The organism is Solibacillus faecavium (assembly GCF_014836905.1).
GTDB classification, from domain to species: domain Bacteria; phylum Bacillota; class Bacilli; order Bacillales_A; family Planococcaceae; genus Solibacillus; species Solibacillus faecavium.
Genome location: NZ_JACSPZ010000002.1, coordinates 1 through 57,671, shown reverse-complemented (window position 1 = coordinate 57,671; position 57,671 = coordinate 1). Strand labels below are relative to the sequence as shown.

General features: G+C 36.1%; 61 protein-coding genes and 1 pseudogene (1 of these 62 running past the window's edge). 13 read left to right on the top strand and 49 right to left on the bottom strand.

Translation table 11 applies throughout. From position 1 onward, the window contains the following. The 6 genes from H9635_RS03700 to H9635_RS03675 all read right to left on the bottom strand — a co-directional run. Positions 1-352, bottom strand: partial view of a GIY-YIG nuclease family protein gene (locus tag H9635_RS03700; RefSeq protein ID WP_191698810.1) — the 5' portion only. 281 nt of this gene lie to the left of the window's left edge; 352 of the gene's 633 nt are visible here — the first part of the coding sequence; it begins with the start codon at positions 350-352; its stop codon lies beyond the left edge, outside the window. Positions 353-490: 138 nt separating this feature from the next. Continuing rightward, positions 491-1,132, bottom strand: a complete 642-nt coding sequence (cbpA, locus tag H9635_RS03695; RefSeq protein WP_191698809.1) for a cyclic di-AMP binding protein CbpA — start codon at positions 1,130-1,132, stop codon at positions 491-493. A 340-nt stretch (positions 1,133-1,472) separates the two neighbouring features. Beyond that, positions 1,473-2,810, bottom strand: coding sequence for a dehydrogenase (locus tag H9635_RS03690; protein ID WP_191698808.1), 1,338 nt, complete (start codon positions 2,808-2,810; stop codon positions 1,473-1,475). 23 nt (positions 2,811-2,833) lie between these two features. Beyond that, positions 2,834-3,451 carry a serine protease gene (locus H9635_RS03685; RefSeq protein ID WP_191698807.1) on the bottom strand — a complete coding sequence of 206 codons (618 nt, stop codon included), beginning with the start codon at positions 3,449-3,451 and terminating at the stop codon, positions 2,834-2,836. A 120-nt stretch (positions 3,452-3,571) separates the two neighbouring features. Then, a complete protein-coding gene (locus tag H9635_RS03680) occupies positions 3,572-4,759 on the bottom strand; it encodes an NAD(P)/FAD-dependent oxidoreductase (protein WP_191698806.1) in 1,188 nt (395 codons plus the stop codon). Positions 4,760-4,791: 32 nt separating this feature from the next. Continuing rightward, a complete protein-coding gene (locus tag H9635_RS03675) occupies positions 4,792-5,220 on the bottom strand; it encodes a DUF1641 domain-containing protein (RefSeq protein ID WP_191698805.1) in 429 nt (142 codons plus the stop codon). Between the two features lie 401 nt (positions 5,221-5,621). Between H9635_RS03675 and H9635_RS03670 the strand changes: the two genes are divergently transcribed. Next, the gene (locus H9635_RS03670; RefSeq protein WP_191698804.1) at positions 5,622-6,284 is read left to right on the top strand and encodes a GNAT family N-acetyltransferase; all 663 of its coding nucleotides are present in this window, start codon (positions 5,622-5,624) and stop codon (positions 6,282-6,284) included. Here the strand turns inward: H9635_RS03670 and H9635_RS03665 are convergent. Next, complete coding sequence (locus tag H9635_RS03665) at positions 6,277-6,645, bottom strand: VOC family protein (protein ID WP_191698803.1); 369 nt, start codon at positions 6,643-6,645, stop codon at positions 6,277-6,279. The two genes, H9635_RS03670 and H9635_RS03665, sit on opposite strands and share 8 nt — an antisense overlap. A gap of 491 nt (positions 6,646-7,136) precedes the next feature. Here H9635_RS03665 and H9635_RS03660 point away from each other — a divergent pair, with 491 nt between their 5' ends. Both H9635_RS03660 and H9635_RS03655 read left to right on the top strand, forming a co-directional pair. Then, positions 7,137-7,763, top strand: coding sequence for a LysE family translocator (locus tag H9635_RS03660; RefSeq protein ID WP_191698802.1), 627 nt, complete (start codon positions 7,137-7,139; stop codon positions 7,761-7,763). Between the two features lie 123 nt (positions 7,764-7,886). Beyond that, positions 7,887-9,119, top strand: a complete 1,233-nt coding sequence (locus H9635_RS03655) for an MFS transporter (RefSeq protein WP_191698801.1) — start codon at positions 7,887-7,889, stop codon at positions 9,117-9,119. A gap of 46 nt (positions 9,120-9,165) precedes the next feature. On the opposite strand, the gene H9635_RS03650 is transcribed toward H9635_RS03655, so the two are convergent. Then, positions 9,166-9,441, bottom strand: coding sequence for a YqhV family protein (locus H9635_RS03650; protein ID WP_191698800.1), 276 nt, complete (start codon positions 9,439-9,441; stop codon positions 9,166-9,168). A gap of 319 nt (positions 9,442-9,760) precedes the next feature. Between H9635_RS03650 and pnuC the strand changes: the two genes are divergently transcribed. Both pnuC and nadR read left to right on the top strand, forming a co-directional pair. Next, positions 9,761-10,450 (top strand): nicotinamide riboside transporter PnuC, encoded by a 690-nt coding sequence (pnuC, locus tag H9635_RS03645; protein ID WP_191698799.1) that lies wholly within the window; start codon positions 9,761-9,763, stop codon positions 10,448-10,450. A gap of 2 nt (positions 10,451-10,452) precedes the next feature. Beyond that, entirely contained in the window at positions 10,453-11,538 is a 1,086-nt protein-coding gene (gene nadR, locus H9635_RS03640; protein ID WP_191698798.1) for a multifunctional transcriptional regulator/nicotinamide-nucleotide adenylyltransferase/ribosylnicotinamide kinase NadR, read from the top strand. Positions 11,539-11,805: 267 nt separating this feature from the next. On the opposite strand, the gene H9635_RS03635 is transcribed toward nadR, so the two are convergent. From H9635_RS03635 to H9635_RS03575, 14 genes and pseudogenes are all read right to left on the bottom strand, one after another. Continuing rightward, positions 11,806-12,582 (bottom strand): class I SAM-dependent methyltransferase, encoded by a 777-nt coding sequence (locus H9635_RS03635; protein ID WP_191698797.1) that lies wholly within the window; start codon positions 12,580-12,582, stop codon positions 11,806-11,808. A 72-nt stretch (positions 12,583-12,654) separates the two neighbouring features. Further along, on the bottom strand, positions 12,655-13,095 hold the full coding sequence (locus tag H9635_RS03630; protein ID WP_404828838.1) for a GNAT family N-acetyltransferase: 441 nt from the start codon (positions 13,093-13,095) through the stop codon (positions 12,655-12,657). 369 nt (positions 13,096-13,464) lie between these two features. Continuing rightward, the gene (locus tag H9635_RS03625; RefSeq protein WP_191698795.1) at positions 13,465-14,520 is read right to left on the bottom strand and encodes an ankyrin repeat domain-containing protein; all 1,056 of its coding nucleotides are present in this window, start codon (positions 14,518-14,520) and stop codon (positions 13,465-13,467) included. A gap of 53 nt (positions 14,521-14,573) precedes the next feature. Then, positions 14,574-15,029, bottom strand: a pseudogene (locus H9635_RS03620) (GNAT family N-acetyltransferase). 278 nt (positions 15,030-15,307) lie between these two features. Then, entirely contained in the window at positions 15,308-15,703 is a 396-nt protein-coding gene (locus H9635_RS03615; RefSeq protein ID WP_191698794.1) for a hypothetical protein, read from the bottom strand. Positions 15,704-15,729: 26 nt separating this feature from the next. After that, complete coding sequence (locus H9635_RS03610; protein ID WP_318245175.1) at positions 15,730-16,041, bottom strand: hypothetical protein; 312 nt, start codon at positions 16,039-16,041, stop codon at positions 15,730-15,732. Positions 16,042-16,375: 334 nt separating this feature from the next. Next, positions 16,376-16,615: a hypothetical protein gene (locus tag H9635_RS03605; protein WP_191698793.1), complete on the bottom strand. Its 240-nt coding sequence runs from the start codon at positions 16,613-16,615 to the stop codon at positions 16,376-16,378. Positions 16,616-17,248: 633 nt separating this feature from the next. Beyond that, the gene (locus tag H9635_RS03600; RefSeq protein ID WP_191698792.1) at positions 17,249-18,352 is read right to left on the bottom strand and encodes a DUF4179 domain-containing protein; all 1,104 of its coding nucleotides are present in this window, start codon (positions 18,350-18,352) and stop codon (positions 17,249-17,251) included. Further along, positions 18,349-18,903: a sigma-70 family RNA polymerase sigma factor gene (locus H9635_RS03595; RefSeq protein ID WP_191698791.1), complete on the bottom strand. Its 555-nt coding sequence runs from the start codon at positions 18,901-18,903 to the stop codon at positions 18,349-18,351. The genes H9635_RS03600 and H9635_RS03595 overlap by 4 nt, the downstream gene beginning before the upstream one ends. 279 nt (positions 18,904-19,182) lie before the next feature. Continuing rightward, on the bottom strand, positions 19,183-19,743 hold the full coding sequence (locus H9635_RS03590) for an AAA family ATPase (protein WP_191698790.1): 561 nt from the start codon (positions 19,741-19,743) through the stop codon (positions 19,183-19,185). Positions 19,744-19,788: 45 nt separating this feature from the next. Beyond that, complete coding sequence (locus H9635_RS03585; protein WP_191698789.1) at positions 19,789-20,019, bottom strand: ATP-dependent Lon protease; 231 nt, start codon at positions 20,017-20,019, stop codon at positions 19,789-19,791. Positions 20,020-20,077: 58 nt separating this feature from the next. Then, positions 20,078-20,653 carry a GNAT family N-acetyltransferase gene (locus tag H9635_RS03580; RefSeq protein WP_191698788.1) on the bottom strand — a complete coding sequence of 192 codons (576 nt, stop codon included), beginning with the start codon at positions 20,651-20,653 and terminating at the stop codon, positions 20,078-20,080. Positions 20,654-21,007: 354 nt separating this feature from the next. Then, complete coding sequence (locus tag H9635_RS19160) at positions 21,008-21,187, bottom strand: hypothetical protein (protein ID WP_225231103.1); 180 nt, start codon at positions 21,185-21,187, stop codon at positions 21,008-21,010. Positions 21,188-21,324: 137 nt separating this feature from the next. After that, the gene (locus H9635_RS03575; protein ID WP_191698787.1) at positions 21,325-22,029 is read right to left on the bottom strand and encodes a YoaK family protein; all 705 of its coding nucleotides are present in this window, start codon (positions 22,027-22,029) and stop codon (positions 21,325-21,327) included. 235 nt (positions 22,030-22,264) lie between these two features. Between H9635_RS03575 and H9635_RS03570 the strand changes: the two genes are divergently transcribed. The 4 genes from H9635_RS03570 to H9635_RS03555 all read left to right on the top strand — a co-directional run bounded on the left by H9635_RS03570 (position 22,265) and on the right by H9635_RS03555 (position 26,104). Then, the gene (locus tag H9635_RS03570) at positions 22,265-23,296 is read left to right on the top strand and encodes an ABC transporter permease (RefSeq protein WP_191698786.1); all 1,032 of its coding nucleotides are present in this window, start codon (positions 22,265-22,267) and stop codon (positions 23,294-23,296) included. 1 nt (position 23,297) lies between these two features. Further along, positions 23,298-23,975, top strand: coding sequence for an ABC transporter ATP-binding protein (locus H9635_RS03565; protein WP_191698785.1), 678 nt, complete (start codon positions 23,298-23,300; stop codon positions 23,973-23,975). A 78-nt stretch (positions 23,976-24,053) separates the two neighbouring features. Beyond that, positions 24,054-24,731 carry a response regulator transcription factor gene (locus H9635_RS03560; protein ID WP_191698784.1) on the top strand — a complete coding sequence of 226 codons (678 nt, stop codon included), beginning with the start codon at positions 24,054-24,056 and terminating at the stop codon, positions 24,729-24,731. Next, positions 24,728-26,104: a HAMP domain-containing sensor histidine kinase gene (locus H9635_RS03555; RefSeq protein WP_191698783.1), complete on the top strand. Its 1,377-nt coding sequence runs from the start codon at positions 24,728-24,730 to the stop codon at positions 26,102-26,104. The genes H9635_RS03560 and H9635_RS03555 overlap by 4 nt, the downstream gene beginning before the upstream one ends. Before the next feature lie 101 nt (positions 26,105-26,205). Here the strand turns inward: H9635_RS03555 and H9635_RS03550 are convergent, their stop codons facing one another. From H9635_RS03550 to H9635_RS03540, 3 genes are all read right to left on the bottom strand, one after another. Then, positions 26,206-27,045: a hypothetical protein gene (locus H9635_RS03550; RefSeq protein WP_191698782.1), complete on the bottom strand. Its 840-nt coding sequence runs from the start codon at positions 27,043-27,045 to the stop codon at positions 26,206-26,208. A gap of 160 nt (positions 27,046-27,205) precedes the next feature. After that, positions 27,206-28,237: an LCP family protein gene (locus H9635_RS03545; RefSeq protein WP_191698781.1), complete on the bottom strand. Its 1,032-nt coding sequence runs from the start codon at positions 28,235-28,237 to the stop codon at positions 27,206-27,208. Further along, the gene (locus H9635_RS03540) at positions 28,227-28,754 is read right to left on the bottom strand and encodes a sigma-70 family RNA polymerase sigma factor (protein WP_191698780.1); all 528 of its coding nucleotides are present in this window, start codon (positions 28,752-28,754) and stop codon (positions 28,227-28,229) included. Before H9635_RS03540 ends, H9635_RS03545 begins: the two co-directional genes overlap by 11 nt. A 244-nt stretch (positions 28,755-28,998) precedes the next feature. On the opposite strand from H9635_RS03540, the gene H9635_RS03535 reads away from it, so the two are divergent. Beyond that, positions 28,999-29,442 (top strand): hypothetical protein, encoded by a 444-nt coding sequence (locus tag H9635_RS03535; RefSeq protein ID WP_191698779.1) that lies wholly within the window; start codon positions 28,999-29,001, stop codon positions 29,440-29,442. Positions 29,443-29,633: 191 nt separating this feature from the next. On the opposite strand, the gene H9635_RS03530 is transcribed toward H9635_RS03535, so the two are convergent. From H9635_RS03530 to arsR, 6 genes are all read right to left on the bottom strand, one after another. Further along, positions 29,634-29,861, bottom strand: coding sequence for a phosphoglycerate mutase (locus tag H9635_RS03530; protein WP_191698778.1), 228 nt, complete (start codon positions 29,859-29,861; stop codon positions 29,634-29,636). 66 nt (positions 29,862-29,927) lie between these two features. Further along, entirely contained in the window at positions 29,928-30,380 is a 453-nt protein-coding gene (locus H9635_RS03525; RefSeq protein ID WP_191698777.1) for a GNAT family N-acetyltransferase, read from the bottom strand. Positions 30,381-30,464: 84 nt separating this feature from the next. Continuing rightward, entirely contained in the window at positions 30,465-30,863 is a 399-nt protein-coding gene (gene arsC, locus H9635_RS03520) for an arsenate reductase (thioredoxin) (RefSeq protein WP_191698776.1), read from the bottom strand. Between the two features lie 17 nt (positions 30,864-30,880). Then, positions 30,881-32,176: an arsenic transporter gene (locus tag H9635_RS03515; RefSeq protein ID WP_191698775.1), complete on the bottom strand. Its 1,296-nt coding sequence runs from the start codon at positions 32,174-32,176 to the stop codon at positions 30,881-30,883. Between the two features lie 42 nt (positions 32,177-32,218). Continuing rightward, on the bottom strand, positions 32,219-32,650 hold the full coding sequence (locus H9635_RS03510) for an ArsI/CadI family heavy metal resistance metalloenzyme (protein ID WP_191698774.1): 432 nt from the start codon (positions 32,648-32,650) through the stop codon (positions 32,219-32,221). A gap of 56 nt (positions 32,651-32,706) precedes the next feature. Further along, on the bottom strand, positions 32,707-33,012 hold the full coding sequence (arsR, locus tag H9635_RS03505; RefSeq protein WP_191698773.1) for an arsenical resistance operon transcriptional regulator ArsR: 306 nt from the start codon (positions 33,010-33,012) through the stop codon (positions 32,707-32,709). A 230-nt stretch (positions 33,013-33,242) separates the two neighbouring features. Between arsR and H9635_RS03500 the strand changes: the two genes are divergently transcribed. Continuing rightward, the gene (locus H9635_RS03500; protein WP_191698772.1) at positions 33,243-34,037 is read left to right on the top strand and encodes a M15 family metallopeptidase; all 795 of its coding nucleotides are present in this window, start codon (positions 33,243-33,245) and stop codon (positions 34,035-34,037) included. A gap of 259 nt (positions 34,038-34,296) precedes the next feature. On the opposite strand, the gene rarD is transcribed toward H9635_RS03500, so the two are convergent. The 4 genes from rarD to H9635_RS03480 form a co-directional block, all read right to left on the bottom strand. Continuing rightward, positions 34,297-35,211 carry an EamA family transporter RarD gene (rarD, locus tag H9635_RS03495; protein ID WP_191698771.1) on the bottom strand — a complete coding sequence of 305 codons (915 nt, stop codon included), beginning with the start codon at positions 35,209-35,211 and terminating at the stop codon, positions 34,297-34,299. A 338-nt stretch (positions 35,212-35,549) separates the two neighbouring features. Further along, a complete protein-coding gene (locus tag H9635_RS03490; RefSeq protein ID WP_191698770.1) occupies positions 35,550-37,322 on the bottom strand; it encodes an ABC transporter ATP-binding protein in 1,773 nt (590 codons plus the stop codon). After that, positions 37,312-39,075 (bottom strand): ABC transporter ATP-binding protein, encoded by a 1,764-nt coding sequence (locus tag H9635_RS03485; RefSeq protein WP_191698769.1) that lies wholly within the window; start codon positions 39,073-39,075, stop codon positions 37,312-37,314. Before H9635_RS03485 ends, H9635_RS03490 begins: the two co-directional genes overlap by 11 nt. A 181-nt stretch (positions 39,076-39,256) precedes the next feature. Then, on the bottom strand, positions 39,257-40,939 hold the full coding sequence (locus tag H9635_RS03480; RefSeq protein WP_191698768.1) for a methyl-accepting chemotaxis protein: 1,683 nt from the start codon (positions 40,937-40,939) through the stop codon (positions 39,257-39,259). A gap of 494 nt (positions 40,940-41,433) precedes the next feature. Here H9635_RS03480 and H9635_RS03475 point away from each other — a divergent pair, with 494 nt between their 5' ends. Then, complete coding sequence (locus H9635_RS03475) at positions 41,434-42,003, top strand: copper resistance CopC family protein (protein WP_225231102.1); 570 nt, start codon at positions 41,434-41,436, stop codon at positions 42,001-42,003. Between the two features lie 137 nt (positions 42,004-42,140). Further along, the gene (locus H9635_RS03470; RefSeq protein ID WP_191698767.1) at positions 42,141-43,382 is read left to right on the top strand and encodes an erythromycin esterase family protein; all 1,242 of its coding nucleotides are present in this window, start codon (positions 42,141-42,143) and stop codon (positions 43,380-43,382) included. Between the two features lie 382 nt (positions 43,383-43,764). Here H9635_RS03470 and H9635_RS03465 read toward each other — a convergent pair whose 3' ends face one another. From H9635_RS03465 to H9635_RS03400, 14 genes are all read right to left on the bottom strand, one after another. Beyond that, a complete protein-coding gene (locus tag H9635_RS03465; RefSeq protein ID WP_191698766.1) occupies positions 43,765-44,544 on the bottom strand; it encodes a helix-turn-helix domain-containing protein in 780 nt (259 codons plus the stop codon). Between the two features lie 127 nt (positions 44,545-44,671). Beyond that, on the bottom strand, positions 44,672-45,847 hold the full coding sequence (locus tag H9635_RS03460) for a PqqD family protein (RefSeq protein ID WP_191698765.1): 1,176 nt from the start codon (positions 45,845-45,847) through the stop codon (positions 44,672-44,674). A gap of 114 nt (positions 45,848-45,961) precedes the next feature. After that, on the bottom strand, positions 45,962-47,149 hold the full coding sequence (locus H9635_RS03455) for an HD-GYP domain-containing protein (protein ID WP_191698764.1): 1,188 nt from the start codon (positions 47,147-47,149) through the stop codon (positions 45,962-45,964). Positions 47,150-47,649: 500 nt separating this feature from the next. After that, positions 47,650-49,101 carry an aldehyde dehydrogenase family protein gene (locus H9635_RS03450; protein ID WP_191698763.1) on the bottom strand — a complete coding sequence of 484 codons (1,452 nt, stop codon included), beginning with the start codon at positions 49,099-49,101 and terminating at the stop codon, positions 47,650-47,652. A 323-nt stretch (positions 49,102-49,424) separates the two neighbouring features. Continuing rightward, positions 49,425-50,132, bottom strand: coding sequence for an ABC transporter permease (locus tag H9635_RS03445; protein WP_191698762.1), 708 nt, complete (start codon positions 50,130-50,132; stop codon positions 49,425-49,427). Further along, the gene (locus tag H9635_RS03440) at positions 50,132-51,061 is read right to left on the bottom strand and encodes an osmoprotectant ABC transporter substrate-binding protein (RefSeq protein ID WP_191698761.1); all 930 of its coding nucleotides are present in this window, start codon (positions 51,059-51,061) and stop codon (positions 50,132-50,134) included. The genes H9635_RS03445 and H9635_RS03440 overlap by 1 nt, the downstream gene beginning before the upstream one ends. An 11-nt stretch (positions 51,062-51,072) precedes the next feature. Beyond that, positions 51,073-51,708: an ABC transporter permease gene (locus H9635_RS03435; RefSeq protein ID WP_191698760.1), complete on the bottom strand. Its 636-nt coding sequence runs from the start codon at positions 51,706-51,708 to the stop codon at positions 51,073-51,075. Beyond that, entirely contained in the window at positions 51,705-52,871 is a 1,167-nt protein-coding gene (locus H9635_RS03430) for an ABC transporter ATP-binding protein (RefSeq protein ID WP_191698759.1), read from the bottom strand. Before H9635_RS03430 ends, H9635_RS03435 begins: the two co-directional genes overlap by 4 nt. Positions 52,872-53,109: 238 nt before the next feature. After that, positions 53,110-53,853, bottom strand: coding sequence for an amino acid ABC transporter ATP-binding protein (locus H9635_RS03425; RefSeq protein WP_318245173.1), 744 nt, complete (start codon positions 53,851-53,853; stop codon positions 53,110-53,112). A gap of 12 nt (positions 53,854-53,865) precedes the next feature. After that, entirely contained in the window at positions 53,866-54,531 is a 666-nt protein-coding gene (locus tag H9635_RS03420) for an amino acid ABC transporter permease (protein WP_191698758.1), read from the bottom strand. A 34-nt stretch (positions 54,532-54,565) separates the two neighbouring features. Further along, positions 54,566-55,351 carry a transporter substrate-binding domain-containing protein gene (locus H9635_RS03415; protein WP_191699404.1) on the bottom strand — a complete coding sequence of 262 codons (786 nt, stop codon included), beginning with the start codon at positions 55,349-55,351 and terminating at the stop codon, positions 54,566-54,568. A gap of 290 nt (positions 55,352-55,641) precedes the next feature. Then, positions 55,642-56,076: a hypothetical protein gene (locus H9635_RS03410; protein ID WP_191698757.1), complete on the bottom strand. Its 435-nt coding sequence runs from the start codon at positions 56,074-56,076 to the stop codon at positions 55,642-55,644. A 73-nt stretch (positions 56,077-56,149) separates the two neighbouring features. Beyond that, positions 56,150-56,368 carry a hypothetical protein gene (locus H9635_RS03405; protein WP_191698756.1) on the bottom strand — a complete coding sequence of 73 codons (219 nt, stop codon included), beginning with the start codon at positions 56,366-56,368 and terminating at the stop codon, positions 56,150-56,152. Positions 56,369-56,629: 261 nt separating this feature from the next. Continuing rightward, a complete protein-coding gene (locus H9635_RS03400; RefSeq protein ID WP_191698755.1) occupies positions 56,630-57,364 on the bottom strand; it encodes a glucose 1-dehydrogenase in 735 nt (244 codons plus the stop codon). Between the last annotated feature and the right edge of the window lie 307 nt (positions 57,365-57,671).

Sequence of the window (57,671 nt, the reverse complement as noted above, 5' to 3'; positions counted from 1 at the left end):
TTAGCTCATCATTAACGATAATCGTATAAATCCCTTTTTGCTTTAGTAATTCCTCTTCCCCACTGACGACAAAGCGTGTATATGTAAGATCTCCGTAGTTGTTTAGAAACTGCTTGTAAAAGATGTTCCCCTCATCTTTTAATCGTTTTAACGCCTTCCCAGCAGGCAGATTCATTACATGCTGTGCATGCCGGCTTACTTCCTCCTGCAGATGGTCGTATTTCTTTTGCAATGTAAGTTCATGCAACGTTTTTTTATCGAAACTTTCGAATAAATTCTCAACCCTCTGTTCTAGTATAATTAATTCCATTTTTGTAAATTTAATCTTTTCCCCTTTTACTTGAATTAGCATAGTATCTCCCCTTTCAAATAAATCCCCATTTAATTAAAATTCGCTATAAACTGACAAAATCCTCTAAAATTTTTGGTTACATCTGTATTAGTACAATAAAAAAAGCGACTCGCTCTATTTGAACGAATCGCTTTCCCATTAAAAATTCTCTTTATCAAATATTTCAAGGTCGATAATACGCGCACCTTGTTTTGTAATAGCCGCTTCCAGCTCATCCACTGTAGACTGTTTAGCACCTTTAGTCAAAGTCATGACAACACGGCGCAAATAGGTCGTATCGTCATCTAACGAGAACACACAATGTAATGGCCATACCTTCTTAACTGCCGTCAGCACTTTAATTAATATACCATCCGTATCCGGCAGTGCAACTGTAATCGCACAGCTGCCTGTTCGGTATCCCCATGCTTCTTCCAAAAGCTCGAACACTTTTGAATGGGGTAAAATTCCTGAAAAGTTCCCTTTTGTATCAACTACTGCTAGATATGGGAGTTGTTTAATCGAGTGGAACACTTCAAAAAAAGAACTGTTTTCATGAATGAAGGCATCGGGCTCTTCTGTTAAAATTTTTACCGGTACTTTCATATCGCCCTCTTTTAATTTATGTTCGAGTAATTCTACCTTATAAATATTGCCGATAAATTTTTCGCCGGCTTCGTCCAACACAGGAATGCATCGATAGCCATTGTCATTCAATTGACCGAGTACATCAGAAATCAGATCCGTTTCTTTCGCATAACTTACGTCTTTCTTTTTAACATACTTTTGTTTTACAAGCATTGTGTTACCTCCTTTGGTGTTCTATCTATTATTTTAATAGTAGAATCACAATTACGGAAGTTATTTTTTGAATATTTTGTAAAATAAAAGACTAATCACCATAACATCGCGTTGCTTTTCTAATAAAATCCCACTTGATTGGTGGGCTGCGGCAAAACAGCGCTAAAGCCATGTGATACGTGTCTTTATCACTGCCTCTATTGCCGTTTGCGAGGCCCACCAATCCCAAAATTTTGCCCTCGTTATATAGTGAAGTAAAAAACACCTAATCAATCCGCTTGCGCTAACGATGAGGCGGCAATTTTGTCATCCCTAACTTATGGTGAAGAATCAAATAAAACTATTTATAAAGTTCATAATAAATATAGGCATATGCTAAATCGATGCATTTTTGATAGTTCGCCAGATTATTTTCCTTATTATTAACCGAGGCAAAATAGATGGCCTCCAACACACTGCCGTCCCTCGGATATTGCTCACGAATTTTTGCAAACACCTTTGCGCATAGCTCATCCGTATCCTGTTCCGATAATTGAATGATATAGCCGATTGTCGACGCGTCGATTCGTGTGCTCGTAATGATCTCTTGCTTCATTGCCTTCATCATTTCGTCATTGATTAAATGAAGGATTTCATTAATGCTGTCTTCTTCGCATGTTAATATTTTGCAATCTACTAGAACTAGTGTATGCCCATCATTTTCTACATTACTCAATAAACACTTTCCTGCAAGTTTAAATCGCGATAAAGGAGAAAGGAAATGTTCATCCTGTTCATACTCATTGTCATAGGCAGCTTTAATATACTTTTCCATATAGCGCTTGTCTGTTTCAATTTTCCGGTAAAACAGCGCATGAAACTGTTCCATTTCCCGAGAGATACTATCCTCATTCAGCATTTTATATGAGTCGGTAATGAACGTATAACATTCCTGAACTAAATCTTTATTTCTTTTTAAATTCATACAGACGATGAGTACTTCATGCAGCAACTCTATTGCTGTTTCATATTGACCTTTTTGATAATGTATTTTCCCCCGAAGTACACGAATATGTAAATCAATGCGAGAATCCTTTTCCACTTCATATCCCGTAAAATAGCTATTATATAAACTTTCAGCATACTGAACTTTATTAAGTTGTAGTGATATTTCAATATGCGCAATAAATCGTGTGATGAAGTATCGCTCATCATTTTCTGATCCCATCTTAAAAAAGACTGCTGGGAGTTTACTCAATTGCCATAATACATCACTTGGCAAAACTTCCTTCTGTGCTGAAGTGTAGTTATTCATAGCGATTGACAGGACGGAATAATTTTCGAATTGAAGTGCATAGCTACTCGCGATTTTATAGTAGTTTTTCGCCTTTTCGAAATCCAGACTAAAATAATAGCAATGGCCAATTACTAAATAGAGTACAGCTAGACACTCTTTTAGGTTGTCCTTGAAATAAGGTTCTTGAACCATTAAGTATTGCAACAGCTTCATGTTGTAGTCGTGAGACAGTATAAAAGGCTTACTCTCCAAGAGAATAAAGTCATTGATTGTTTCAGCATCGCCTTTTTGAATAATGTATGTAAAAATCGTTTCAAACCCCTCATATTGCGCTTCCTGCGATGGGAATGGCTGTGATCGATAAATTTCTAGCTCATGTATTGTTTTCACACGTTCTACCATAGATTCGCGGGCCTCCTATTCTTTTAAACTACCGGCAGCTCAAATAGCTCTCTTTTTGTAATTGTAAATTGATCCATAAAACGTATTACGTTTAATTTCCGCTCAGTATAGGTCGCTTCATGCTGTTCTAAGTATCCACGCATGCTTTTAATAATCATTGTTTCTATGAGGACAAGTTTTTTTGGGTAATGCTCATAAGTTGCAAAGCGATCATTAAATAGTTGCTTCGAGCTGTTTTCAAATTTCATGTAAAAATTGCTTTCTTCTTTCGGTATGGAATTGAGAAGCTCGCTTAAAATATCCATAAACAGATTCACTGTGAGAACAGCTGCCATTAAAGCATTAGTATAGGAACCGATTGTCGTTTTCTTCAATCGTTTAAATTTCGAACTGATCAGGACTTCATTTAGCATAAAATTCCTTAATAAATAGTGGAGCGCATGCTCGGAATTTATAATTGGAACTTCCTCGAAATAATAGTAAACCCATAAATCACTTAAGCTAAAATTCGCGAATGATAAGGAATGGAAGTCTGGGTGAATTAAGTGATAAAAGTAATCATAGTATTCAAGTCTTGAAAATTGGTTCCGCTGTTGCTCATTTAAAAGAAATAAAGAGTTGGATGCTTCAAAATATTTCAACTATATATCACCTCATCAATCATTTTATTCCATTATAATAGGTTTTTACTAAAAAAGTGAAATTTATTCCTAAAAAAAAGACATACCAGAAAGTAATAAACTTTCTAGTATGCCATATAATTAATACGCTAAACCGAATAGCGCTTTAATATGTGTCATATAACGAACATTCGAAGCTTCTTTCATCAGTGAAGCTGGTAATCCTACTAGTTGCGTATTGTTAGCACCAATTGTAGCGATACCGTCTTTACGTCCTAAAGAACCTAAAGTACCAGAGTTTGTGAATTTGAATTCTTTTAAATCTGCGCCTTTAATTTGAGCGAAGATGTTATAGCCTGCTACTTCACCTTGCTGCCATGCAACTTGTGCTGTTGGTGCATAAGTTGGACGATCGCCCGGGTTAGGAATATGTGCTGAAGCATCACCGATTACAAATACTTCTGGGTGAGAAGTTGATTGTAGGAAATCGTTGATTGTCGCTTTACCGCGATCTGCTGCTAAACCAGATTCACCTACGATTGGAAGTGGTGCAACCCCACCAGTCCATACTAATGTATTAGCTACGATTGGCTCACGGTCTTTTAACTGAATTACATTGCCTTCTACACCTGTAACAGGAGTTGACGTGATAAATTCAACACCACGTTTTTGTAATGAAGTTGTCGCACGCTCGATTAAGTTATCCGGGAATACTGGTAAAATTTTTGGACCTGCTTCAACTAGCTTGATTTTTAGGTCTTCGAATTGCACACCGTATTTTTCCGCTACTTTCGGGAAGTGGTCAACGATTTCACCAACAAGCTCAACACCTGTTAAACCGCCACCGCCGATAACGATTGTCGCGTCTGCTTCATCTTTAGTTTTAGCGTATTCTTTAATACGAGCTTCAATGTGCTCGCGAATCGCGTTTGCTTCATCAACAGATTTTAATACGAAAGAGTTTTCCTCTAAGCCCGGGATACCGAAGAATCCAGTTTGGCTTCCTAAAGCAACTACTAACGTATCATATTGTAAAGTTTTGCCGTTTGAAAGTGCTACTTCTTTATTATCTACATTGAAGCTGTTTACTTTAGCGATTTCAAGGTTAATGTCTAAGCCTTTGAAGATCTTTTCAAGTGATAAAGATACAGCGCCTTCTTTAATTGTTCCACCAGCAAGACGGTGTAATTCTGTAATAATTTGATGTGTTGGGAATTGGTTTACGACTGTAATACGCGCTTCATTCGTAGTTAAAAATTTGCGAGCTGTTTGAGCAGCTAATACACCGGCAAACCCAGCACCTAAAATAACGATTTCTTTAGTTACCATGATCAATATCCTCCAATAAATAGATTATGCAATTATTTCGTTTCTTTACGTTCAGCTGCTACTTGTAAAAATGCATTTGCAAAACGTAATGCCCCTTGTACTTGAGGGTCTTTCAACATTTTTAATAAGCCAAATACGCCTACTGTTTCATTGCTTACTTCAGCACGGTCTTTCGCTTCAATTGCAGTTTGAGCAATAGATTTTGCTGTTCCTACTACTGGGCTTGCCATTTCAGTAACTGCAGCTACTGTATCATTTTTTAGCGTTTCATCTGTTGCAACACTTGATGCGAAATCATACGCTTTTGTTAATAAAGTTGTCATTTCAGCTAATTTCGGTAAGTTATCTACCAAAGTAGTCAATGAAGCCTGCACCTCTGGCTTTAATAGTTGGTCTAATACGTCTAATTGTTCTTGTGTAACAGACACTTTTTCTACCTGCTGATTATTCATTTCTGACATAATAACTCTCCTTTGCCAACACCAATATTTTTTCTAACGAAAGTTCTTACTTATTTGTAATTCCTTTCACATACCCATTCATTAAGCAACGATAGCACAAAGAATCACTTGTTACAATTAGAAAAATGAAATAAAATTAGGAAAAATAAAATAATCGAATATTCTGTAATTTGAACCGATTAAAAACTTTTATTTTTATGTATTTTAAGAGATATTCTGTGATTTTTCGGGTTGAATTATTCTTATATATTTTATTTTCTAGTAATATTTTTGCGATAAAATTTTTTTGGATAAATGAATTTAAACTGTAGTTAATAAGAAGAAACTAATAAAAGCGGTGAGCAACAACTTAGAAATACTTGCGAGAACATCTTAATCCAAACCGGAAATGAGGCGGAGCAATGTATTATAAAGAGTTATATGTGGCCAATGAAAGTAAACCGTTCCCTGCGACGATTCGAAATTATCGGGAAGAGGATTTCGCTGAATTAATCCGCATTCAAAAGGAATGTTTCCCACCACCATTCCCCGAAGAATTATGGTGGAATACGGAGCAATTACAAAACCATACTTCGCTATTTCCAGAAGGTGCATTGTGTATTGAAGTGGAAGGAAAACTGGCTGGCTCTATGACAGCCTTGCTTGTCGACTTTAATATGGATGAACCGCGCCATACATGGGAGGAAATAACAGACAATGGTTATATTAGAACCCACAACCAAAACGGCAATTCACTTTATGTAGTCGATATTTGTGTAAGCCCTGCTTATCGTAAGTTAGGCTTAGGGAAATGGCTCATGTTATCGATGTATGACATAGTCGTCCATCTCAAGCTGGAAAGATTATTAGGAGGTAGTCGGATGCCGGGCTACCATCATTATGAAAAGGACATGACACCGGAACTATACGTTCAGTCCGTAGTAAACGGAAATATCCAGGATTCTGTCATTTCCTTTTTACTGCGCTGCGGACGAATCCCTGTTCAGGTCATACCCAATTATTTGCAGGATGAAGAATCCTGTCATTACGGTGTGCTAATGGAATGGAGAAATCCGTTTAAATAGGTTTTTTACTTATAATCTCTACTCTGTTTCCAAAAGGATCTCTAAACTCAAATCGTTCAAAATTGGGAATAGGCACTGAATCTAATATTTTTATATCATTTTCAGCTAATATTTCTTTCCAATAGGATACATCTTTTACCTCATATGCTAAATGGGCTTTCGTTGATAATCTGTCAAAACCATCTTCTGTTCCTACATGCACTTGTGTACTACCAACTTGTAACCAAAAGCCTCCTCTTCCTTGAAGTGAATCCGGCTTTTGAATTTCTTCTAACTGTAAAACGTTGCAATAAAAATTTTCCCCTTCTTCTTCGGCACCTTTTGGTATCGTAATTTGAGCATGATGTAATCCAAGAATCATATATATCCCCCTAAGTATTAAAACTGTAATTTTATTATATGTAATATGGTATATAAATAAAATTATGGGTTATTTATGAAAACCAATAACTATTTCTTATTGGTATCTACGAAAATGCCCTCCTAGAATAAGGGAATATTTTACCGTTATTTGAATGATGCAGCTCATTTTTAGGATAAATAAGGGAACGTTTTACCGTTATTTCAAATAAAATCATAAAATTTCATGTTTTTTAGTTCAATAAAGGAAATTCCTTCCCTTATTTTGCCTACTTTTTATTTTATTTTTAAAATAAGGGAAATTCATTCCGCTATTTATCACATTCCGCACTTCAATTTCCCGCCCCCACACTTACAATGCGTATTCCCCGTAGAAAATCTTATTTTTATGCAATCCCCAATTATTTCTTATTTGATTTTCCCTTTAACTAGTCCTAGAAGTCATTGAATCGGAATAAAATGCAAGGAAATCATTTTCTTGGGGGGCTATTCATGAATTCTATTTTGACGTATGTCTTTTTAGGCATATCTATGGCTGCAACAATTGGACCTGTTAAAACCGTTTTAATAAATACGGGTTTGAAAAACGGTTTTTTTCATGCCTGGTTTTTTAGTCTCGGTGCCATAGTAACCGATGTCATCTATATGTTTGTTGTTTATTTTGGGATTGGACAATTTATTGAATCGGAATTATTAAAAACGATACTCTGGTCTTTCGGCTGTTTTGTCCTTTTGTACACAGGTATAGAAAATCTTCTATCGCTACATAAAATTGAGATGGATTCAAATACCAAAAAAAGAACACGTCTTAGACAATCAATTATGTCCGGTTTCTTCATGTCGCTGCTAAATCCGCTAACGATTCTTTTCTGGCTTGGGATATATGGCTCCATCCTTGCAAAAAATGCTGGTTCAACTACAATCTATCAAATCATAATTCTTAGTATTGCTATTTTAGTCGGTATTATTTTAGTGGATTTTCTTATGTCCTTTTTCTCCAGTGTCGCGCGAAAATTATTATCCACGAGGCTTTTGAAAATCGTTTCCTTCATTTCAGCCATATTAATGATCGTATTTGGACTATACTTCGGCAAGATGGCTTTCCAAATGTTATTTTAATGCATGGACAACACTTATTATAGTCGGATCGTTTCTAAATAAGCTTGTAAAATAATGTTACGCATAAAATGCTTGAAATGAAACCATACCTTAATAAATAAACAAATTAGTCGAGGTGTGGTAATGGACAAAAGTAAGGCTCAAGTAAGTGTCTGGTGTATTATCAGTTTAACTTCAATTCCTCTAATCATGACGCTGGGAAATTCCATGCTTATACCAGTGCTTCCGATACTCGAAGACAAGGTCGGGATCACATCATTTCAGTCAAGCATGATTATTACAAGCTATTCTATTGCGGCAATTTTCCTTATACCTGTAGCAGGTTATTTATCAGACCGATTTGGAAGAAAAATGGTAATATTACCCAGTTTAATCCTCGCTTTAATCGGTGGTCTCATTGCCGGGTTTGCTTCCTGGAAAATGGATGACCCGTACATGATGATCATTATTGGTAGGGTTATTCAAGGAATAGGTGCGGCAGGAGCAATGCCGATCGTTATGCCCCTTGTAGGTGACCTATACCAGGATGATGATGAAAAAATAAGTTCGACGTTAGGAATAATTGAAACGTCTAATACGTTCGGTAAAGTGTTGAGCCCCATTTTAGGTTCAATATTTGCAGCTGTTTTATGGTTTCTGCCCTTCTTCTCTATTTCAGCGCTTAGTTTAATTTCTATTTTACTTATCTTTTTCTTTGTAAAAGTCCCTAAAGAAAAAGATGAACCTTTAAAGTTCAAGGAATTTTTAAGTAATACAAAGGAAGTTTTCAAAGAGAAAGGAAAATGGTTGTATACCATATTTTTAAATGGTGTACTCGTTATGCTGATATTATTCAGTATGCTATTTTTCTTATCCGACAACCTCGAAAAAGTTCATGATATAAAAGGTGTTAAGAAAGGTTTTGTACTAGCTATCCCACTTTTACTATTGTGTATTTCTTCTTATGTTTCTGGTCGTAAAATTAAAGGCGACTTGAAAAGAATGAAAAAAATAATTGTTATTTCGTTAATTGCCATGTCTACAAGCATTGTTTTCGTAGGTTATACAAGCAAAAAACTCATTCTTTTGCTCGTAGTAACAAGTATAGTCGGAATCGCCATTGGTGCCCTCTTGCCTGCACTTGACACAATTATTACAGATAACATCAACAAAGAATTAAGAGGCACAGTTTCTTCTTTCTATAGCTCAGCGAGATTTATCGGTGTTGCAGCCGGCCCCCCTATTATGTCACTCGTCATGAAAGACTATCTCAATGTCAGCTATATTGTGGCAGGTGTATTAGGATTCATACTGTTATTTGTTGTCTTCAAATGCATCAATGTCGAGGAAATCGAGAAATCCAAAAAAGCAACATAAAAAAATAAGGACCTGACAGCTTTTGCGGCTGGAACGGTCCTTAAAATTATTGAGCTTTCAAACTGAACAGAATAAGGGAAATGCCTGCAAAAAGGCAGATTATTCTTGTCATTGAAATTTTCTCTGCCAGACCTAGTAGAGCTAGTCCAGTTGTAACGATGAGAACAACCGGACCTACTAAGGCTAACATTGTATTGATATAAAAGGCCTTTTCCAAATCATTGAATTTAAACATTAACGCAGCAGCCGTCAATTCAATACTTCCTGAAATAAGTCTTAAAATAATGATAAAAAGAAGTGCCTTTTCAATAAATGGAACCACATCCCCTGCTATTATTCATTCATAACATATGCAACTAACTCCTAATTTATATTAGCTTTAGACTATTCTCTTTTAAACAGCAGATTTCCTTACCTGCGAGCATCGACCACATACTAAAATTACATATAATACCTAGATAGCGTCTAAATAATTCTCTTAAAATATAAAAATTTCTCGTTAACATAAAAGAATAATTAGTTTATTTAATTCCATTTAATGTTAAAATATTAGCGGATAAAACCAATATTACCCATCATTAGGTTGCCCTTATGAATATTCGTTTTAGCCATTCATCATGGAGAAAGAAGGTATAGTTGTTATGTTCAAAAATTGGACGTTATTCGAAAAGGCTTGGTTAATCATTTCAACAGTCATCATCCTCATTCTTAGTATTTTATGGGATGATACGCTTTTAGGAACGATTTCATCTATAGCCGGCATTATTTGTGTTGTATTAGCAGCGAAAGGGAAAATCGGAACATATGTAGTCGGTGTTGTGCAATGTTCGACATACGGCTACATTGCATATGGCTATGGATTATATGGTGAATCCATGCTGAATCTATTATTCTATTTACCTATTCAATTTATCGGATTTTACTTATGGTTTAAAAATAAGAAATCCCCTGATGAAGCTGCATACGGGGAAGAAATTTATGCGAAACGTTTAACAACGAAACAATGGCTATATACGGGTGCTGGAATACTAGTTGCTTATATTTCATACTCGCTATTTTTATCAAGAATAGGCGCAAACTTAGCGGGGCTTGATGGTTTGGCCGTTGTTTTATCGGTAGTAGCTCAAATTTTAATGATTATGCGCTACGCGGAGCAATGGATTTTATGGATTATTGTCAATGTCATTACGATTGCCTTATGGGCGATTATTTTAGTTCAACAAGGCGGCAATGATTGGACAGTATTTGTTATGTGGTGTGCATTTTTAGTAAACTCAATTTACGGATATATTAACTGGATTAAAATTAGCAAGGCGCAAGGAGCTGTATAAAATTGAACTTCGGTGTACCAATCAGCGAATATAAAAATAAAAAAATCGGATTATATGGCGGTAAGTTCCTACCATTCCACAAAGGACATTTAAACTGTATTTTTGAAGCACAGTCTCTCGTAGATATTTTGTTCGTTGTCGTTGGTTATGATGATGTCTATGATAAAAGTTTATGTGAGAATACAGGCTTTGAATGGGTATCGAGTCGTGTCCGTGAACGCTGGATTACGAAAGAATTGAAGAATTTTAAGAATATACGTGTACTTTCGCAATATGAAAAGCGCTCGGATGATTACATGAATGATGATTCCATTTTTGACTCACACAAAGAGTTGCTATCTAAAATTGGCGGCAAAGTGGATGTAGTGTTCAGCAGTGAACACGAATATGAGGAATATTTCGCAAAATACTTACCACAGGCAAAGCATCACATTATTGATACTGAAAGATCAGCATTCAACATTTCTGCGACAGAAATTAGAAAAAACGGTATTTTTCATTCGTGGAATTTCTTACCGCCCGCTGTACGGGAGCATTATGTAAAACGTATTGCTATTTGCGGCATTGAATCGGTCGGTAAGTCGCATCTTACTAAAATGTTGGCGAAGCACTTTGAAACTAACCATTTGGAAGAGTATGGTCGTTTATATTATGACGAAATCAATGGGTACGCCGATATATCGGAGCCATCGGACTATGCAGACATTGCAGCAGGTCATGTCCATCTGATGAATGAGGCCAGCAAAAAGTCAAATAAAGTGTTGATGGTGGATACCGATTTAGTTTATACACAATTTTTCCATTTCATGGAGACCGGTGAGTATCACGAATTGGTTGATACGATGCTGAAATTGAAAGTAGAGAAAATCGATGAATATATCTTTATTGAACCCCACAACTTCCATGAGCTGGACGGCACACGCAGACCGGTTACGGATGTAGAGCGACAGAAGCGTAATACTCTACTGAAATCGATATATGAAATGTATGGCATTAAACTGAAAATTGTCGATGAAATGGAGAGAAATAAACGGTTTAATCAATGTAGGGTGATTGTAAGAAGCAGTATAACGGGGCAAACCTTCTAACAGCGGTTTCTTCCTCTTCAGCATTTAATTTTGTTAAAAGGACAAAAAATAAGCGGAGATATTACTGTTATTTATAAGCTGAAGACGTTTTTGACGTGAAATAAGGGGAGATTTTCCGGTTATTTGCATAAAAAGCTATCATTTTCATTTTTTTGAATGGATAAGCGGAATTTCTACCTTTATTTGGGCTGTTTTTTATTTTATTTTCGGAATAAGCGGAATTTCTCCGCTTATTTTTCAGGTCGGATGGTTCATTTCATATCCACATTATTTAACTGCTTTCCAAATGGTCCATCTATCCTTTTCAACGATTGTATGTTCCGAAGAAATGGCCTCATCTATATAATCCATTAATAAATTTAATTCTTCATCCGTTAATTCATGTAATATACTTCTTCCTGTTCTTTCACTTAAATCTTTTAGTAATTGTTCTTTATTTCTATATTCTTTTCTGATTTCCCATAACTTAATTTCCTGAATGTCTGTAAATCCAACATCCGTAAGTGTTTTTATGACAAATTCACTGCTGTATCTCCGTTTTGTCTCGCTCTCAATTAATTGCGGAAACCGTTCAAAAAAATATCCCCTTATATGACTCGGATCTCCCTTTAATAAACAATCTTCCGGTGTCCGGTCCTGGACGACATAAATTCCTTTTTCATGCAACAGTCTATAAGCCTCTTTGAAGCACATTTGTAAATCCTGTATATGATGGATTAACGCTCTTTCCAAAATTAAATTGTATTCGTTACTTTCTAAATCAGTTTGTAGTGCATTCCCTAGTCTGAATGAAATGTTTGGATACTCGGCACAATTTTCTCTAGCAGCTTTCAGTATTTCCTCTGAATAGTCGACCCCTGTAACAGACATTACGCCCATGTCAGATAACGCTTTCGAGTAAATCCCCCCACCGCAGCCTATATCCAATGCTTTAGGAATATTATTAAAATTTACTAACTCCTCCATAGCATGAATCCATGAACTATCTGCCTTTCGAGTTGAATAAGAATATCTATTTTTTTCATTATGAAAATCAATTCCCACTATAATCCCCCCTTCATAACGCCAATATGAATGAAAGTCACTTTTTCAATAAATTTACTTTCCTCCGTTGTTTTACTTCAGACTCAATTTTAATCCTTCATGTGTTGCATTAAAGCCCAACTGTTCATAAAACTTTAACGCATCCGGTCTCCTTTTATCAGTCGTTAGCTGGACCAAGTGACATTCTCGTTGTTTCGCACGTTGGATTGCCCAATTAATTAGCTTAGACCCAACACCTTGCCCTCTTACAGAAGCTGCTGTTCTGACTCCTTCAATTGTCGCTCTCCATCCACCTTGATGAGTTATATACGCAGTAAAAGTAATTTGCAGGACGCCAATCACCTCATCGCCATCACAAGCCACAACTAATTCGTTATTCGAATCCTTTGAAATCGCCTCAAATGCTTTTCTGTAACTAAGAGGAAGTGGATCTTCATAGCGCTCTCGTTTACTGCCTAATAAATCATCCGCAAGCAAGCCCACGATTGTTTCTAAATCCTTTTCAGTAGCCATTCTAAACTTTAATTCAGTTTCCAATGAAATCCCCCTTACCATTAGACTTCTGCTTGTATAATACTTCCACAAAAAAAGCGCTGAATCCTTCTCGGACCAACGCACTAAAGAGTATTCGTACTTATTGAATTCCAGATATTAAAATTAAATCATAATTATAGAAAGTGTAAATGCCGCGCTCCATACACACCCTAAAACCTTTTGATTATGTATATTTCTCCCGGCCTTTAATTTTTCTAAGAGCTAAACCAAGTTAACGAACCATAATACCGAAAATACAATAGGTACTAAAAGAAATAAATCTTCCAAGTTCCGTCTCCTTTCGTTATGAATAATTAAATTTTTCATTAGTTGACGATGAAACTATGGTTAACGCTTGTAGTCGGGCTGTTCCAACTTAATAGGATTCGGATTACTGAGTACCCATTGCACCGCCAGTTCGCATAGTCTTTCAACTTCATTACTTCCATTTCCTTTACGAAGGTCTTTTACTAACGCTTTAGCCTCCAAAAGTTTAGCCGGGGGTAATGGCGTGCCTAAGCTAAAGTAATGATCTAAATGGTTAAGCATTTTACGAAATTGATTATCCCAGTTGCCCCCGCCATTATCCAATATTTCATAGGATACTTTACCGGTAATACGGATCACCTCACCCTGTACAGTTTTCGCATACCCCTCGGAAGGAATTAATAAATCCCATAGTTCATTATGTTGCGCCTGCCATCCTTTTGCTGTAACGGTTATTGGAGAGGAGCCATCGTGAGTTATCCGTTTCTCTACTGGAAGAACATCAAATAGTGCATATAGATGTATAAGTGCCTCTTCTGTTTGATTCAAAAATTCCTGATTAAAGCTTTCTCTGTAAAATTCAAACTCATTTCCAATTCGCTTAATAGAGTCTTTCATTTTCTGCGTTTTAGTTGCTCCAGCTTTAAGCAAGATCTCAGCAACTTTCGCCATATTAACGATATCTATGTTTCTACATACCGACAAAGCTTTTTCTAAAGGTGTCTGTCTCATCTTATTTTCTGCACTGATATTTGCACCTTTGGCAACTAATGTGGAAACTGCATTTGGATTAAATGAACTAGCTGCGGCAAATATAGGTGTCTCGTTCTGATAATCCATCGCTTCTAGATGTGCCCCTAACTCAAGAAGCAATTCTGTATTACCGCGCCAATTTTTTGCATGGTTATGTAGAGCCGTTCTACCATAACTGTCACTAGAATTTATATCCGCACCCTGTACTACAAGCCAGCGAACCAATTCATCCGGTATATTGAAAAAGCTCAAAGCAGTTGATTTACTGTAACCGCCACGGGCATCTAATTCACAATGCACAAATACTTCTTTTAATGCTGAAATATCGCCCACTTTAATTAGTTCATCAAAATTTTTCGGTAAAATTTTTTTATTCTTTCCCATTCTGGCTACTCTCCTAGCGAATCATTTTTCAAAAAATGTTGCGTCCTTATAACTTAACGGTGTCCATCTTTCCTTGCTTGTATATAACCATTATATACGCAAGTGCCATGCGTGGATAAATCCTTCACTTGCAATCCACATGTTTCATAAAATTTAAAATTATTTGCTGAAGTGTGTGCAAACCAATCCCCGTGAGGAAGTTTTTGAATACATAATTCAACAAGCTTTTTGCCAATGCCTTTCCCACGGTATTCTGACAAAACGACTAAATCCATAATATTAGCTGCCATTATTTGATCGGATATTACTCTAACCATTCCAATCATCCGATCATTATCTCATACAGTAAATGCCCAAGTTGAATTTTTAAAGATTAGCGAGTATTTTTCTTTTTGCCACGAAGGAATATTTTTTGCCCATTCAGCATCTTTAAACAAGGATTCAACATAGTCAGCAGGAACTCCTTCAGTACCTTCCCTAATTACTAAGCCATTAAAATATTGATACATAAGCACCTCTCCTTTGATAATATAGTTATTACATAAAAAGATAATTAATCCTTTTAAACGATGATATTATTTCATAATAAACTATAACTTTTGCCAATGTTCAGGCATATTATCGTAATATGTTTCTATCTTCTAATAGAAAGGTTGTAGTTAGTATAGTGTTTTAAAAAGATTGTATTAGTCTTTCAATAGTAATAATTTCATCAAAGAAACAATGATTCTTCTTTTATCGATACCTCATTGGCATAAAGATAAAGATATTAATTAATCTTCTACCATTAGTTAATTATTTCCAACGGCAATACTGGCTCATTATCACTATATCTTGAGTAAGACCAACCTTCATTTGAAACTTCTGTACATAACTTATCCGTACAGGTAAAAATATAAGATTTCTGTTCAGTTTGGACAGATATTTCATAAAGATAAATAGAAGATGGGTCAGAAACATTAAATCGGTTTACTCCTTGTTTAATTGCATAAACAGTTTCCCTAGATGCAATTTCTTGATACTGCTCATTTTGAATTACCATTTTAGTCATTTCCCCTAAAATCACTTGGTCATCCAAGTTCGCTGTATATGTACTTTTGATAAAACTAGTAATCCCCAAAAATAAATTTAATATTACGCTAATGAATAATAGAATAAAAATTCGCTTTGTTTTTTTCTGCATAAATGCCCTCTTGTAAATCATTTTAATTACATACCTGACATTCCGGCTATAATTATAAAAGTAGTCCATAAGAACCCAATTCCTAACGCCAAAATCGATGATGTTCTAAGTGAAATAAGTAAAGAAGAAAAGTATTTTTGCTCACCTTCACTTTTTTTAAAAGAAAGCGCAAAGAACACAATCCCTAATAATCCAATTAAATATGTAAATGTAACACCCACCCAAAACCAAGTTAATCCATTCCCCCAATAAGCCATCTGCTGAAATTTAATGCTGAGATAGAATACCCCAATCGCACATACTAATGACATTAACGTATACAATATTTGTTTATTCACACTTATTTTCAATAAAATACACCTACGATTCCTATAAAACTTTTGTAGCAAGTAACCTCCCACAAAACCTTTTATACTTTTAGTGTAATTATACACTTTATGAGTTATTTTTCAATAACACTTATATAAATGCCTTTCTCTCTTAAATAAAAAAAGCACCTTCCTTAAAAAAGGAAAGCGCATAAATATAGTCGGAGAACTATGCCTTATTCTTCAAAGTAGCTAAAATACCATGCAAAAACTACTAGATTTCACAAGGTATTTTAATAATTATTTTAATTTTGCACCTCTAAAGAGAACGCGTAACAGCTTTTATGTGTCCTTGTTTTCAAATTCACCCTTCGACCAAATAACCAGCCGCGTATAGGGCATTTAAATTCTCTTGGTGCTTTTCTACATTTCCTTCTTTCGCTATTACCACTTCTCCGAAATACGGTTTTCGATACAGATATACGAATGTAGAACCACACTTACTAATATAGGCATTTTTATAAATATCTAAGTGATACCCTACCTTATTCAACAGTCGACCATCTACAAAATCATTCACTTGCAACATATTTAGTACCAACATGCCCAGTTCCCCCATTCCTTGTTCAATTTCCACAATCTAGATGTATTCGCAAATCGTTTATCAGCGAAAACAGATTCCTAATAAAGGATTACGTTGCGGAATATCATATGCATTTAATAGCTTTGCAATACCTTTCAAAATTTGATGCTATTGCATTGTTTATTTTATCGAGCAATTATAAACAGCCTCTATATCCATACCCATTTTTTACTGAAAATAGGCAACCCCTTATGAATAGCTGATCTAGGCCTATTGCTATAAAAATACGTAAATCCTCTTCAAGTATCAACCCAATAGGGGGCTTAACAATTTAGTTGTTCTTTAATTAAATCTAAAAGACCTTCAGGAACAAGTCGTAGTTCACCGTTTTGAAACCTATTTATAGGCAATCGCATAATTTTGAAGATGTTCTCGTCATCTTCCTTTCCAGTGCTCTTATTATTCCTTTTTTCATTGTAATCCTCCAAATTATTAATCAATAATCTTTAGTTGTTTCGATTCACTTACGAATAATTCCTTCTTTTATCCATTTATTCGACCATTAATAAAAACGAGCGCGAGTCCTTGTTACAGAATCGCACCCGCATATTGGATAAGAATTATCATTCTAAAACTTTTAATTTAAGGCAAAAGCTACTTATTTAGGGGAAATACAATTGGGTCAATTTCGTATGGGGCCATTACAGGTATCAGTGGTCTATTTCCATCGCTGTCTGATTTACCAACTGTTAAAACATGAACGGTTGGTGTAATGGTGATGGACTTTGCTCTATTATCAAAATCACCCAGAGTTAATCTAGGAAAGCTTACATTACCGGGAAAATCAGTACTATGACCAGAATCTCGATAGTGAATGAAGTTTTGTTTATTTCCTAAATCATCTGTTACATTATATTCAATAAGTACACCTCGGAATTCATCATCTTCCTTCGAAACAAGACGTTCATCTACCAATTCCGATAAATAAAATGTACTCGAGATAGGCGTTTTAGTCATTTTTAGAAGTGTAATTGCCACCCCAGTGTCTTCTGTGTTGTAACCGGCTCCGATTAAATTTTCCGTTTCGCTTTCTAAGGCTTGTAAAGCGAATTGATAAGACCATTCTCCAGAATGTAGTTGTTTCCCATTATTCAAATTTCTAACTGCGTTCCCTTTCCAAGAAACATTTATTTTACTTGGCTTAGGACCTTTGATTAATTCATATACATAAAGAACGGCATACTCATTCTCACCAATTTTTTTAGTTAAATAGTTTTCAGAGTAACCATTATGTTCATACGCACCGTTAAATTCTTCTACTATGAAATCTCCTTCTAAAATTGGTCTTTCTCCTAGATCCTTTTCACTTTCAATTGTATAGGCTATCGTTACATTTTCACCGTCATAAACTGCATCGGTTAAGGTTATATTTATACCCTTACTTTCTTTTGAAACACCTATATCAGTCGAATAATTGCTAAACTCTTCAAAAACATAACGATCATCTTCATTAAACAATTCAAAAACACTACCAATAATCGGTAACTTAGCAGCATAGGTTGGAAATGCTATACTTAAAGTGAAACTAGAAGCTAACAAAAGGGATGCAGCAACGGCTATATTTCTGAATAAGTAATTTTTCTTTTTGCGTTTCAAAACATTTCTTTTAATTCTAACCTTTTCCGATTCATCTACATCCATAGGTTCAATGTCCATTTCGATTTTTAAATCGTTTAATTTACGATAAAATTTTTTCAAGAGAAAACGCCTCCTAAACGTAATTGTTGAAGTCTTTTTTTACCACGATATAAGCGATTATCAACGGCTGCCTTTGTTAAGCCAAGTTGATGAGCAATTTCTTCATTTTTCATATTTAAAAAATATTTCATAATGAAAATGTCATGATCTACCTGATCCAATTTTTCCATGAGTATTAATAATTCATCCATCATGTACTTAGAGAAAAATTCATCCTCTGCCGATTTCACTTCGGAGCCATTCACGGTTAATTCGACAACCTTTGGTGAATTTAATGATCTCCTTTGTATATCAATCGCTTTAAATTTGGCAATCGTACAAATCCACTTACTAAAGTCCTCTTGGTCACCTTTAAACTGCTTTGCATTTTCAAATGCTCCTAGAAACGTATCGCTTATACATTCTTCAATAAGCTGCGGGTCCTGGAAGGATATTAACGCATTATATATAATCGCTTTCACAATCCCGATATATTGGTCAATTACAAATTCAAGTGCATCTTCTCTCCCCTTCTTAAAGTACTTGATAAAGTTCTCACTCGTAATCTTCATACAATTAACTCCTTTGTCTTTGTAAGGGCCCTACACTTAATACATCGTATAAAACTAAAATAATTCTCATTATTCTAAATTTTTTAAGAAGAGAGATATCGAGCAATGAAAAACACTTTCCTTATTTCAAGGAAAGTGCATGATTATATACCATTAGATTCAGTGTGCGACATGCCATTCAAACGTTCCAGTTAAATCGCCCCACCAAATATCAATGTATGTATTAAAAGGATCGTATGTAATAAGACTCAACTAAATTCGTCCGAGACTATCCTTCTTCTATAAATCGAATTTTAACTTTACTATCTTGGCAACTTCTTCTGCATTTAAATTTGTATTGTTAATTTTGATATAATTTTGGAATGGAATTTCACCTTCTAGAGAGTTTAGTCTATGTTTCTCCATTGTGCTTTTTAAATCATTCTCAGACCAATCAATATCTCTTTTTTTAGGTTTGTGCTCCAACCTATTTGGTGTTTTATTCCGCTCAAGTCTCTCGTCTATGTCAGCTTCCAATTCTACATAGTAAACAGTGCCTCCTCTGGACTCGAAAAGCTTGGAGAGTCGCTTTACATACTCCCAATCCGACTCCTGATCAAACAACCAGACGTAAGTAAAAATCATGCCATATAGATCGCTTTTTGAAAACTCTTCAAAAATCTCCTGACGAAATAAATTTACTAATCTTTTCCCTTCTTTTGTACTATAATCAAAAAAATGAGTAACTAAATCAATCGTCATATGGTTATGAAACAGCTTCAAATCTGTAATTTTAGCTAGCTCCTGCCCAACTGTCATTTTACCAACCGCCTGTGGTCCAAATATATGAACAAGTTTCATAAACTTCCTCCTAGTTATATAAATAATCTGTTAAAGGAATACATATTAATTTTCTGCTTCCTTTTCATCTCGTTCTTTTATATATCTTTCAACTGTCTTTTTTACTTTATCATTGCTATTGGCTGGAACTATTTGTTTATGAATTTCATAAATTAAAATGAATGATCTAAAAATAACTCCAATAATAATTGCACATAGCATAAAGATCCCTATTGGACCAAAAAATACTAAAATACCTAAAAGACTAGCTAATAAGATGGATAACAATAACTTCATCAAATTCCCCCTTAACGTAGTGGGTTTGCTCTCTATGTAATTGCTCAATTAAGAATGTTTAATTTGGGGACGTTATTTTATCTTTATTTACTTGATTAAAGTTTTGTGCTTCCCATTCTTCTCGCAAGATGCCCATTCTAATCGAATCATAGTATTCCCCTTCATAATAACGAACTTTACGAATGCGGGCTTCTAATTGCATACCTAATTTTTCACCTACACGAATCATCCGTTCATTTCCAGACCATGTAGTGAAGCCAACGCGAACTAAAGGCATCGTATTAAATAAATGATCAATCCACAGTTTTAAAGTACGGGTACCGAGCCCTTTTCCCCAGTCGCCACCTTCGTAAAAAAGAATACCCATCTCTAACCACTTTGATGGTTCATGCTCCCAGTAATAAGAAACAGTTCCACACAATACACCATCAACCTCAATTACCCATACGTTCGATTGATTCACCCAACCTCTACCGATGGGTAAAAATTCATCGAATGATTTTGTTTCATGCGGATAATAAGGAGCATTCCATTTTTTCCACTCTGGCTTTTCTTCATTGTATTCCAATTCCCAAATACGAGGTAAATCCATTTCTTCTATCGGTCGAATGATTAGGTTTTGATCTTTATACAAGTTAAATTTCCTCTTTTCTTATATATATGCTCTTCATTTATGAATTGAAGAGACCACTATATTCCACATTATACCATTTTTAGTTCTTGGTCCATAGTGATTTAGAGTGGTTGGTGTTGGGGAACACGATTGAATTACGTAATGAGATTAATAGAGGAGTGAATTTCCGTTATTGACCTAAAGAACATGAAATTTCATGATTTTATTGAAAATAACGGTAAAATCTTCCCTTATTTTGGCGGAGACTATTAAAAAACAAAAAACCCCAAAACATTTCGGGGCCCTAAGCTTCTTTAAGAACGCACTCTATTCGGTTTATATTCTTAATCCCTTTTAGTGGTCAGAAAGGTATGGTCAAACACCATCTAAAACAGTTAACAGTGCAATTGTTATACAAGACATCATTATTGTAAATGCTCCCGTCATTAAGTAAACATTTACCTGGAAATCCTTATCGTTACGGGATTTATCAATTATCAACGCCAAGTTTAAGCAAAAAATAATCGCTAAAACTGGAGTACCATATACAGCCATATAAATAAAAAACATTGTGACCTCCAAATTGCTATGTAATATTTTACAATTGTAGCATAATGATTTTAATACTAAAACCATTGTAATCACTTCTTAACGCTAAAAAACGCTCTCCTGTTGATCAAGTGAGCGGTAAATTACGGGCTTTCTTTTACCTCAATTGGTTCATCTGTGCCTTCCTGTTCTCTCGTTTTATGATAAAGGATTGTTATAACGAGGATAATTCCCGAGGCAATCCATATTGCTTTGTATTCTAATGTCGTACTGAAATAGGTTCCAATTAAGGCTCCACCGATAAAAGAAAGGATGATAGCTGAAAAACTTATAAATTTTTTCATGGCTTCTTTATTCTGATTGGCAAACGCCTCATAGGAAGCTGAAGATGCTGTTCGTAAATTACCTGTCGTAATTGTTGAGTTATAGCTCCATTTCCCAAGTTTATTAAAGGTAGCAATCTGTAATGAAGACACAAATGCCACGCTTATTGTAATGATCATATTAGGAACACTTCCCGGTAACCAGCCGACGATAAATAAAATCACACATTCCAATGCCAGAACAGATCGTCTATGCATATCCAGGCGGTCTTTCATATGCTCGGCAACTAATACACCCGCTATAAAAGCCACGAATGGTGGGATATTTTGAAGTGCTCCGTCATATTCCGGACTCGCAGCCCGCACTGCAAACAAGACTGTATTTCCGGTTTGTGCTGTCGCAAATACACCGTCTCTGGTGATATACGTATAAGCATCCAAATATCCCCCGACTAGAGCCAGTATCATACCCATAACTAAAGAATTCGGTGCTAATGAGTACCACCTTTTCGTTTTATCCTTCATTTACTTTATCTCCTCACACAAAATGCTCTAATAATATTGGGCAGGCTGAACAACATTATTATTTAATTGGCATTATTCCACATACAGGTGCTAATTATTCGAAATAGAGTTATTAACTAAATCAAATAATTATTAAGTGCAAACTATGCTGATGACAGTATTTAATATACCGTTCATCGTGTGTTCATAATTAGCCTATATACTAACGCTATCAACAATATTAGGAGGCAATTTTATGAATTTAGCATGGAAAGAAATAAAGAAAAATAAAAGCAAATTCTTCATCTTCGGACTAATTGTCCTTTTAATTAGCTTACTGACATTTATAATTGCAGGGTTAGCAAACGGATTATCTCAAGATAATGCAGCACTAATTAAAGAGCTACCAGATGGACATTTTTATATGACAACCGAGGCAGAAGATAACTACGCCCTATCAAGAATATCAAGTACACAGCAAAAGGAGCTTCTTAAAAAGTATCCAAATGCTACGGCCCTTTCAATACAAATGGGTATGTTCCACAATGCTGAAGGTAAGCAGCAGAGTGTGGCCTTTGTAACAACAACCGAATCCGATATCTTCCCTAAGGTCGCTGCAGGTGAAATGATTGTAGATAGTTCTTTAAAAGAAGAAGGCTTTAAAATTGGTGATATTTTAACAAGTAATCAATTTAGTGGTCAGTGGGAAATTGTTGGTTTCTCCGAACAAACCAAATTTAATCACGCAGCTGTAGCCTTTATTCATCAAGAGGATTTCACAGAAATGTACCGGACAACTGATCTTCAACTACTGTATTTAGCAAATGAAGAGGTAAAAACGATTGATGGCTTAACTATGTATTCGAACAAAGATTTTTTAAATACGATTCCTAGTTATTCTGCTGAACAGCTTTCGCTTAACATGATTATTTGGTTTTTAGTTGTGATTAGTGGCATGCTCTTTGCAATTTTCTTTTATATGATGAACGTACAAAAAATTGGTTTATATGGAATTTTGAAAGCAATCGGAGTAAAAACAAGCACATTATTTATCATGATGTGGACGCAAATGCTCCTTATTTCAGCAATTGCTTTAAGCACTTCCCTTTTGTTAATCCAATTATTTCAAAACTTTGCTCCACAAGGTATGCCCTTCCATTTAACACTGAATACGACCTTATTATTTGCTGCAATATTTTTAATCATTGGCTTTTTCGGAGCAACATTATCAGGGCTTCAAATTAAAAAAGTTCAACCTTTACAAGCAATTCAGCAAGGAGAGATATAATATGAGTTTTTTTACAATACAGCAACTAGAAAAATCATTCCCTATCGGAGAAACAAATGAAATGATTTTAAAAGGCATTGACCTGTCACTTCATAAAGGTGAAATCACAGCACTTGTCGGAGCTTCTGGGTCAGGGAAAAGTACTTTATTAACAATTGCCGCTGGGTTACAATCTGCGTCAAATGGACATATTTATTTTAATGAGCAAGACCTAACAAGCCTTTCTCAGGAACAGCTTCGCCAAATGCGGGCCGAACAATTTGGCTTCGTATTTCAGTTTGCACACTTAGTACCGTTTCTTACAGCAGAAGAGCAGTTATTGTTAATGTTGGATGTTGCAAATAAGAAAAAAAATAAAAAGGATGTCGCTCGTGTATTAGAACTTGTAGGCATGACACATCGAAAAACTGCGTATCCTTCTTCACTTTCTGGTGGTGAAAAACAAAGAATTGCAATTGCTCGTGCCATCATTCATGAACCAAAAATATTATTTGCAGATGAACCGACAGCTAGTCTTGATTCAAAACGTTCCAGTGAAGTTATGATGCTTCTTCAAAGTTTAACAAAAACATTAAACTTAACAACCTTACTTGTAACACATGATGAAGAAATGCTTCGTTATGTTGATAAAACTGTACACATGAGAGATGGTAAAATTCTGGTTGAACAGCTAGCATAAAATAGATTTCAAAAATAATTATTTAAAATAGCGCAGCTTATGCTGGGCTATTTTAAATAGAAGTTAGGAGTTTAAGCGATGACTACCATTTTAGTTGTTGATGATGATCCGCATGTACGCGATGTCATTACAATTTACTTTTCTAAGATAGGTTATCAAGTCCTGAATGCAAAGAATGGTATGGAGGCTCTTCAGCAGTTGAAGATGCATACGATTACAATTGCAATTGTTGATGTGATGATGCCCTATTTAGACGGCTATGAGCTTACTAAAGCTATTCGCAACTATTATAATCTCCCTGTCATTTTATTAACGGCCAAGGGACAACTTGAAGATAAGGAAAAAGGGTATGTAGCTGGAACGGATGATTATGTCGTAAAGCCTGTAGATCCAAAAGAATTACAGTTTCGTGTAGAAGCGCTCCTTCGTCGTTACGAAGCAACTACACCTTCAGCGACTTCCCATTTAGGTCCACTTACAATTTTATATAAAAGCTATGAAGTCATTATTAATGAACGTACATTATTGCTACCTTTAAAGGAATTTGAGCTGTTGGCCTTTTTAGTCAAACATGCTACACAAGTGCTAACACGCGAACAAATAATTGAGGAAGTATGGGGTATTGATTATAGTGGTGATGAACGGACGGTTGATGTACATATTAAGCGATTACGTGCACGACTCTTAAAATTAACACCGAGAATCCAAATTAAAACCGTTCGTGGTATTGGCTACTCCATAGAGGAAATTCAATGAGATCATTATATGCAAAATTTGTCATAACAACGGTTGTCATTATGGTATTCAGCAGCATAGTGGCCTTCTTTTTATCCAATCTGTATTATCAACAGTCCTTAAAGCCTCAAAATGATGAGAAGACAACACTACTTGCTGTAGAATTGGCAAATTATATTGAAACTCATCCAGAACTTGAGTTACACGAGTATTTACAGCACTCGGCATTACTCGGGTACCATATTATGGTTTTTAACCGTGAATTGCAATCTACTACATTTCAGGATCCATTTCGTGACACATCTATTGAAGATGCAACAATTCAGAAGGTTCTAGATGGTACTATTTATCATGGGATTTTACAATTTCCCCATCAAACATTTGTGACTGGTTTTTTTGCAAATGAATTAAAAAACTCAATTGGTGTGCCACTTCAGTATCAAGGTGAGACTTACGCATTATTTGTAAGAACGAATATAAAGTTGTTATTTAATGAAATGCACTTTTTATTTGCCACAATATTATTATTAATGATTATCCTTAGCATATTACTTGTTTTATTATGTACGAAGTTAATTGTTAAACCGATTACAAAGTTAACTGAAGCTACCACTTCTATTGCAAAGGGACAATACGATATTAAGCTCGATATTAGAAGACTTGATGAACTCGGACGATTGTCACAAAGCTTTATGCAAATGTCAAAACAGCTTTCACAAGTTGATGAGAAACGTAAAGAATTCATCGCTAATATTTCACACGATTTCCAATCACCTCTCTCAAATATTAAAGGCTATGTAACATTAATTGAAAAAGAGCATCCAATAAATCAAAAATATATTAATACAATCCATCATGAAATTACTCGACTGTCGACTATGACGAATCAACTTTTACAGCTCACAACGCTCGATCAGCAAGACCTGCCTTTAAAGGCTAAATTATTTTCAGTAAGCAAACAAATCAAACAGCTTCTGCAGCATTATGAATGGCAAATTCAACAAAAAAATTTAATGCTTAGCTATTCTCTACCTGAAGTACAGATCTATGCAGATGCTGGATTCTTATATGCGGTGTGGGATAATTTACTATCAAATGCGATAAAATATACAAATGAGTTCGGGTCCATTGATATTGAACTTATAGAACAGCCAGATACTGTAACTATTACATTTGAAGATAATGGCATTGGGATTAGTGAACACGACCAACAGCAAATTTTTGACCGCTTTTATCGGGCTGATTCATCACGTACACGCACGATTGAAGGTATAGGATTAGGGTTATCAATAGTAAAGAGTGTATTAACATTGCATAATGGAACCATTCATTTTACAAGTAAACCAGGAGTTGGGACAACCGTGACAGTGACCGTGCCAAAAACCATCAAGTGAATACTAAATGCTCAGCCTCCTCCTAATCCTTAAGATTAGGAAAGGCTGATTCTGTACTCAGAAATGAGTAATATTCTCGATGAAATCATTTTAAACTAAATTTACAAGATAGTATGTAGTAATTCTTTCATTCGCTCTTCAAAATCAGCATGTCTCCAATATAACATGGCATTTACGATACCTTCATCTGCAGCTAAATGATGAACTAACACATAACCGATATAATAACCGAGGCGAGTATAATCAAATGTCTGACCGCCATTAATCGAAAACCACTCCTTAAATATTTCTTTTGAAGATTTTTGCATTAGGTCTTTTTGAAAAGCTCCTATAATCTTTGTTTTATTTTCTTCACAGAATGATAGCCATTCTACATCTCTTTTATAAGCAAAGTAAATATCCTGTTGAACTTTTACAACCTCCGTTGATAAATAAGTGGCAACACCTTCTTGCAAGAGCCATGTTAAAGGATTGGACCAAGAAATAGTCGCAGCATCAATCCCATTATAGGTAGTAAATAAATGGTGTGTTGCATGTCCAAACTCATGGGCAATAATCACTTTAAGGGCATCTTCATCCGCTTCAAATTTTTCAACACAAAAAGCAATCTGAGGGTCCATCGAACGATATGTATAGGCATTTGACCCACCTAAACCGACAAAAATATAAACGTCTTTTGTAAATTTTATTGGATATAAGTCTTCATATTTTATCGTAACTTCCGGAGTTAAGGAGGCAATTTTCCGGGCAATCCATTTCATCTTTTGAATCATTGCCGGATGCTGAACTAAAGCTTTTTCGAGTTTCACCTCTTTATTAAGACAATGATGTTCAAAATAATAACTGTAAATATCTAAATTTTTACTGAAATAATTTTCGTAATAATTCTCGGTAGGTTCATATGAACTTAAAAACGGGTTTGCAATATCATAGATTTTCACAAAAAAGACCTCCCTAGCTATATTACTAATTATTTCTATATAACTCCTAAAACTCCTTTTCCATACCTTTACCTAGAAAAGTATCCAGTGCCTTAATGATTTTAAACCGCTATAAAAGGATAAGCCAACTACTTCTGGCTTATCCTCATGCAATCCCTATTCAGTTAAATGTAGTTAACTCTTGTTTAACAGCTTGCAAAAAGTCTTCCTCAAATCTATAAATGTGTTTACCTACTGTCTTCCCTAATGGTATGACGTCCGAAATCATTCCTTCATTTAAAGGTAATGAGTTTATAGAATTTACCTCTCTAGGATTATCTACTAAGTGATCCAAGGGCGTATTGGTCTCTATTTGAGAAAATAACTCTTTTAATTTTGCTTTTGGAATTTCGTCTTCTACCTTATTCATTACAACGTTCATTAGATTTATTAGGTTTTCATGATCTAGGTAGAACCCATCTGTCGCAGCCATCATTAATGATATAACCTGTTCCCCGTTAAAATAATGCGTACCCTTTTCGAAATCAATAGCTGCCTGTGTTACTCCTCTTAATCGAATATCTTTTTGAATTTCATACTCAATCCCATTCACCGATTCAATTAACTCTGAAACAGTTTTTAAATCAAGCACAGCATAATAATCAATTGGTATATCTAAAAACTTTGAAACTGTCTTTTTTACATTTTCAGCATCGCCAAAAGAATAGGCAAACAACAATTTATCATAAAAAAATGTTCCATCCTCATTCTCCGATATCGGGGCATAAGTATCAGTAGGAAGCGAGACCACTTTCATCAACTTTTTATCTTTATTATAAGTAAGTAAAAGATTAAGGTATATTCGATTATCCATAACTTCAGACTTTACCGTAATTAACGAGGTAGAAAACTCAGCTTCCAAGGCGTTTGTTGCAACACCTTTGTTCGATTCTTGACTTAAATTGCTACTATTAGATCTTTCAATTAAATCCCCGGAAAGCATCGATGGAAGAAACAGAATCATACATAAACTAACTACCAATAAAGATACTGTTATGGGAACAAATTTCTTAAAAGAATCATTCTTTTGAGTATGATGATTCTCATCCTGTTTACGGATTTCTTCAAATACTGCATTACGGTCTTCCTTCGTAAATGACAGGTGTTGATGAGACGAATTATGAATTTTTTCTCGTAATCGTTTATCTTCCATGAAGTTCTGCCTCCTTTAACATTGATTCTAATCGTTGCTTCGCTCTTCTTAATCTGGTCTTTACGGTATTAACCGAAATATCCAATACATTGGCAATTTCCTCTGTTGATAAAGAATCATAATAATAAAGATAAACTACTTCCCGATACACCTTTGGAAGAGAATAAATCGTATCTTTTATTTCTTCATTATTGTATTTATCGATTACCTTTTTCTCAGTGGATGGTAATATAGACTTCGCTGTTTCATTGATAAAGCTTTTTACCTGCACCATTTTGTAATTCCAGCTTTTCAAATAATCTTTACATTCGTTAATCGTTATACGATAGAGCCATGTTTTGATTTGTGCGTCGTATCGAAATGAATCTATATTCTTATAGCATTTGATAAACGTATTTTGTACAAGATCCTTCGCAGTTTCTACATCCTTTACATAAGAAAATGCCAACCGCACTAGCTCATTGCCATATTCAATCATTATTTTTTCCAATAGAAAATCTTTTTCCTCCCTATCCAAATGACTCCCCCTCCCTTTCAACCTGCTTCAAATTCTGCTATTAGACGATTGTCAATTCATATTAGGTTCAATTTTTAAAAATTAATATAAAAAAATCATCCCCCTCTATGAAAACGATAGAGGGAAGATGATTTTTCAAACTTAGATAGGGTTAAATCAGATTTTTGGTAAATATATATTTATTCCCATTACTTTATTGGTATTATCTGTTAAAATTAACATAACGAATATAAGGGGTGTCAAAATGAGTAACGGTTCTACCTATATCAAGAAAATAGTATGGATTATTGGATTAACATTACTAGCAAAATTCAGCTATGATTTAAAAGTCCAACTGCAAAAAACCGCACAAATGGAGTACAATATTGTACCTGTTCTTTGGTTTGATGTGGTCAGTGCACTATTACTGGGTGGCTATATTTCTTTACTGCTAGTGAATAAATGGTCAGTAAAAATTAATCATGCTTTACTATGGTGTGTAGCGACCCCTTGTTTAGTACTTCTATTAATCTATCCAACGCTAACAACGTTGGCAGTATATGAACTTATACCGGAAAGCTTTGCGTTTAGTTTTATTGCAGCTTGGGTGTTTAAAGTAGCTATGACTTCCCCAAACGTAGTAGGCATAGTTGCCGGACTGACATTGGCATTAAGCATTTTCAGTAATCATTCCAATCGGGCAAAGTAGAGATTTCAGTTTACTTAGACTTAGAAAGGTTTTTAATCATTTCAAATGCTATACATAATGTAAACACAAAAAATACTAGCGCAAAAATTTTGGATACAGTTTGTTCCCTCCCTAAAAACTGTGAACATGACAGGTACATAGCTAAAGATAAAAGAATAATTGCTAATACTTTTTTGAAATACTGCATGTGCTTAACGTTTCGCAATACAATTAGGATCATAATCGATATTTTTTTTAATTTTGTTTAGATCCTTTTCTATTTTGGAAATAAGCATATGTATCTCTTCATTTTCTGAAGCGGTAAAGTTTTCACCTCTTTGTATATTTAAAATCATCGTTTGATTAATTAGCCTCAAACATGATTTAATCAGGGCCAAGTCCATTTTGATTGCTTCCTTACTTGTGTCTAATCCATCCATTTATACCACTCCCTACCACAAATTATATACCATTATATAGGAGGATTGTAAAATGAATGCTAGAATTTATAAATCTTTTGATAAGCGAATCATATCTCTGCATCGTATCCCATTCTCAAAAATCTCTTCCTCGTAATGCTTAATGAAAAAGTCATAATCAATACCGATTATTCGGAAACCGCATTTTTGGTATAAAGCGAGTTGACCTATACTTGAATTCCCCGTTCCAATTTCGATTGTTTTATAATCTTTAGTCTTAGCAACATCAATTGCATCCGTAATTAAAAATTTTCCTATACCTTTGCCATGGTGTTTTTCGGCTACTGCGACATTTACTATTTCTACTGTTTTAGGTCTTGTTGGTAATAATACATACACTCCAACAACTTGTTTTTCACTTTCGGCTATAAAACATTCGCCCTTTGTAATATATTCTTCCACTATACTTTTTGAAGGATCTGCCAATAACAGCAAGTCCATAGGAATATTATCTCGTTCCTCCAGTTTTCTTATAATCAATGTTGTTTCCCCCTTCTACCTTTATTTTTTATAGAAAAAAGCGCAAATTCCTGCTACAGAATTGCACCAAATATTTTTATCTTCTTATTTTCCAGTTTCACTAAATCGCTTAATGCGCTCGCCAATTTCGTCACGGACGCGCTGAAATTCAGACCACTCTTTACCGGCTGGATCATCAAATCCCCAATGTACTCGTTTAACATGCTGTGGTGTCACAGGACATTTATCAGCAGCATCCCCGCATAAAGTAACGACCAAATCAGCATGATGTAAAATTTCCGGGTCAATGATATCGGATGTTTGATTGGTAATATCTATACCGGCCTCTTTCATGGCCTTCACCGCATTCGGATTCAGACCATGAGCTTCAATTCCTGCACTTTTAACATCCCACTGCGTACCGAGATATTTTTTTGCCCAGCCTTCCGCCATTTGACTTCTGCAGGAATTACCTGTACATAAGAAATAAATTGTTTGTTTCAACCTGAATCCTACTCCCTTTAGAAAATCAATAATGTGATATATAGCCCAAGTAAAGTAATAAATAGAATTGGGATAGTTAAAATAATACCTGTTTTAAAATACGTTCCCCACGAAATTTTAACGCCCTTTTGAGAAAGAACATAGAGCCATACTAATGTTGCAAGAGAGCCGATTGGTGTAATTTTCGGACCTAAATCAGATCCAATAACATTAGCATAGATTAACGCTTCTCGGATAACACCGGAAGTATTCGTTTCAGCAATCGCTAATGCATCGATCATAACGGTAGGCATGTTATTCATAATGGAAGAAAGAAACGCGGCAATAAAGCCCATTCCAATCGTTGCAACAAATAATCCCTGATCAGCTGTTGCCTGAATAACACTCGACAAAGAATGCGTCAACCATGCATTTCCTAAACCATAGACAACTACGTACATCCCGATCGAGAAAAACACCACATTCCATGGAGCACCTTTAACAACTGATTTCGTCTGTACTGCACTGCTTCTTCCCGCCATCAATAAAAAGAAAATAGCGATGCCCCCCGCAATAATGGAAACGGGGATTTGCGTGAATTCACTTGAAAAGTACCCGATTAGCAATACCCCTAGCACATACCACGAAAGTCGGAACATTTTTATGTCTTTGATCGCTTCTTGAGGCGTTCTTAATTTAGATAATTCATACGTACTTGGAATACTTTTTCTAAAGTATAATAATAGGACTGTAATCGTTGCGATCAATGAAAAAAGGTTAGGAATAATCATTCTTGATGCATACTCCACAAATCCGATGTTGAAGAAATCCGCCGATACAATGTTAACTAAGTTACTGACTACGAACGGAAGAGATGTTGTATCCGCGATAAATCCACTCGCCATAATGAACGGGAAGATCATTTTTTCGCTAAATTGCAAATGACGAACCATCGCTAACACGATAGGCGTCAAGATTAGCGCAGCCCCATCATTCGCAAATAATGCCGCGACAATAGCCCCTAAAATACTTACATAAACGAACATTTTGATGCCATTACCCTTTGCTGCCCGCGCCATATGTAATGCTGCCCATTCAAATAAGCCAATCTCATCGAGTATTAACGAAATAATTATAATTGCTACAAAAGATAAAGTGGCATTCCACGTAATGCCTATTACTTCGTTTACATCATTAAAATCCACTACCCCGACCAATAAGGCCAATATTGCCCCACCAAAAGCTGACCAACCAATATTTAATCCTTTTGGCTGCCAGATGACGAGAATAAGTGTTAATAAAAAAATCGCTGTTGCTAGAATTGCTGTAATCACTAAATATAACCTCCATCACTCACTGTACAAACTTCTTACTTACTAGCAACAGGAATTGCTTGTATCCACTTCCACACAACAAGTAGTAGATTCTATTTTATGAACATCACTATCAGCTTTTGTATAGAAAAATTCCCACTCATTTCCGTCTGGATCTGTCACCCAGAATTTATCCTGCACAGCATAACAGCATGTAGTATCCATTTCATCACGTGCAAAAAAGCCTTCTTTTTCTAGTCTTTCCTTATGAGCCGTAATTTCCTCGCTCGTCTCTACTTGAAATCCAAAATGATTAACTTGATTTCCTTTTACTTCATCGCGAACATTCAGTGTAAAATTCAGTCCCGGAGTATCAAGCAAGAATTTAGCATAATCTACTTTCACCTTAACTGGTGAAGCTCCAAAAACCTTTTCATAAAACTCAATTGATTTTTCAAGATCCGTAACGTTTATCCCTACATGTACATATTTCATATACTTACCTCCAATGTATTATTAATCAAAAAATTTTGATTTAAGAAACAAAAAATTTAACAGCAGCTGCCTTTTCCAGTATTTCTAAATATGCAGCACAGCTCTTCTGATAATAAATTGTTTACTTCTTTATCATTTAAATCATAATAGCTCCATGTTCCTTTCGTTTCTTTCGTAATCAAATTTGCATCCAAAAGGATTTTAAGATGATACGATAATTTTGATTGGGACATGTCAAATGCTTCGGTTAAATCACAAACGCAACTTTGGCCACGTTGGCATAGCTCATACAAGATTTCCAGTCGCTTTTGATCTGCCAGTGCCTTAAATTTCTTTTCGTATTGCTCAAACTGAATTTCCAATAAAGTTATCCTCCTTCATCAATTTTTTTTGATGTATTAATTATAACCAAAGCAATTTTGTATCGCAATCATTAAATCAAATTTTTTTGATGAATGAATAGCAACTTAAAAAACCTTTAATTTGGTTAAGTTTATGTGGTAAGTTTATATTTCTTAATATATTCTTAAGAATTCTTATCAATTTTTATTAAGTTTTATGCGCTATGCTTGGATTAAAGGAGAATTATTATATGAAAAAACTAATTTTTGCACTTATAGTTGCCGTTATAGGCTATCAATTTTTTATGGGCAAACAAGCAACTGCTCCTGATTTACCACAGCAGTTATCCCTAGAATCTTATGCAATTTCGAGCGGAAATCTTGTACTCGTCAATCGAGACATTCAGCTAAAACAGGACCCGACCAATTTAGCGCCAATCCCAACTGATATCGCGGAAAATGTTATTGTGAATTCAGAATTTCTTTTCGAGAATCAGGCAATAAAGCCGCTCAAGCAACTATTTGATGCAGCAGCGAATGATGGAATTGAACATTTTATTATAAATAGTGCGTATCGCAGCGGTAAACTACAGCAGCAGCTTTATGAAGAGCATGGCGCTGACTATGCGCTACCATCCGGCCATAGTGAACATCAGACGGGCTTATCACTTGATATTGGTTCGACTGCCGGCAAAATGGAGAATGTCGATGAAGGTAAATGGTTGGAAGAACATGCAGCGGATTTTGGCTTCATCTTACGTTACCCAGAAGACAAAGTGGATGTGACTGGTATCAACTACGAACCATGGCATTTCCGTTACATAGGCTTGCCCCATAGTATGATCATGAAAAAAAATAATCTCGTGCTTGAGGAATATATTACTTTCCTTAAAAAGGAGCAGTTTTATACAACAGAAATAAATGGTACCTCCTACTTCGTACAGTACACGGATAATAAGACTACTGCTAATATCCCGGATTCTGAAACCTATATCGTGTCTGGTGATAATGAAAATGGATATATCATTACCTCGATTATAGAATAATTCTTGGAATGAAAAATAAGCGGAAGATTTCCTGTTATTTGGTACTTGGCGGTAGTTTTACGAGGAAATAAACGGAGGTTTTCCGCTTATGTATTAAAAAAACACCTCATTTTGAGTTTTTTTAAGTAATAGCCGGAATTTCTCCGCTTATTTTGACCGTTTTTTATTTAATTTGTTAATTAAGCGGAATTTCTCCGTCTATTTTTTGTAATCAAAAATCGGCCATTTGCATTTAAGCAATGTGGCCGATTCTTTTTAGTTAGACACTTTTCGCATACGCGACGTGCTGTTTTCTTGCTTCCTGAACCTTTGCCGCTGAAAAGATAAATACTGCGAGCCAAATGCATAGGAACGTTACAAATTCTGTTGTAGTAAAGGGTTCTTTGTAAAGAAAAATCCCCAGCAGTAAACTGATTGTCGGTGATAAAAACTGGATGAAGCCCATTAAGTAAAGCGGAATTTTTTGTGCACCTTTCGCAAAAAAGATGAGCGGGATTGCTGTAACAATACCACTGCCGATTAAAAATAAATTCGTTTTCCAATCAACGTGCATAAAAGCAATTTCCGTCGTTTGCATTAAGTAAACATAGCTAATGATTGCGATCGGTAATATAAATAATGTTTCGATTGCTAAACCGCGCGTCGCATCCAGCGGAATTTTCTTTTTAATGACACCGTAAAAGGCAAAAGATAAAGCCAGTGCTAATGACACCCATGGAATTGTACCACCTAAAAATGCCTGGTAGCCAACGCCAAATGCAGCAATCAGTACGGCAACAGTAGTAGCTTTCGAAATTTTTTCTTTAAAGAAAATCAGACCGAACAATACTGAAATAAGCGGATTAATATAATAACCTAAACTCGCCTGTAATAGATGTTCGTTATTTACTGCCCAAATGAAAATTCCCCAGTTAATGGAAACAACGACAGCGGCGATAAATAGTAAAATAAAATTCTTCTTATTTTTCCAAAGTATTTTAATATCGGCTATCGTTTCTTTATATTGGCGAATGATTAAAATAAAGAGCGCTGTAAAAACGAATGACCATATAACACGCCCTACCAAAATTTCCATGCTGCCAACATGATCTATTTGTTTCCAAAAGAGTGGGACAATCCCCCACATGAAATAGGCACCCATCGCAAAGAGGATACCCTTTTTTTGTTCTGACATTATTGCACCTTCTAGTATTTTTATATTTCAATTATAGTTGTCGCTATGAAGGAAGTAAATGTTGATGTGTGGAACAGGTGTTTTTATTCGCCACTTAGTTTGCGATAATCGCCAATGTCTCCAACTTAATCGTCAATTCAGCATCGATATTCGTCACCTAGCACCCTATATTCGCCACTTTCATTCTTATTCGCCACTTCAACTGACTTATTCGCCAACTCACCCCCGATATTCAACGCCCAACACTACATTTACCCCTCCCCATCTCCTCTAATGCAATAAAGTCATATCCACCCCTACACATGTTAGGAATGAATATGACTTTTCAATTCAACTAGCTACTCGACTATCCCATTTTGCAGCAAGTACATTTTTTGATATAGCCCTTTTTGTGCAATGAGCTGTTGGTGGGTACCGCGCTCCACAATTTCTCCTTTATGCAGCACTAAAATTTGCTCTGCATCTTGAATTGTCGAGAGTCGGTGCGCGATGGCGATAGTTGTACGGCCTTTTCGCATTTTCTCCAATGATTGCTGAATGCCGACTTCAGTTTCTGTATCGATCGCTGCAGTCGCTTCATCCAACACTAAAATTTTCGGATTCGTCGCAATCGTTCGTGCAAAGGCAACTAATTGACGCTGCCCGCTTGAAAATGTAGACCCCCGCTCCGTAACAAAGCTTTCATAACCATCTGGCAGAGCTTCGATAAAGTCGTTTGCCTGCACAAATTCAGCAGCTTCCTTCACCTTTTGTAAAGTCAGCTTTTCATTATACAAACGGATATTCGAATCGATCGTCCCGTAGAATAAAAACGGATCCTGCAACACTAAGCCCATTTTGTCACGAAGCTCCTGTTGTTCAAAAACTTTAATCGATTGGCCGTCTATTAAAATATCGCCGCGCTTAAATTCATAAAAGCGCATCAATAAATTAATTATTGAACTTTTCCCACTACCCGTATGACCGACGAGTGCGACAGTTTCACCAGGATTGACCGTAAACGATATATTTTTCAGTACATCCTGTTTCCCATCATAGCTGAACGACACATTTTTAAACTCAATATGACCTTGTGACACGGTAACAGCTTTATTTAGCTGTGCCGGCTCCAGTTCTTCATTATCAAGTAGCTCAAATACACGTGAAGCGGCAACAATTGCCTGTTGAAACAATGCAAGCCGTTCCATTACTTGATTGATCGGATCAAAGAAGCGGTTCATATACGTAATAAACGCGTACACAACCCCTACTTCTACCGCTGTTTCAAACGATGTCCAACCAAAATTGAAAAGTAAAATAATAATAGCCGTGAAGTACACTAAATCGATAATCGGTCGAAGCAGTAGACTGTTCATCTTCGTATTCGCCATCATCGACTGGAAATGCTCTTCATTAACACGGTCAAATTCATCATTAAAGCGCTTCTCTTGACGGAAAACCTGCACAATACTCATGCCTGACAGCGTTTCTGATAGTTTCGCATTAAGCTCACTTAGTTTTTCGCGCATACGCATATACACGACCGAGCTCATTTTCCGGTACAGCCAAATAATATAAATAATGACCGGCAATAGTAGCAGCATATAAAGTGCAAGCTTCGCGTTTAGGAAAAACATTGCAAAATAGACACCGACAATTAAAAATGCTGCCTGCACAAAGCTAATCAATACCGATACGAACATATCCTTAATCGCTTCGGTATCATTTGTCGCTCTTGATACAATAGAGCCGGCCGGTACTTTATCGAAATAACGCATTCCAAGCTTATGGATTTTCGTAAATACATCAATGCGTAGCTGCTGGATGACCTTTAACGCAAGCTGCTGAAATTTAATATTTTGATAATACGTAATGAAGACGTTTAATAACTGGATCATGAAATAACTGATCCCCAAAATTAAAATCGGCGTCATATCAAAATTACCGATTATTAAATGGTCATCAATATATACTTTAATTAAATACGGACCGATTATATCCCCGATTACAGTGAGCACAAGCAGGAACAGCGCAATCGCCAATAACTTTTTATGAGGCTTTAAATATGTAAATAGCCGTTTTAATACAATCCGTTGTTCTTTACTTGAAATTGTATTTGTATCATTCGCCATGAAGATCGCCCCCTTGCTCGACTAACTGCTCTAGTTGCTGAAGCTGATACATCTCATAATAGCTTCCTTCTAAAGCCATTAACTGTTCATGCGTCCCTTTTTCAATAATCGTGCCATCTTCTACAACGATAATCACATGCGCTTGTTGAATTGCACTTAGACGGTGAGATGTAATAATCGTTGTCGCATCTTTACGCTCTTCCTTCAAAGCATGTAAAATTGCTTCCTCTGTCCGTGCATCCACTGCCGAAAGAGAATCATCTAAAATGAGAAGCTCTGGTTTCATTAATAGAGCCCGTGCAATCGAAATTCGTTGCTTCTGCCCACCGGAAAGTGAGACACCACGCTCCCCAACAAGGGTGTTATAGCCATCTGTGAAGCTCAAAATATCTTCATCTATATTTGCCAGTCTCGCAGCAGCACGTACCTCTTCCAAACTAGCATTCGGATTGGCAAATGCAATATTGGAGTATAGTGTGGCAGAAAATAAGAAATGATCCTGAGGGACATAGCCAATTGACTGTCGTAAATATTCTTTCTTGTAATCGTTTATATTGTGGTCACCAAATTGAATCGTTCCTTCATATCCTTCAAATTCACGAAGCAACAGTTTTAAGATCGACGTTTTCCCTGCACCTGTTTTTCCTACAATACCTAGCGTTTCTCCACGCTTCAATTCGAAGTGCATATCCCGTATTGTTGGTGACGCATCTCCTGGGAATGTAAACGATTGAACGTTAAAAACAAGATCCCCTGAAGGATTTTCCATAATAGCATTAGGTTTGTCGTCAATATCAAACGGTGTATTTAATATTCTTTCAATACGGTCATAGGAAACACTACCCCGCTCGACAATATTAAACAGCATTCCAATCGCCAGCATCGGCCAAATAAGAATGCTTAAATACGTAGTGAATGTAACTAAATCCCCGACAGTCATTGCCTCTTCTAGAATGAATTTTGTTCCGAAGCCGAGACTTAACATAAAGCTTAAGCCTACGACAAAGCTGATTGTCGGATCGAATAAAGAATCGACCTTCGCCACACGCATATTTTTCTCTACTACTTCATCCGATAGCTTAGTAAAATCAGCTACATCTTGAGATTGCTGACCGAACGTTTTTAATACTTTCATGCCGCTTATACTTTCCTGAGTTTTGTCATTTAAATCTGAAAACGCAGCCTGGGCATGGCGGAAACGTTCATGCAATAGTTTGCCGTAATAGCTCGTCGATAACGCAACTAATGGCATCGGAATTAACGCAATTAACGTCAAACGCCAGTCAATGGTAATCGCCATTGCTAAAATAACAAACCCGCCTGTTGTAATCGAGTCAAATAATGTTAAAACCCCACCACCAGCTGTTTGCTGTACGGCACTAATATCATTTGTCGCATGGGCCATTAAATCACCGACACGATTTTTTTGATAAAATGACGGGGACATTTGCGTAAAATGACGATGTAGCTTTTCACGCAATGTACGTGCCAATAAGTTGGACGAACCGAAAATCATTTGACGCCAGTAATAGCGCAGCACATACATTGCGATTGCTACAACTGCAATGATGGCAAGCCATTTGAATAGCCCTGATTTCGTTAATGTCTGATCCCCAATTTCATCGATAGTATAGCCAATAATTTTCGGTGGTACGAGCTGTAGAATCGCTACAAGTATAAGCATCAGCAAACCGACTGTATACTGAAACTTCCGCTCTTTAAAAAACCAGCCTAATTTCAAAAACACCTTCATTTTTTCACCTTCTTTTTTTACTCAAGTTCCACTATTTTAACAAATTTTATAATTTTCGGATATATCAAAAAGAAATATTTTTTCGGATTCCGAATTATTTTTTAGTGCAAACCGAATAAGCACAAAAAAGCACAGGAAATGTCTTGATTTCCTATGCCTGTAATTTTATTTTCTTTTTTCACTATACACTATAATTGGCAGTAACTTGCTGCAACTGCTGTGCACGGCTACCTAAATCATTGGCTACTTCACCGATTTCCTGAAGTGTTGACATTTGTTGTTCCGATGACTCATACGCATGTTGTGCATTTAATCGCGTCATTTCAGCTGAACGGGAAATTTCAAGTACGGATGCAGCGACTTCTTCTGCTGTAGCAGATATCTGTTCCGTAACGGCAGAGACATCTTCAATCTGAATTTTCATTTCGCCGATAGCCCCTACAATTTTCTCAAATGATTGACCTGCAAAGCCGATAATTTCCACACCCTTTTCCACATTGTCCAAGCTATCTTCAATTGCTCGTTCAGCGTTTTTCGTATCTTGCTGAATTCCATTCGTCAATGTAACAATTTGATTGGCCGAACGATTTGATTCTTCCGCCAGTTTTCTTACTTCTGCTGCCACTACTGCAAATCCTTTTCCGTGTTCACCTGCACGTGCAGCTTCAATCGATGCATTCAAAGCAAGTAAATTTGTTTGATCGGCGATACCTGTAATGACTTGTGTAATTTTTTCGATTTCTCTTGATTGATGGCTTAGTTTTTGAATTAACTCTGTCGTTATTTTTGTCGAATTATAAATGGAACTCATCTGATCACTTGCAGTATAAATATTTTGTTTCCCTGCATTTGCCATCATTTCTGTCTCTCCAGCAAAGTGATGTAATTCTTGCGTTGATTCTGCAATTTTTTGTACCGCTGTTGCCGTTTCTTCCATCGCAGTTGCACTTTCCGACGCTGATATTGACATGGACGTAGCTGCTTCTGCGCCACCTTTTGCACCTGTTAGCATAATACCGGCCGAAATATTTACTTCTTCCACCGATGCCATTAATTGTTCCGAAGTTGCACTTAAGTGACCAGCATTTTCTGAAAGATTATTTAATAAGTCCGATATTGTAGTCTTCATTTCATTCATCGCTTTTGATAACGTTCCGATCTCATCCTTAGAACGAATCGCCAACGGTTCAACCGCCAAATTGCCTTTTATAATTTCCTGAACATGCCGCTCTAAATGCAGCATAGGCTTAGAAATGCGTTTCGTTAGTGCTAATGCCGTAATCATACCGGCTAAAATCGCTACTATGATGGAAAGTGCTGTCATAATCATAGCTTCTTTCATTTCTTTTTCGATGACATTTTCCGCAACTACAAAGGCATGGGCAATTTCTTCGGATATCCCCTCTACATCTTCTTTGAAGGCAGTTACATTAGTTTCTGCAACATCTATATAATAGGTAGATGCTGCATCCTGTCCTCTCGTATCAGTGAGTCGAATGGTTTCATCGAATGAACTATTCATCACCCCTACTTTTTCGTGAATTCCGGCCATGTACATCTCGGCCTCTTTATTTATATTTAATGATTGTTCAAATTTTCCAATTAAATCCATTGTTTCTGTTCTACTTGTCTGAATGGCTTGTGATGTGTCTTTACCCATAATATAATTCTGAACCAATGATGCCTGAACAAGCGCGAGACGGCTTAATTCCGCCGCATCATAAGTCTGTGGTAAATTCTTTTCCAATGTACTGCTGTATTTACCTTCGACTGCCATTAACTGATTAAAGATTGTCATACAGGCTAAAACCGTAACGAAAATAGAGATAGTAAAACCTACTAGTAATTTATTTCTAATTGACATATTACATCCCTCCTTCTTATCTACAATTTTATACAGTATTCGACATATAATATAGTTATTTTTAAGTAATAAACTGAAAATAATACGATATTGCTATAGAGCTAAAAAATACTAATAAATATGAAAGAAAATCTATCAAACTTCCATCAATAATAGAGATAAAATATTATACTACTCATAATTTTCTGACCCAATATGTATAAATTAAAATAAACACAACGCTTATAATTCAGAATATTCTTTAATTTATGTCGTTTTTATGTATATAAAGATTTCTCTCATCATTAACTCGTTAAATTACCGTTTTGCTACAGACAAAAATTATTGCTTTCCACATTATGTTGTCCCATAAATCTAATTAACTTTCCGATATTTCCACCTCTTTTTGTCCATACTAAATTCATCACTCCATTCTCAGCAAATTTCAATCCAAATGTGTAAATCGCTGTACTTGGGAACGGATTAAAATGATTATGAAGGGAAGTAAATTATTGATGAAACAGCTATTATTTGCGCTTGCAACTGCATTTTTACTATTTGTACCTGATGCATATGCTCACACATATTTGGATTCAACAAATCCAGCTAAAGGCGCAACTGTAACAGAGGCATTGCAAACAATTGAATTAAAGTATTCAGGTAAAATTGAAGAAGGCAGTGTTTTTAAAGTACTGTCTAGTGACGGCTCTGAAATGCCCATATCTTCAATCACTTTAAATGACGGTGTCTTAACAGGCACATTAGCTTCACCGCTTCCTAACGACACTTATATAGTGGAATGGAATAGTATCAGCGAGGACGGACACCCTTTAACAGGTTCATTTTCTTTTACAATAAATATCGCAAAGGATCCGGATAATCAAGAGACTGCAGCTGATACAGTGAATAAATTGGACTCTAATGTGGACTCAATTGTCGATAAGCTAAAAGATGAAACCGATTCCGAGGGTAATAATTCCATTTGGACACTGATCATCGTCGTAAGTATCATTGTTCTTGTTTTAGTTGGAATCACAATCTATAGCTATAAAAGATGGTTAGTTAAACGCAAAGGTAATAAGTAAAATTATCGCTTTCTATATTAGGAATGCCTATTTTCGCTTTAGGCATTCCTCTTTTTTTCATCCCAGTTTTGTTTCACAACTATTCATTTACGGTTAATAATAATAAAACATTCATTTTTAAAAAGGAGTTTCTTCTTATGACAAAGAATTTAATCCAGGCTATTTCAGAACATTCCTTGCCGCTTGATGATACGAGTTTAAATAAAATGGTAGAGGTTATTGGAGATGCCAAAATCGTGATGATCGGTGAGGCTTCCCACGGAACGTCGGAATTTTATACAGTGCGTGCCGAGCTCTCAAAAAAATTAATCGAACAAAAAGGCTTTCAACTCATTGCAGTAGAAGGAGATTGGCCATCCGCACAAGCGGTAAACCGGTATGTAAAAGGCTATAGTGAAGAAATTACGAACGCAAAAGAGGTTTTAAAGAAAGCTTTCCATCGTTGGCCAACGTGGATGTGGGCAAATGAAGAGGTCGCTGCCTTTACGGAATGGTTAAAAGAGATTAATACAGGTCGCGAACAAAAAGTAGGCTTTTATGGTATCGATATGTACAGCTTGTTCGAATCAATTGATGAAGTATTGAACTTTTTATCGGACCACCCCGAACATAAAGTTGATTTAGAGCATGCCAAAAGAGCATTTTCCTGCTTTGAACCGTACAATCGGAGCCATGAGCATTACGCCATTTCCGCCGTTCAATTTTCTGATGCCTGTATACGTGAAGTGACGGGCTTGTTAAGCTCATTGCGTAACCATAAAGATAAATATTCTAGTCAACAGGAAGAAGATTTAAATGTCGTGATGAATGCACTTGTTGCAAAAAATGCAGAATCGTACTACCGAGAAATGATGTCAGATGAAAAATCGTGGAATACACGTGATTATCATATGGTAGAAGCGATTCATGAACTGCGCAAGTATTACGGAGAGGAAACAAAAATCATCGTTTGGGAGCATAATACCCATATCGGTGATGCTTCCGAAACCTCAATGAAGGATGAGCAGCTGATCAATGTCGGTCAAGTGATCCGGGAGCAATACGGTAAGGAAAATACTTATGCAATTGGCTTTGGCACATATGAAGGTACAGTAATTGCTGCTGACCGCTGGGGAGATCCTTTTGAAATTATCAAGGTCCCACCTGCAAATATAGACAAATGGGAAGGCCAGCTCCACGCAGCAAGTCCCGAAGATAAAGTACTTTTATTTACGGATGAAAACAGACAATTGTTTAATGATTGGATTGGTCACCGCGCAATTGGCGTTGTATACGATCCGGCATACGAGGCATACGGAAATTACGTCCCTTCCAGAGTCGGCAGCAGGTACGATGCATTTATTTTTATTGATAAGACAAGTGCTTTGCGGCCTTTTTGACAAGAAAGTTTCTGATCAATTTTAAACGTTGCCTTTGTTGTAATTAACTGCCTTGATGTTCTAATATCGACTCAATTTATGCTAATATCACAGGTCGATTTTCTAAAATCCGGTTGCAATGTTCTAATAAAACCCAGTCTTCAAATATACTGCCCGGATGTTCTAATATCGACCCGATTTATGCTAAAATCTCGGTTCGATTTTCTAAAATCCGGCTTCATTGTTCTAATAAATTCCCAGTTGCTAATAAAGGCTGCCTTTGTTCAAATATACTGCCCGGATGTTCTAATATCGACCCGATTTATGCTAAAATCTCGGTTCGATCTTCTAATATCCGGCTTCATTGTTCTAATAAATTCAGCCCTTCAATTTTCGGCGACTATCATCGCTCTGTCAGCCAATCATAAAACGGTACTGGCCGCGTACTTAGCTTTTGTTCTTTCACTTCTCGTATAACCGGGCGTGCAATGGCCTTATCATATGCTCCTTTATAAATTGCGCGTAATGTTGTACGGATTGTTAATTTTCCCTCATGAATATCTTGAATAATTCTCCACATGACATCCTTTGCGATCGTGAATTCCCGTCTGTTTTGGATCGGTGTCGCTAAAATGGCTGCTCGTAATCCATCTTTTAACTCGTCTTTCATCGGCAAACTCGTCATGAATTCATATAATGTCTTTTGCCAATCACTCATTTGACCAACTATATATTTATATATTTCATTTAAAGAGCTTGTTTTAAAAAGATTAAAAGAAATAGTTTGTTGCTCAGAAAAATTGCCGCCTTCCTTTATTTCATGCGTTTCTTCAGCTGGGACCCGCTCGGACATTTCCGATGGGACATGTAATATTTGATAGATGTTTGCCCCTTTAATCCCATTCAATTTCGTACTTGCAACGACTCGTAATATGCCTAGTTCGGCTGCTTTTTTCACCGAACGATAAACCGTTTTTGTGCTGATTCCTACACTATCTGCAATTGTCTTCGCCTTTAAATGAGCTGCACCTGGGTAAGCCAGTGCCGACTGCGCGATTCGTAAAATAACATTGCGCTCGCTTTCCGTTAAATCATGTGCTTCAAGATGCAGTGCCACTGCCTCATCCATTTCCGCTACTGTGTTGAATGTTTCATACGTTTTTAAATATTCGAATACCATCATTTGCATCTCCCTTCACCATACATATGTCAAAAAAATTGGCGAAAAGGGACAAGTTTTTAAGAAAAATTTAAAAATTTTTGAGCACAAAAAAACCGCTACACTTGGATTAGAAGTTTAGCGGTTTCATTTAGTTTTCTCGTCTTTTTTTCCTTGCCAAATATACGAGCAGGATAAGCATCAACATCGTTTGTAATAAAAAGGCCATCGCATCCCAAAATGCTGCACGATCTCCTGCCCCCATAATATTTAAATAAACGGTTGTGATCATATAATAGAGCTGTGGTATAAAATACATAAAAGTCAAAAGCAACGTCAAAAAAACGCCAACTATGTAAAACACACTATAAATACGGACCAAATTCCATTCATCCTCGAACATCTTTTTATGGTCTAGCCCTGATTTCTTAAAGAATGAACTCAAATAAATTTTGCCGCTCTCCATCAGGTTATAACACCCTGTTACATTTTCAACGACATAATAGACATCTGTTTTCATGTAGAAACAGCATTGGTATACGGATTTAATAAAAATATCCAATACGATAATGCTAATAATACCTACAAAACTGGCATCTGGAAAAAGAAGCATAAAACCGAATGAAAGGAAAAGAATCACTTGCTCAAAAGACATGCCAGCTAAGTATAAAATATTCCTCTTTTTAGGTTCAAGCTTCCACGCTTGAGTCAGGTCCGTTTCAAATACAATAAATATTAGCCGATTACCGATACTTAAATTAGCTGGCAAATCATGCGATCTGATGGCGAGAATATGCCCAAATTCATGAATGACAATTAATACTAAAGAAATCAATAAATATGTAAGAACATTCAATACCATCGAATCGAACAGGAATATATCTTTGTAATGAGGGAAAAGTTCTGGATTCAAAATTAGAATGAATATGTTCGTTATGAGCAGTAGCAAGTAGACCTTGTTCATTATGCCATTAAAAAACAAACGTCCAACCCAGTGCGGAATCCATTTAAAGCCCCCCTGAGATTTAGCATGCTTCTCTTTTTCTTTATGTATTTCAATCCCATCCACTTCTTGAACAAGTCCTAACTCCACCAATTGCTCAACAAATTCTATGATATCCACTTCTTCTTCAGGATAAGATTCTTTTAGCGTCTTTTCAATTGCAGCTAGACCTTCACCTTTTTCTAAACGTTTAATTGCATCAACGCTTATTTCAGGCAATTCGAAGAAATCACCAGAAATCGGCTCCTCCACGATATAATTCTTTTTATCTTTTCGAATGGATAACGGATATAACGTTATTTCGGATTGTAAGGATATCTTCAACGGATTGCCTCCTCTATAAATTAAAATAGGATGCTAATATTCAGCATCCTAAGTAAGTATTATCCTCGAGGTATCATAAAACACCACCAGCAAGTAACTTTGATTTTTTCAAGTTTACGAATTTTCATGTTTTTCTCCTCCTCTCAGGTCCACACCCTTACGGTATGTCTTAGAAATTTGCACCCATTCAGGGTAGATTTGTTTAAATAATTCTATCAGTTGCGGATCGAATTGATTACCTTGTCCATCAAGTATTCGTTGATACGCCACATCAAATTGAAGTGCAGGACGATAAGACCTGGATGATGTCATCGCATCAAATGCATCTGCAACAGCCGTAACTCTGGCTAAAAATGGAATATTTTCGCCAGCCAGTCCATCTGGATAACCTTTACCGTCCCATCTTTCATGGTGATGGTAGATTACTCCAATATTATCTGCTATTCCTTCAACATCCCGAATGGCTTCGGCTCCAACAACAGGGTGCTTCTTTATTATATCAAATTCTTCATCAGTTAAACTTCCAGGTTTGGTTAAAATTGCATCTGGAATATTTACTTTTCCTATATCGTGTAAAAGGCAAGCATAATAAAAGTAATTTAACTCAGAGGCTTTATATTTTTTTGTTGCCTCTGCCAAACTCATTGCGTAGGCAGCAACCCGCTCGCTATGTCCTCTTGTGTATGGGTCCTTTAATTCTAAAGTTGCAATTACCCCTTTTACAATACCTTCTAGTTGTTCGTCATATGAGTATTTTAATGCTTTAATATAATTTAAAATACGATGTAATAGAACAAAGGCAATAATGGAAATTACAATTGTAATTATAATAGGAAATACAACTACCGGCTCCTGTATAAAAATCCCTACCAATACATATTTAATAATTAAACCAAATGAAACGAAATATGTAAATTTTTTAGTTACGAATATAGGCGAAAAAAGAATAATTATAATTTCTACTAGATTTCCACTAGTATATACAAGCGAACTATCTTTAAAATATAGAATATCGGAAAAAAGATTTGTAGAGAAGTAGCCTAAAAATAAAATATATTTCACATAGGTTGTTTTATCCTTTTTAATTAAATAAATAGATAAAGGGATAAGCGCAGTAAGTACTACATATCTAACATACATAAAATCATACCAAATTGTACTGGCAGTACCTACATCAAGCCATGGAAATGCTGGAAATAGTCTATAATAAAATATATCATATACATAAAATACAACATAAAATAATACTAAAAATAGAATTGTTGAACGCTTTTCTTCTTGTAACAATGATGTTTTCTTCATTTTTTACCTCACAATTTTTTTATCAATTATTAGACTTTGTGCTCAATATCCTAATTATAACATGTTATCGGAAATTAGTTCTATATGTCTACGGATCGTTTTCCCATATTTTATTCTTTTATACTATTAAATAATCATTATCCAATAAATACCTATCCATTGAAAGACCAATAAACTTTTCTATTATTTCTTTTCTATTCTACCGATAAATCCTTCTTTTACAATACACTTTTACGCCTTACAACTCAATTCCCTATTTTAATAAAATTTATAGAATACCCTCTCAAATGTATTTTTATCGTAAGTTCAATCCTAAAAGCAGTAAATTTTGCTATATTTAAATCACGTTGTTATAAAATGTTCATAATCATGACGTCTAAATTAGAGGTGTAAAGTGTACTACCCGACCTAATTTTAAAGTCTCATTATATTTTTTAGATAAATGTAAAAAGTCCTAATCGCAAATTGCGATTAGGACGACACACTTTATAACCCACCTATTAAAACGGATATTCCCTTGGATCTGTCTGAACAGAAATCCATTTCGTTGTTGTAAATTCATGAATTGCCCATTCTCCACCATATCGACCTAATCCTGAAGCTTTTTCACCGCCAAATGCAACGATCGGTTCGTCATTAACTCCCTGATCATTCACATGAATCATACCCGTAATAATTTGTTTCGCGACTTCAACTCCATGTTCCGTTGTACCGGCGTGTACTGCACCGCTTAGTCCATAGTCACTGTCATTTGCTACGCGAATCGCTTCTTCTTCACTATCTACAACGATGACACCTACAGCAGGTCCAAAGATTTCTTCCTGGGCTATCGGCATATCATTTGTTACATTCGTCAAGATGGTAGGGGCTAGTACGTTTCCGTCTACTTCACCTTTTAGCGCATATTCTGCTCCTAGTGCTATACTTTTGTCGATTAAATTTTGTATACGTTTAATTTGTTTATTGTTAATTAGTGGACCAACCACAACATCCTCATTTTTCGGATCTCCAAATTTAATCTGGGATGCCTTATCCACAAAGGCTTTCATAAACGCTTCGTAAGCCGGACGCTCGACAACAATCCGATTTAGGGACATACAAATTTGACCGCTGTTTAAGAATTTCCCAAAGGCTGCAGAAGCTGCTGCTCGTTGTACATCGGCGTCTTTTAGTACAAGCATGACATTGTTTCCACCAAGCTCTAAAGCAACGCGCTTAAGATGTCTTCCGCAAAGTTCTCCAATATGACGTCCTACCGGTGTAGAACCAGTAAAGGATATTATTTGTGGGATTGGATGTTCAATAAAAGTGTCTTTAATTTCAGAAGAGCTGCATACCGTAATATTCAATAAACCTTTTGGAATGCCTGCCTCTTCAAAAATCTCACCTAGAATAAGACCGCCTGAAATCATCGTCTGCAAATCCGGTTTAAGCACTACCCCATTGCCAGTTGCTATAGCAGGTGCTAGGGAACGCATCGTTAAATGAAATGGGAAATTGAATGGACTAATAATCCCTACAACTCCGGCAGGGTTGTGATAGACTCGATTTTCCTTACCCGGAATAACAGATGGCATTATTTTTCCGTGCATTCGAAGAGGGAATGTAGCTGACTCTTTCATAATGCCCATTGCGGCAGAAACTTCAATGTTAGCTTTCGTATGGGAAGCCCCATTTTCCTCTACTAAAACTTGAACAATTTCATCTCTTCGTTTTTCTACTATTTGAGCGGCCTTTTCGATAATAGCTTGTCTTTGATATGGATTAACCTTTTCCCATTCTTTTTGTGCTTCTTTTGCCGCCTGATAAGCCTCATCTATATCCTTTTCATTCGCCAGCCGAATTTCCGCGATCGTTTCCTCGCTGTAAGGGTTCTGATCTACATATACTCTTTCGCTGTTCCCTTCTCTCCATTCGCCACCTATAAACTGCTTATTCCATTTTTTATACATAAAATCATCCTTTCAATAGTCTTTTGCTGGATTTAAATTGTCTTGTTCAATGCTCCACTTAGTAGTATTTCATTTATAACAAAGCTTTCATCAAACAGGTGCTTCAGCAAAATACACTTATCTTTCTCTTTACTCCAACACTTCTTCCCCATTAGTATTAGTGATAATCAATACACCATACATTTTGACTTACATTTTTCCAAATTTAAAAATCTTTGATAAATTTCTCTGAAAATAAAAAGCGCTTAATCCTATGTTTATCTAGGAATTAAGCACTTCTTAGTTGTTTTATACTGATAACTTATTTAAAGCAAAATGATTAATTACTCCACTCCTGCATTAGAAATAGTGGCTTTTTTAAGACGTTGTTGGCGTTTTTCCGGATCGAAACGGCGCTCCAGCCAACCTAACCCGATATCTACAATTACCGCCATTAAGGCTGTCGGAATTGCGCCGGCCAAAATAATGGCAGTTCCATCTGTTGCATTTGTACCGCGGATAATAATATCCCCTAATCCGCCCGCACCGATGAAAGCACCGATTGCTGTAATACCGATGGCAATAACTAAAGCTATTCGAATACCTGTTATAATAATCGATAAAGATAATGGCAGTTCGATCATGTAGAGGATTTGTCTACGTGTCATCCCCATACCGCGCCCTGCATCCGTTAAACTTTTATTAATCGTTGTAATTCCCGTATACGTATTTTTAATAATCGGAAGCAATGAATAAAGGAATACCGTTGCGATAACTGTTGATTTTCCTAAGCCGAGCACCAGCATAATCATTGCCATTAAGGCTAATGCCGGTATCGTTTGAATAATATTTGCCAATGTAATGATAAATCCAGCTAGCTTCATATTTTTGGCGATAAAAATACCGATTGGAATTCCGATGAGTGCAGCAAGCAATACACCATATACTGAAATATAAAAATGTGTAAAGAACAGTTCAAGTACATAAAGTCCGTTTTCCTTAAAATAATAGAATAGCTGTTCAAACGTACTTAATTGCGATAAATCTTCCATTATTCCTCACCCTCCTCATTACTGAAATAATTGTTTTCAATTAGGAAATTTTCTGCCACGACAGAGGGTTCCATTAAGTTATTGTCCGCCAAATAGTTCAGTTCCTGCATTTTATCTGTAGAGATTTTACCAACTAAACGTTGGAGTATTCCCCTTAGTTCAGGTTTCGCTTCTAAAATTTCATTTGTTGCGAGTGAGCTCGTTTCATAGGGCGGGAAAAACTTCAAATCATCTTCAAGTACCTTTAAATCATAAGACGCAATACGTCCGTCTGTAGTATACCCAAGGACAATATCGATTTCACCTGCCTGTACGGCATCATACACTAAGCCAATTTGCATTGGATATGTACGTTTAAACTGAAATCCGTATTCCTGAACAAACGCCTTAAAGCCATCACCTTCACGACTTAGCCATGATGTATCAACACCCGCTTCAATATCTGAAGCTATTGCAGCTAAATCACTGATTTTATTGAGGTTGTATTGCTGCGCTGTTTCCTGCGTTACCATAAAGGCATACGTGTTTTCAAAACCGTACTTATCAAAGAATGTTTGGTTATATCTTTCCTGAAACGCATTTTGTACAAAGACCAATGCCTCGGCCGGATCTTTTATCAGTTCCGCATTTAAAACTCCGGTTAATTCTGTACCGGTGTAACGTGTAGCGGAAATATTCGCGTCCCCATTGATCATGGCCTGGTGAAGAACGGTACTCGAACCAAGATTATTGATTAATTCTACTTGTTCATCTGTGTAGTACTCAATCATATGTTTGAGCATATAGCCCATAATTTGTGATTCGGTTGTAACAGCACTCGCAATCTTAATTTTGTCTGTATTGCTTGCCTGGTCACCGCCAATCGAACAGCCAGCTAGAAAACTTAACGCCAGCAGCATACTTCCGAATAAAAGAATCGTTTTTTTCATCCTGTTAGGCCTCATTTCTCTACTTTTAGTCCTTTTGGTGTTGTCCAAATCTCTACTTTAGACAATATAAAATCAGTGAGCAGTGCCAATGCCGTAACAAGTAAGGCACCACCAATAATTAATTCAGTTTGATAAAGGTTCAAACCATTAAAAATAAAATCACCTAAACCACCAGCCCCGATATACGACGCAAGTGTTGCCCAGGCAATGACATAAACAGCAGATAATCTTACACCTGCCATAATAACCGGGATTGCTAGAGGTAATTCCACCATCCATATAGACTGGAATGGCGTCATCCCCATACTAATGCCCGTTTTACGCAAATCTGCATTGACAGATTTTAATCCTATATAAGTATTGTTTAGAATTGGAAGTAAAGTATAAATAAACAAAGCAACAATTGCCGGTACTTTCCCAACACCTAGAAATGGAATCATAATAGCTAAGATGGCTAAAGAGGGTAATGTTTGGAAAACACTTGTAATGGCTAAAACAATTTTTGCTATTGTTTTTGTTTTTGATAAAAATATACCTAGAGGAATCGCGAAGATTACACCAAGAAGTAATGCAATAATTGAAATATAAAAATGTTCCCATGTTTTTAATAGGATGTCACTGCTATTATCCGTAAAAAAGGCAATCATAGTACATTCTCCTCCCGAGTTACAAGAAGAGCATTTTTATTTTCTTCCTCGTCGCCCCAAATCGTCTCGTAAATTGTATCAACAATATTAGCACGGGTAATTAATCCGATTAGTTTGTGGTCGTTATCGACAATCGGGATGTTTTGAAGATTCCGTTTTAAAATACGTCGAACAGAATCCTGCAGCTTTGTTCCGGTTTTAACGTATATAACCTCCCGCTGCAATACTTCATTAATACTTTGCTGTGTTCGTTGTGGACCTGTAAAACTATCAACATTTAAATAACCGATCAACCGTTTGTCTGCATCTGTCACGTATAACGTATCTACACGTTTCGATACCATCAGACGTAGTGCATCATCCAGACTTTTTTCAATTGTAATGGAAACGGGCTGGATCATTACTTCATCTACTATTTTGACGCTTGGTTTATTTTGAATTAGGCGGTGAGAGCCAATAAAATCACGTACGAAATCATTTGCGGGGTTTGCTAAAATATTGTCTGGTGTATCAAACTGAACTACCTTTCCTTCGTGCATAATGCAAATTCGGTCGGCCAGCTTGATTGCTTCATCCATATCATGCGTTACAAAAATAACAGTCTTGCCAAGGCGCACTTGCAAATCCTTCATTAAATCCTGGAGTGTATCACGTGTAATAGGGTCCAGTGCACCAAATGGTTCATCCATTAAAATGATATCCTGATTCGCTGCTAAGGCACGTATAACGCCGATTCGTTGTTGTTGTCCGCCAGATAGTTGGGCTGGATACATATCCAAGTAAGAGGTAGGTAGGTTTACTAGGCCGATTAATCGTTCAGCTACTTTATCCTTTTCTTGTTTGTCCCATTTTAGAAGTTTTGGTACGAGGGTGATATTATCTCTGATGGTCATATGTGGCATTAAGCCGATTTGCTGAATAACGTAGCCTATTTGTCTGCGAAGCTGCACGGCATTCATTTTCGATAAATCCGTTCCATCCATCATGATTTTGCCACTGGTCGGCTCAATCATTCGATTAATCATACGGAGAGCGGTTGTTTTACCACTGCCACTTGTACCGATAAACACAATAAATTCGCCTTGCTCAATATCAATACTTAAATTGTCTACCGCCTTTTTGTTACCACGATAAGTTTTCGTCAAATTTTGTATGGATAGCATACAATAACACTCCTTCTTATAGAAAATACAATTTTGTAGTTCATTAACCTGATGTTAAATACCCATTACAAACATTTCTTGCAAAATAATGTTAACCTCAAAAGTAACAACTTCAAACAAAATCAAAGTTGCTATGTATTCTATTATATAGTAAAACGAATCCATCTGTTAACTTGTTTTTCACTAAATTGAAAAAAAGAGAATTCTGCCCACATATATAGACAGAATCCTCGTTAGTTCATTTCAACATTGTTGTCTTTAAAAACTCTTTCGTTCGTTCCTCTTTCGGATGTTCGAAAAATTGCTCTGGATCGCCGCGCTCGATAATTTCTCCCTCGTTCATATACACAATCCAATCGGCTACTTCTCTAGCAAATCCCATTTCATGTGTAACAACAACCATCGTCATTCCTTCATTAGCCAGTTCTTTCATCGTAGTTAAAACCTCTCCCACAAGCTCTGGGTCAAGGGCTGAAGTCGGCTCATCAAAAAGCATGATGTCTGGTTCCATTGCAAGCGCTCTTGCAATGGCTACTCGTTGCTTTTGCCCACCTGATAGTTTATTAGGAAAGACATCGGCCTTATCTTCCAAGCCTACTTTTTCTAGTAATTCTTTTGCTTTAGCCGTTGCAACTTTTTTGTCAACGCCCTTTACCATAACCGGAGCTTCAATAATATTTTCTAAAACGGTTTTATGAGGGAATAGGTTGAAATGCTGAAACACCATTCCGACCTTTTCTCTAATCTTATTCAAATCGTCGTTGCTAGGATCGACTTCTTTACCTTCTATAATAATACTGCCGCTATCTTTTCTTTCTAAAAAGTTCAGACAGCGAAGAAGAGTACTTTTCCCGGAGCCACTTGATCCTATTAAACAAACAACATCGCTTTCGTAAACGGTCATGTCGATATTTTTTAATACATGCAAGTCACCAAATGACTTATTCAATTGATTGACTTTAATCATTTTCTTTGCTTCCATTGGTGTTGCCTCCTACCTATCGCTAATTGCTAATTTCTTTTCTAATCGGTTTACTATAAATGTTAACAATGCTACTAGCACTAAGTAGTAGACTGCTACAATAAGTAAATAAGTCATTTCATCAAAATTATTCGACCCAAGTGTTGTCGCTACATTAAAGAGTTCATTCATGGAAATAAATGCAGCTAATGACGAATCCTTCAATCCAATAATAAACTGGTTACCAAGCGGTGGAAGAGCACGGCGGAATGCCTGTGGAAGAATAATTCTTCTTAATGTCAGAACTTTAGTCATCCCTAATGAGCGTCCTGCCTCCATCTGACCTTTATCGACTCCCTGGATTGTCCCACGAAGAATTTCTGAAATATAAGCACCATTATGTAACGCTAATGCAAGTGATGCAGCCCAAAAATCAGGAATTAGGAAAAGCCCGCTAAGACCGAAGTAGAGGATGAAGATTTGAACAATTAACGGTGTTCCTCGGACTAAAAAGACATAGATATCTGATATAAGTTCTAATACTTTAATTTTGGAAATTTTCATTAAGGCAAAGAAAAGTCCGATAACAATCCCGATTAAAATTGAAACAACCGTCAGTTGTAACGTTAAAAGCATTGCTTTAAAGAAAACATCTCTAGTATCCATTAATATATTGAAAAAATGTGAAAAACTTGGCACTGTACATACTTCCTTTCTTCTTTAATAAATTGAATTATTCCGGTTTTTTTGTAATGTCCTCACCAAAATATTTCATACTGATTTCAGTGAGTGTACCATCTTCCCGGAGATTTTCCAGCGCCTCGTTCACTCGCTTTAATAAGTTCGGATTATCCTGTGGAAGTACAATCGCTTGTTCACTGCGCTCAATTAGCTCCCTACCTTCAATTTTAAAGCCTTCTTTTGCAGCATTTTTTCCGGTCACGAAATCGGTAATTACCGCATCATGACGGCCGCTGCTTAACGCTTGTAGAGCTGTGATATCACTGTCATAGGTTTTTATATTGTCTGTATACTGGGAGGCTGTATCAGAATAGGTTGAACCTTTTGCTACAGCAACTTCCTTTCCCGCTAAATCGTCGACAGTTTCAATGTCACTGTCTGGTCTCGTGAAAATTTGCGGTCCAGAATAATAATAGGGGGTACTGAAGGAAACATGTTTGCTTCTCTGTGGATTAATCGTGTGGCTGGCAACAGCTACATCGGCACGGCCCGTTTTGACACCTTCAACAATTCCTTTAAACTTAATCCGCTTTTGAACCGGCTCAAGACCGAGTTCCTTTGCGATCGCTTCGCCTACTTCAATATCAAAGCCGGACATGCTAAGATCTTCATTATTTACATAACTAAATGGCTTAAACTCGCCAGAAGCAGCAAAAACAAACTGATCTTTATGTATCAGTTCAGATCCGTCGGCAAGCTTCTCTTTCTCGGCACAAGCAGATAAGAAGCAAACCGCGATTAAACTGAAAATGAATATGAATCTTTTATTAAACTCCATATTACCTATCAATTCCTTTCATATATTTCTAAGATCTTTTTGCTAAGTATCTTATTAATAAAATTGAATACCCCTTTAGCTGTCCACTCAAACAAAAAGTGCCAGGCACCTCTTATGGCACCTGACACTTTTTGCATAATTATTCAATGTAATACGGTTTGTTTCGCAGATATTATTGCTATAGGTAGAAAATCTATCCATAACAATTTATATAAAATAAAATAATTTTTTTATAATTTAAAGCAGTCTATGAGGAAATCTGAATCAATGATGACTGGACGGATCTGTAATTATCCCATGTTCTCAATTATCTTATAATCTTTGGTTTTCTTATAGGGAATTTCATTTTCTTCGCAAAATACGATTAAATCTTTATAGACATCATTTGGTTTAAATTCACCAACACGAATCGAAAGACCTTTTCTAACTTTAATGACAGCTAATTTTGCGTTCCAACCTATTCTTTTGAACGTAATTTTTATAACATCGGTATGAATTATTTTCTTGTTATAAATCTTTAAGCCAAACAGTTTAATCGTATAACTAATTGTATGTTTGTTTATTAATACATGATATGTTATAAAAGCATTGCATACACTGAAGACAAATACCGTTAACCATATCCATTTTACAGATGGAATATGCCAACTCGGAATACTTACAGCAAGACCTAGAAACGCTAATGATAGAATAAGTTTACGTGACGTAGTTCTATCATATTTCATCATATACCCCCATTAACATTTAGTATTATATTTCTCTACATGATATTGTTAACCCTTTATAAAATTCCAAAACTTAGTTAGATGCCCATAAAATTGAGTCGGCAATAGCAATGAATAGACAAGCAAATGAAAATAGTATGTAAGCAACGCTGACACTAATTATAAAAGTTTGTTTTTTTACAGATTGTTCTGGATGATGAATTATAATTTTTAGCAAGCTGATAATATTGACACAAAGCACTATCGAAAAAAGTGGAATACCTATTAATGATAAAGGAACTAATGTTTCCATCAAATTTAAACCTCCCCCTTCCTTTAAGAATATTTTATAAATTATAACATAAGCCAATATCCAAATATTTCTAAATCGGTAACATTTCATAGAGATGCTATTTTATATGTTACCTCCATTCAGAATAAGAGAAGTGAGTAGTCCTCTTAACGAAGCAGACATAAAATAAAGCTGTTCAAACTTTTACGATGCGTAAAGTTTGAACAGCTTTTGATTTTGAGATGGGATTTGTCCCAACCTCATGCAGTACTTTTGAATTTTTTATTGAGCTGTAATCCCGCCATCTACAACGAATTCAGCGCCTGTAGAGTAGCTAGACTCATCAGAAGCTAAGAATACTACTAATTGCGATACTTCTTCTGGTTGAGATACGCGTTTTAGTGGAATATGTTTTGCAAACTCTTCGATAGCTTCTTTAGCATCTTCTTGCATGATCATTGGAGTAGCAATTACACCAGGGTGTACCGAGTTCACGCGAATACCCATATGCGCTAAGTTAAGTGCTGCTGCTTTTGTCATACCGCGCACTGCGAATTTTGTATCTGTGTAACCAACTGCTCCACCAACTAAACCGTTGATAGATGAGATGTTCACGATTGAACCGCCTCCAGCTTTCGCCATTGAACCTGCAACAGCCTTCATACCTAAAAATACAGATACTTGGTTAATGTTTACGATTTTCATGTACTCGTCCAAAGATAACTCGAGCATAAATTTATTTAATGAAATCCCTGCGTTGTTTACTAATACATTTACTGGACCGAAAGCTTCTTCTGCTTTCGCAACAACTGTTGCCCACTCTTCTTCAGAAACAACATTTTGCTTAATGAATAAAGCGTTTTCGCCTAATTCAGCAGCAAATGCTTTACCTTTTTCTTCATTTAAGTCTGTTAAAACTACTTTAGCACCTTGTTCGATAAATGCTTTTGCATGTGCTGCACCCATACCTTGTGCTGCCCCTGTAATAATTGCTACTTTACCTGATAAACGAGACATATGAATTTCCTCCTTAGAATAAGCGATAGTTACTACCACTTCTCATCTATACAATACCTATATTTTTCCTGCAAAACAAACAAACTTTTAATGAACATTTCTCCTAAATTTGTTCACTTATATACAAAATTATGCCCCATAAATTTGCTTTTTAGCATTTTATTTTAAGGATATAAAAACGAGCCTAGGACAAAAAGAAAAACATCTATTTTTCCAAAGAAAAAATAGATGTTTCAGGTTGTCGACAAAAGGCATCGAGAGCTCGTCTCTCGATGCCTTTTGTCATTTCTTTTATCAAATTAGGCTC

Bases quoted from the DNA above. Each gene is read 5' to 3' on its own strand.
- H9635_RS03410 (WP_191698757.1), bottom strand. From the start codon at position 56,076: ATGAAATATGATAGAACTACGTCACGTAAACTTATTCTATCATTAGCG.
- H9635_RS03400 (WP_191698755.1), bottom strand. From the start codon at position 57,364: ATGTCTCGTTTATCAGGTAAAGTAGCAATTATTACAGGGGCAGCACAA.
- rarD (WP_191698771.1), bottom strand. From the start codon at position 35,211: ATGTCAGAACAAAAAAAGGGTATCCTCTTTGCGATGGGTGCCTATTTC.
- H9635_RS03670 (WP_191698804.1), top strand. From the start codon at position 5,622: ATGTATTATAAAGAGTTATATGTGGCCAATGAAAGTAAACCGTTCCCT.
- H9635_RS03545 (WP_191698781.1), bottom strand. From the start codon at position 28,237: ATGGAAGATAAACGATTACGAGAAAAAATTCATAATTCGTCTCATCAA.
- pnuC (WP_191698799.1), top strand. From the start codon at position 9,761: ATGTTCAAAAATTGGACGTTATTCGAAAAGGCTTGGTTAATCATTTCA.
- H9635_RS03430 (WP_191698759.1), bottom strand. From the start codon at position 52,871: ATGCTATCCATACAAAATTTGACGAAAACTTATCGTGGTAACAAAAAG.
- H9635_RS03445 (WP_191698762.1), bottom strand. From the start codon at position 50,132: ATGGAAGATTTATCGCAATTAAGTACGTTTGAACAGCTATTCTATTAT.
- H9635_RS03435 (WP_191698760.1), bottom strand. From the start codon at position 51,708: ATGATTGCCTTTTTTACGGATAATAGCAGTGACATCCTATTAAAAACA.
- H9635_RS03625 (WP_191698795.1), bottom strand. From the start codon at position 14,520: ATGGGAAAGAATAAAAAAATTTTACCGAAAAATTTTGATGAACTAATT.
- H9635_RS03680 (WP_191698806.1), bottom strand. From the start codon at position 4,759: ATGGTAACTAAAGAAATCGTTATTTTAGGTGCTGGGTTTGCCGGTGTA.
- H9635_RS03480 (WP_191698768.1), bottom strand. From the start codon at position 40,939: ATGTCAATTAGAAATAAATTACTAGTAGGTTTTACTATCTCTATTTTC.
- H9635_RS03535 (WP_191698779.1), top strand. From the start codon at position 28,999: ATGAGTAACGGTTCTACCTATATCAAGAAAATAGTATGGATTATTGGA.
- H9635_RS03570 (WP_191698786.1), top strand. From the start codon at position 22,265: ATGAATTTAGCATGGAAAGAAATAAAGAAAAATAAAAGCAAATTCTTC.
- H9635_RS03595 (WP_191698791.1), bottom strand. From the start codon at position 18,903: ATGAAGATTACGAGTGAGAACTTTATCAAGTACTTTAAGAAGGGGAGA.
- H9635_RS03470 (WP_191698767.1), top strand. From the start codon at position 42,141: ATGACAAAGAATTTAATCCAGGCTATTTCAGAACATTCCTTGCCGCTT.
- H9635_RS03660 (WP_191698802.1), top strand. From the start codon at position 7,137: ATGAATTCTATTTTGACGTATGTCTTTTTAGGCATATCTATGGCTGCA.
- H9635_RS03565 (WP_191698785.1), top strand. From the start codon at position 23,298: ATGAGTTTTTTTACAATACAGCAACTAGAAAAATCATTCCCTATCGGA.
- H9635_RS03675 (WP_191698805.1), bottom strand. From the start codon at position 5,220: ATGTCAGAAATGAATAATCAGCAGGTAGAAAAAGTGTCTGTTACACAA.
- H9635_RS03405 (WP_191698756.1), bottom strand. From the start codon at position 56,368: ATGGAAACATTAGTTCCTTTATCATTAATAGGTATTCCACTTTTTTCG.
- H9635_RS03655 (WP_191698801.1), top strand. From the start codon at position 7,887: ATGGACAAAAGTAAGGCTCAAGTAAGTGTCTGGTGTATTATCAGTTTA.
- H9635_RS03615 (WP_191698794.1), bottom strand. From the start codon at position 15,703: ATGCAGAAAAAAACAAAGCGAATTTTTATTCTATTATTCATTAGCGTA.
- H9635_RS03475 (WP_225231102.1), top strand. From the start codon at position 41,434: ATGAAACAGCTATTATTTGCGCTTGCAACTGCATTTTTACTATTTGTA.
- H9635_RS03585 (WP_191698789.1), bottom strand. From the start codon at position 20,019: ATGAAGTTATTGTTATCCATCTTATTAGCTAGTCTTTTAGGTATTTTA.
- H9635_RS19160 (WP_225231103.1), bottom strand. From the start codon at position 21,187: ATGGCTGTATATGGTACTCCAGTTTTAGCGATTATTTTTTGCTTAAAC.
- H9635_RS03510 (WP_191698774.1), bottom strand. From the start codon at position 32,650: ATGAAATATGTACATGTAGGGATAAACGTTACGGATCTTGAAAAATCA.
- H9635_RS03450 (WP_191698763.1), bottom strand. From the start codon at position 49,101: ATGTATAAAAAATGGAATAAGCAGTTTATAGGTGGCGAATGGAGAGAA.
- H9635_RS03485 (WP_191698769.1), bottom strand. From the start codon at position 39,075: ATGAAGGTGTTTTTGAAATTAGGCTGGTTTTTTAAAGAGCGGAAGTTT.
- H9635_RS03590 (WP_191698790.1), bottom strand. From the start codon at position 19,743: ATGAAACTTGTTCATATATTTGGACCACAGGCGGTTGGTAAAATGACA.
- H9635_RS03440 (WP_191698761.1), bottom strand. From the start codon at position 51,061: ATGAAAAAAACGATTCTTTTATTCGGAAGTATGCTGCTGGCGTTAAGT.
- H9635_RS03665 (WP_191698803.1), bottom strand. From the start codon at position 6,645: ATGATTCTTGGATTACATCATGCTCAAATTACGATACCAAAAGGTGCC.
- H9635_RS03630 (WP_404828838.1), bottom strand. From the start codon at position 13,095: ATGGCTACTGAAAAGGATTTAGAAACAATCGTGGGCTTGCTTGCGGAT.
- H9635_RS03490 (WP_191698770.1), bottom strand. From the start codon at position 37,322: ATGGCGAATGATACAAATACAATTTCAAGTAAAGAACAACGGATTGTA.
- H9635_RS03465 (WP_191698766.1), bottom strand. From the start codon at position 44,544: ATGATGGTATTCGAATATTTAAAAACGTATGAAACATTCAACACAGTA.
- H9635_RS03690 (WP_191698808.1), bottom strand. From the start codon at position 2,810: ATGGTAGAACGTGTGAAAACAATACATGAGCTAGAAATTTATCGATCA.
- H9635_RS03425 (WP_318245173.1), bottom strand. From the start codon at position 53,853: ATGGAAGCAAAGAAAATGATTAAAGTCAATCAATTGAATAAGTCATTT.
- H9635_RS03415 (WP_191699404.1), bottom strand. From the start codon at position 55,351: ATGGAGTTTAATAAAAGATTCATATTCATTTTCAGTTTAATCGCGGTT.
- H9635_RS03500 (WP_191698772.1), top strand. From the start codon at position 33,243: ATGAAAAAACTAATTTTTGCACTTATAGTTGCCGTTATAGGCTATCAA.
- H9635_RS03530 (WP_191698778.1), bottom strand. From the start codon at position 29,861: ATGGATGGATTAGACACAAGTAAGGAAGCAATCAAAATGGACTTGGCC.
- H9635_RS03455 (WP_191698764.1), bottom strand. From the start codon at position 47,149: ATGAAGAAAACATCATTGTTACAAGAAGAAAAGCGTTCAACAATTCTA.
- H9635_RS03555 (WP_191698783.1), top strand. From the start codon at position 24,728: ATGAGATCATTATATGCAAAATTTGTCATAACAACGGTTGTCATTATG.
- cbpA (WP_191698809.1), bottom strand. From the start codon at position 1,132: ATGCTTGTAAAACAAAAGTATGTTAAAAAGAAAGACGTAAGTTATGCG.
- H9635_RS03605 (WP_191698793.1), bottom strand. From the start codon at position 16,615: ATGTTGGTACTAAATATGTTGCAAGTGAATGATTTTGTAGATGGTCGA.
- H9635_RS03575 (WP_191698787.1), bottom strand. From the start codon at position 22,029: ATGAAGGATAAAACGAAAAGGTGGTACTCATTAGCACCGAATTCTTTA.
- H9635_RS03560 (WP_191698784.1), top strand. From the start codon at position 24,054: ATGACTACCATTTTAGTTGTTGATGATGATCCGCATGTACGCGATGTC.